This is a genomic window from Acidobacteriota bacterium (genome assembly GCA_016196065.1).
GTDB lineage: Bacteria > Acidobacteriota > Terriglobia > Terriglobales > Acidobacteriaceae > Acidiflorens.
Genome location: JACPYL010000018.1, coordinates 1 through 57,671, shown reverse-complemented (window position 1 = coordinate 57,671; position 57,671 = coordinate 1). Strand labels below are relative to the sequence as shown.

General features: G+C 56.9%; 47 protein-coding genes and 3 tRNA genes (1 of these 50 running past the window's edge). 34 read left to right on the top strand and 16 right to left on the bottom strand.

Translation table 11 applies throughout. The features are described 5' to 3' along the window. Both iolD and iolB read right to left on the bottom strand, forming a co-directional pair. Window positions 1–1,780 carry the 5' portion of a 3D-(3,5/4)-trihydroxycyclohexane-1,2-dione acylhydrolase (decyclizing) gene (iolD, locus tag HY010_16915; GenBank protein MBI3477414.1) on the bottom strand. Its footprint begins 74 nt before the window's first position, so only the first 1,780 of its 1,854 coding nucleotides appear in the window; the start codon lies at window positions 1,778–1,780; the stop codon falls past the left edge of the window. An 84-nt stretch (window positions 1,781–1,864) separates the two neighbouring features. Next, window positions 1,865–2,677 (bottom strand): 5-deoxy-glucuronate isomerase, encoded by an 813-nt coding sequence (gene iolB, locus HY010_16910; GenBank protein MBI3477413.1) that lies wholly within the window; start codon window positions 2,675–2,677, stop codon window positions 1,865–1,867. A 413-nt stretch (window positions 2,678–3,090) separates the two neighbouring features. On the opposite strand from iolB, the gene HY010_16905 reads away from it, so the two are divergent. From HY010_16905 to HY010_16880, 6 genes are all read left to right on the top strand, one after another. After that, window positions 3,091–6,669 carry a TonB-dependent receptor gene (locus tag HY010_16905; GenBank protein ID MBI3477412.1) on the top strand — a complete coding sequence of 1,193 codons (3,579 nt, stop codon included), beginning with the start codon at window positions 3,091–3,093 and terminating at the stop codon, window positions 6,667–6,669. Between the two features lie 172 nt (window positions 6,670–6,841). Then, window positions 6,842–8,341: a hypothetical protein gene (locus tag HY010_16900; GenBank protein MBI3477411.1), complete on the top strand. Its 1,500-nt coding sequence runs from the start codon at window positions 6,842–6,844 to the stop codon at window positions 8,339–8,341. A 30-nt stretch (window positions 8,342–8,371) separates the two neighbouring features. Beyond that, complete coding sequence (locus HY010_16895) at window positions 8,372–11,662, top strand: alpha-mannosidase (GenBank protein MBI3477410.1); 3,291 nt, start codon at window positions 8,372–8,374, stop codon at window positions 11,660–11,662. Between the two features lie 37 nt (window positions 11,663–11,699). After that, window positions 11,700–13,070 carry an alkaline phosphatase family protein gene (locus HY010_16890; protein MBI3477409.1) on the top strand — a complete coding sequence of 457 codons (1,371 nt, stop codon included), beginning with the start codon at window positions 11,700–11,702 and terminating at the stop codon, window positions 13,068–13,070. 26 nt (window positions 13,071–13,096) lie between these two features. Continuing rightward, a complete protein-coding gene (locus tag HY010_16885; GenBank protein MBI3477408.1) occupies window positions 13,097–14,770 on the top strand; it encodes a trehalase in 1,674 nt (557 codons plus the stop codon). Window positions 14,771–14,793: 23 nt separating this feature from the next. Beyond that, window positions 14,794–17,274 carry a twin-arginine translocation signal domain-containing protein gene (locus HY010_16880; protein ID MBI3477407.1) on the top strand — a complete coding sequence of 827 codons (2,481 nt, stop codon included), beginning with the start codon at window positions 14,794–14,796 and terminating at the stop codon, window positions 17,272–17,274. A 161-nt stretch (window positions 17,275–17,435) separates the two neighbouring features. Here the strand turns inward: HY010_16880 and HY010_16875 are convergent. The 5 genes from HY010_16875 to HY010_16855 all read right to left on the bottom strand — a co-directional run bounded on the left by HY010_16875 (window position 17,436) and on the right by HY010_16855 (window position 20,097). After that, a tRNA-Cys gene (locus HY010_16875) sits at window positions 17,436–17,509 on the bottom strand. A 151-nt stretch (window positions 17,510–17,660) separates the two neighbouring features. Then, window positions 17,661–17,735 (bottom strand) — tRNA-Gly (locus tag HY010_16870). A 99-nt stretch (window positions 17,736–17,834) separates the two neighbouring features. After that, on the bottom strand, window positions 17,835–18,560 hold the full coding sequence (locus HY010_16865) for an ABC transporter ATP-binding protein (protein ID MBI3477406.1): 726 nt from the start codon (window positions 18,558–18,560) through the stop codon (window positions 17,835–17,837). Window positions 18,561–18,606: 46 nt separating this feature from the next. Continuing rightward, complete coding sequence (locus HY010_16860) at window positions 18,607–19,029, bottom strand: response regulator (protein MBI3477405.1); 423 nt, start codon at window positions 19,027–19,029, stop codon at window positions 18,607–18,609. Between the two features lie 180 nt (window positions 19,030–19,209). Beyond that, window positions 19,210–20,097: a PhzF family phenazine biosynthesis protein gene (locus tag HY010_16855; protein ID MBI3477404.1), complete on the bottom strand. Its 888-nt coding sequence runs from the start codon at window positions 20,095–20,097 to the stop codon at window positions 19,210–19,212. 115 nt (window positions 20,098–20,212) lie between these two features. Here HY010_16855 and HY010_16850 point away from each other — a divergent pair, with 115 nt between their 5' ends. Continuing rightward, window positions 20,213–20,872 (top strand): peroxiredoxin, encoded by a 660-nt coding sequence (locus HY010_16850; GenBank protein MBI3477403.1) that lies wholly within the window; start codon window positions 20,213–20,215, stop codon window positions 20,870–20,872. 102 nt (window positions 20,873–20,974) lie between these two features. Beyond that, a complete protein-coding gene (locus HY010_16845) occupies window positions 20,975–22,780 on the top strand; it encodes an ABC-F family ATP-binding cassette domain-containing protein (GenBank protein ID MBI3477402.1) in 1,806 nt (601 codons plus the stop codon). Window positions 22,781–22,790: 10 nt separating this feature from the next. On the opposite strand, the gene HY010_16840 is transcribed toward HY010_16845, so the two are convergent. Further along, window positions 22,791–23,402 (bottom strand): YkgJ family cysteine cluster protein, encoded by a 612-nt coding sequence (locus HY010_16840; protein MBI3477401.1) that lies wholly within the window; start codon window positions 23,400–23,402, stop codon window positions 22,791–22,793. Between the two features lie 131 nt (window positions 23,403–23,533). Between HY010_16840 and HY010_16835 the strand changes: the two genes are divergently transcribed. The 3 genes from HY010_16835 (at window position 23,534) to HY010_16825 (ending at window position 26,356) form a co-directional block, all read left to right on the top strand. Beyond that, complete coding sequence (locus HY010_16835; protein ID MBI3477400.1) at window positions 23,534–25,162, top strand: ATP-binding cassette domain-containing protein; 1,629 nt, start codon at window positions 23,534–23,536, stop codon at window positions 25,160–25,162. A 242-nt stretch (window positions 25,163–25,404) separates the two neighbouring features. Next, entirely contained in the window at window positions 25,405–25,989 is a 585-nt protein-coding gene (locus tag HY010_16830; GenBank protein MBI3477399.1) for a hypothetical protein, read from the top strand. Continuing rightward, complete coding sequence (locus tag HY010_16825; protein ID MBI3477398.1) at window positions 25,979–26,356, top strand: hypothetical protein; 378 nt, start codon at window positions 25,979–25,981, stop codon at window positions 26,354–26,356. Before HY010_16830 ends, HY010_16825 begins: the two co-directional genes overlap by 11 nt. On the opposite strand, the gene HY010_16820 is transcribed toward HY010_16825, so the two are convergent. Together HY010_16820 and HY010_16815 are read right to left on the bottom strand one after the other, a co-directional pair. Beyond that, window positions 26,353–26,634 carry a recombinase family protein gene (locus HY010_16820; GenBank protein ID MBI3477397.1) on the bottom strand — a complete coding sequence of 94 codons (282 nt, stop codon included), beginning with the start codon at window positions 26,632–26,634 and terminating at the stop codon, window positions 26,353–26,355. The genes HY010_16825 and HY010_16820 overlap by 4 nt on opposite strands. Continuing rightward, window positions 26,598–26,759: a recombinase family protein gene (locus tag HY010_16815; protein ID MBI3477396.1), complete on the bottom strand. Its 162-nt coding sequence runs from the start codon at window positions 26,757–26,759 to the stop codon at window positions 26,598–26,600. Before HY010_16815 ends, HY010_16820 begins: the two co-directional genes overlap by 37 nt. Before the next feature lie 165 nt (window positions 26,760–26,924). Here HY010_16815 and HY010_16810 point away from each other — a divergent pair, with 165 nt between their 5' ends. After that, the gene (locus tag HY010_16810; protein ID MBI3477395.1) at window positions 26,925–27,377 is read left to right on the top strand and encodes a hypothetical protein; all 453 of its coding nucleotides are present in this window, start codon (window positions 26,925–26,927) and stop codon (window positions 27,375–27,377) included. Window positions 27,378–27,807: 430 nt separating this feature from the next. Continuing rightward, window positions 27,808–27,904 (top strand) — tRNA-Sec (locus tag HY010_16805). Window positions 27,905–27,915: 11 nt separating this feature from the next. On the opposite strand, the gene HY010_16800 is transcribed toward HY010_16805, so the two are convergent. The 5 genes from HY010_16800 to HY010_16780 form a co-directional block, all read right to left on the bottom strand. Further along, entirely contained in the window at window positions 27,916–29,034 is a 1,119-nt protein-coding gene (locus tag HY010_16800; protein MBI3477394.1) for a site-specific integrase, read from the bottom strand. Continuing rightward, window positions 29,018–29,251 (bottom strand): helix-turn-helix domain-containing protein, encoded by a 234-nt coding sequence (locus HY010_16795; protein ID MBI3477393.1) that lies wholly within the window; start codon window positions 29,249–29,251, stop codon window positions 29,018–29,020. Before HY010_16795 ends, HY010_16800 begins: the two co-directional genes overlap by 17 nt. Before the next feature lie 212 nt (window positions 29,252–29,463). Then, the gene (locus tag HY010_16790) at window positions 29,464–29,778 is read right to left on the bottom strand and encodes a hypothetical protein (GenBank protein MBI3477392.1); all 315 of its coding nucleotides are present in this window, start codon (window positions 29,776–29,778) and stop codon (window positions 29,464–29,466) included. A gap of 190 nt (window positions 29,779–29,968) precedes the next feature. Then, window positions 29,969–32,128 (bottom strand): bifunctional DNA primase/polymerase, encoded by a 2,160-nt coding sequence (locus tag HY010_16785; GenBank protein MBI3477391.1) that lies wholly within the window; start codon window positions 32,126–32,128, stop codon window positions 29,969–29,971. A gap of 240 nt (window positions 32,129–32,368) precedes the next feature. Continuing rightward, complete coding sequence (locus tag HY010_16780) at window positions 32,369–32,818, bottom strand: hypothetical protein (GenBank protein ID MBI3477390.1); 450 nt, start codon at window positions 32,816–32,818, stop codon at window positions 32,369–32,371. A gap of 403 nt (window positions 32,819–33,221) precedes the next feature. Between HY010_16780 and HY010_16775 the strand changes: the two genes are divergently transcribed. From HY010_16775 to HY010_16675, 21 genes are all read left to right on the top strand, one after another. Then, window positions 33,222–35,954: a protein kinase gene (locus HY010_16775; GenBank protein MBI3477389.1), complete on the top strand. Its 2,733-nt coding sequence runs from the start codon at window positions 33,222–33,224 to the stop codon at window positions 35,952–35,954. A 339-nt stretch (window positions 35,955–36,293) separates the two neighbouring features. Beyond that, the gene (locus tag HY010_16770) at window positions 36,294–36,461 is read left to right on the top strand and encodes a hypothetical protein (protein MBI3477388.1); all 168 of its coding nucleotides are present in this window, start codon (window positions 36,294–36,296) and stop codon (window positions 36,459–36,461) included. Further along, a complete protein-coding gene (locus HY010_16765) occupies window positions 36,458–37,582 on the top strand; it encodes a TIGR04053 family radical SAM/SPASM domain-containing protein (GenBank protein ID MBI3477387.1) in 1,125 nt (374 codons plus the stop codon). The genes HY010_16770 and HY010_16765 overlap by 4 nt, the downstream gene beginning before the upstream one ends. A gap of 79 nt (window positions 37,583–37,661) precedes the next feature. After that, window positions 37,662–39,125: an alginate export family protein gene (locus tag HY010_16760; protein MBI3477386.1), complete on the top strand. Its 1,464-nt coding sequence runs from the start codon at window positions 37,662–37,664 to the stop codon at window positions 39,123–39,125. 102 nt (window positions 39,126–39,227) lie between these two features. Then, window positions 39,228–41,132 (top strand): FAD-dependent oxidoreductase, encoded by a 1,905-nt coding sequence (locus tag HY010_16755; GenBank protein ID MBI3477385.1) that lies wholly within the window; start codon window positions 39,228–39,230, stop codon window positions 41,130–41,132. Next, complete coding sequence (locus tag HY010_16750; GenBank protein MBI3477384.1) at window positions 41,120–41,584, top strand: Rieske 2Fe-2S domain-containing protein; 465 nt, start codon at window positions 41,120–41,122, stop codon at window positions 41,582–41,584. Before HY010_16755 ends, HY010_16750 begins: the two co-directional genes overlap by 13 nt. Before the next feature lie 37 nt (window positions 41,585–41,621). Continuing rightward, a complete protein-coding gene (locus HY010_16745; GenBank protein MBI3477383.1) occupies window positions 41,622–43,136 on the top strand; it encodes a cytochrome b N-terminal domain-containing protein in 1,515 nt (504 codons plus the stop codon). Between the two features lie 10 nt (window positions 43,137–43,146). Continuing rightward, on the top strand, window positions 43,147–44,631 hold the full coding sequence (locus tag HY010_16740) for a c-type cytochrome (GenBank protein ID MBI3477382.1): 1,485 nt from the start codon (window positions 43,147–43,149) through the stop codon (window positions 44,629–44,631). Then, complete coding sequence (locus tag HY010_16735) at window positions 44,628–47,393, top strand: molybdopterin-dependent oxidoreductase (GenBank protein ID MBI3477381.1); 2,766 nt, start codon at window positions 44,628–44,630, stop codon at window positions 47,391–47,393. The genes HY010_16740 and HY010_16735 overlap by 4 nt, the downstream gene beginning before the upstream one ends. A gap of 12 nt (window positions 47,394–47,405) precedes the next feature. Beyond that, the gene (locus HY010_16730; protein ID MBI3477380.1) at window positions 47,406–48,407 is read left to right on the top strand and encodes a 4Fe-4S dicluster domain-containing protein; all 1,002 of its coding nucleotides are present in this window, start codon (window positions 47,406–47,408) and stop codon (window positions 48,405–48,407) included. A gap of 8 nt (window positions 48,408–48,415) precedes the next feature. Beyond that, complete coding sequence (locus tag HY010_16725) at window positions 48,416–49,147, top strand: hypothetical protein (GenBank protein MBI3477379.1); 732 nt, start codon at window positions 48,416–48,418, stop codon at window positions 49,145–49,147. Window positions 49,148–49,180: 33 nt separating this feature from the next. Next, the gene (locus HY010_16720) at window positions 49,181–49,804 is read left to right on the top strand and encodes a molecular chaperone TorD family protein (protein MBI3477378.1); all 624 of its coding nucleotides are present in this window, start codon (window positions 49,181–49,183) and stop codon (window positions 49,802–49,804) included. A gap of 791 nt (window positions 49,805–50,595) precedes the next feature. Then, the gene (locus HY010_16715; protein MBI3477377.1) at window positions 50,596–50,871 is read left to right on the top strand and encodes a hypothetical protein; all 276 of its coding nucleotides are present in this window, start codon (window positions 50,596–50,598) and stop codon (window positions 50,869–50,871) included. Then, window positions 50,868–51,335 (top strand): hypothetical protein, encoded by a 468-nt coding sequence (locus tag HY010_16710; protein ID MBI3477376.1) that lies wholly within the window; start codon window positions 50,868–50,870, stop codon window positions 51,333–51,335. The genes HY010_16715 and HY010_16710 overlap by 4 nt, the downstream gene beginning before the upstream one ends. After that, on the top strand, window positions 51,332–52,387 hold the full coding sequence (locus tag HY010_16705) for a ferric reductase-like transmembrane domain-containing protein (GenBank protein MBI3477375.1): 1,056 nt from the start codon (window positions 51,332–51,334) through the stop codon (window positions 52,385–52,387). The genes HY010_16710 and HY010_16705 overlap by 4 nt, the downstream gene beginning before the upstream one ends. Then, window positions 52,384–53,172, top strand: coding sequence for a hypothetical protein (locus tag HY010_16700; GenBank protein MBI3477374.1), 789 nt, complete (start codon window positions 52,384–52,386; stop codon window positions 53,170–53,172). The genes HY010_16705 and HY010_16700 overlap by 4 nt, the downstream gene beginning before the upstream one ends. Before the next feature lie 272 nt (window positions 53,173–53,444). Next, window positions 53,445–53,894, top strand: a complete 450-nt coding sequence (locus tag HY010_16695) for a hypothetical protein (protein MBI3477373.1) — start codon at window positions 53,445–53,447, stop codon at window positions 53,892–53,894. Between the two features lie 62 nt (window positions 53,895–53,956). Then, window positions 53,957–54,376, top strand: a complete 420-nt coding sequence (locus HY010_16690) for a DoxX family protein (GenBank protein MBI3477372.1) — start codon at window positions 53,957–53,959, stop codon at window positions 54,374–54,376. 1 nt (window position 54,377) lies between these two features. Continuing rightward, entirely contained in the window at window positions 54,378–54,899 is a 522-nt protein-coding gene (locus tag HY010_16685; GenBank protein MBI3477371.1) for a hypothetical protein, read from the top strand. 2 nt (window positions 54,900–54,901) lie between these two features. After that, on the top strand, window positions 54,902–56,518 hold the full coding sequence (locus HY010_16680; protein ID MBI3477370.1) for a VTT domain-containing protein: 1,617 nt from the start codon (window positions 54,902–54,904) through the stop codon (window positions 56,516–56,518). Window positions 56,519–56,551: 33 nt separating this feature from the next. Then, window positions 56,552–57,277 (top strand): NRDE family protein, encoded by a 726-nt coding sequence (locus HY010_16675; GenBank protein MBI3477369.1) that lies wholly within the window; start codon window positions 56,552–56,554, stop codon window positions 57,275–57,277. Window positions 57,278–57,280: 3 nt separating this feature from the next. On the opposite strand, the gene HY010_16670 is transcribed toward HY010_16675, so the two are convergent. Continuing rightward, window positions 57,281–57,671: glycogen debranching protein (locus HY010_16670; GenBank protein ID MBI3477368.1), on the bottom strand; the 391-nt coding region annotated here is incomplete at its 5' end.

The window sequence follows — 57,671 nt, the reverse complement described above, 5'->3', positions numbered from 1 at the left end:
AGACTTCCGCGATCGGAACATCCCACCAGGACTCGTGCCCCCCAACCCGCTGGTCATAGGATGTTTCAATTACAACAACCGACGTACGCGGCTGTTTTCGGCCAAGAGCCAAGGCCGCTTTGAGTTCTTCGCCGGTACGGGCGCGAGCAGTCCACGCACCCAAGCTTGCTGCGTTCGCCTCGAAATCTACCGGGAGTACATCACCCTCGTATTTCCCGTTTCGTCGATAGCGGTATTCCGTGCCCATGCCCTGGTTGCCGCAGCTTCGGCTCAGCCCTCCGATACTGGAGAAGCCGTGATTATCCAGCAGGACGATGTTGAGTTTGAATCCTTCCTGCACCGAAGTGATGATCTCCTGCGCCATCATCAGGTAGGAGCCGTCGCCCACCAGCACATAAACTTCGCGTTGCGGGTACGCCATCTTGATGCCCAGTCCGCCGGCGATTTCGTATCCCATGCAGGAATAGCCATACTCCATGTGATAGCCGCCTGCTTGACGCGTTCGCCACAGCTTGTGTAAATCGCCGGGCAAACTGCCCGCCGCACAGACCATGATGTCCGAAGGCTCGGTGGAGCGATTGATGATGTCGATCACCTCCGCTTGCGCGATCGGAGGGGGAGTTCGAATACTCAGAATACGGCTGGCCTCCTTCTCCCAGTCTGAGCGCAGCGTGGAGATCCGCGCTTGGTAGCGATCTTCAACTTTGTGGCCCACAATCACCTGCTGCAGTTCTTCGATCGTGGTGCGAGCATCGCTGGTGAGAGCGATCGCCGCGTGTTTATGCGCGTCGAATTCCGAAACATTGATATTGATGAAGCGGACAGCAGGATTCTGAAACGCGGTTTTGGAAGCGCTCGTGAAGTCACTGTAGCGAGTCCCCACGCCGATGATTAGATCCGCTTCCCGAGCCAGAATATTTGCAGCAGAAGTGCCCGTGACTCCTACTGCCCCGACATTCTGAGCATGACTATCAGCCAGAGAGCCTTTGCCGGCCTGCGTTTCACACACCGCAATTCCTGTCGCCGCTGCAAACTTCGAAAGCGCGTCGGAGGCTTCCGAATACAGCACGCCGCCGCCTGCAATCAGGAGTGGTTGCTTGGCGGTACGAATCCATTCTGCGGCGCGTCCTAGAAGCTCACGGTCGCACCGGCTGCGGGGGATGTGCCAAATACGTTTACGAAATAATTCCTCAGGAAAATCGAACGCCTCAGCCTGCACGTCTTGAGGCAGGCAGATGGTGACTGCGCCGGTTTCGGCTGGCGATGTAAGAACACGCATTGCTTCCGGTAGGGAAGTCAATATCTGCTCGGGCCTCTGGATGCGATCCCAGTACCGCGACACAGGTTTGAAACAGTCGTTGACCGAGATGTCCTGCGTGGCAGGGGATTCCAGTTGCTGCAGCACCGGCGCGACGTTGCGCCTGGCGAAGATATCTCCAGGCAACAATAAAACGGGTACGCGATTGATCGTTGCCGCCGCGGCTCCGGTCACCATGTTGGTGGCACCGGGGCCGATGGAAGTCGTGCACACCATGGTCCGCATGCGGAACGCTGCCTTGGCGAACGCCGCTGCCGCGTGCACCGTGGATTGCTCGTTGCGGAACAGATAGTAGGGCAGACCTGAATCCTGTTCAAGCGCCTGCCCGATCCCCGCAACATTGCCGTGTCCGAAGATCCCGAAGCAACCCTCAAAGAAGCGAACCTGCTGGCCGTCTCGCTCCACGCACTGATTCTTCAGGAAGGCAATGATGGCCTGTGCGACAGTGAGGCGTCTGGTCATAAAACTGGACTCAGCTCCGGATAAAGCATGATACCCGTGTGCCTGCCCGCAGTGCCTTCTCCGATTCATCCTCAGGAGAAACAATCACTCGCGCACGAGCGGTAAACGCGGGTCGGTCGAATTCCATGTGGAACGTATCCATGCATGTTCCCGGTCATCCGTAACGGCCAGCGCGCGCGAGGATCCAGCCAGGAAATTCAGGTAGTAGACGTCATATCCCGGGCCTGCGACCACAGTGTGATAACCGCTGTGAACCAGTACGACATCGCCATCTTCCGCTTTCACGGTGCGCTCGGCGCCAGGAGTTCCAGCATACAGATGCTGGAGCGCGAAGCCGTCTGGATGCGCGATCCGGTAATAGTAGATTTCGTCCAGATCCACTTCTGCCGGTGGATTGTGGGTGTCGTGTTTGTGGGGAGGATAGCTCGACCAGTTGCCACCCGGCGTGTAGACCTCAATCACAACGAGTTTGTCGGCAGGAAAGGAGGGCGGAATCACGTCTACGATCTGGCGGGAAACATTTCCGCCGCCGCGCAGGCTGCTGACGACTTCACTTGGCGTCACCAGTTTTGGTTCCAACCGGGCTTCAGAGGGAACACGGCAAATAGCAATTTCACAGGGCGTTTCCGCCGAGAACGAGACCTGGTTATGTGCGGGCAGGTAGAGCGTGTAGGGTAGACCGTCAAATACGTTCTTCCGCCTGCCCAGTTGTTTCATTCCTTGACCCCAATCCGCGAGACAAGTGCCTCCAAGAAGAACAAATGCGGCTTCTTCCTGCTCGGTACACGTTTGAAACGTGTCGCCCGGTAACAAGCGGCGGACAAAAAAGCTCATCCACTCCCATTCCGCTTTCTGGCGAGGGAGGTGGAGCAGTTCTCCCGCCTGGTTGGAAGGCAGGTCTAAGGAATGAACAAGAACCGTACTTGCGCTCAAGTCGTCTCCGGTCGATGAAGATAAGATGGCCCGACTCTTTCTAAACGTTATGAACTATGGCAAATGCGAACCGAGTTGTCAACGGGATTGCGTTTGCGGGTGGAGTGGCGGGCCGGCCATCGCCCTGCCGGGGTATTTCCGGACCGGAGCCGTGTTTGTAACACTGGCTTAACGATTGGCCCTTGTGGGCCCTTCTGGTTTTGTGAAATGATTCGGGCCTGGGAGTGGCGGGATGAAGGCGACCGGAGTAAGCGGCGGGGGTGCTAGAAAAGTTTGCCTTGACCTGTCTTCGATTCACTGATATAAACCCCGGAATATAAGCGTTTAGATTTAGACAAGACAAAAGTCAAAGCGGAGAGCAGCGCCCGGGAGGAATTATGAAGGCAAACGTTCAGTACGGGAAGCAGAGCGCACATCCAGCATCGGCCGCGATCACATCGCGCCTGAAGAAGTTTTGTTTCTCGGTAGGCATCCTGATGGCGGTCTGCCTGAGCGGCGTGTCGCACGCCAAGGTGGTTGCCGGCATTTCCGGTATCGTCACGGACGCGAGCGGTGCGGTTGTTTCCGGCGCCACCATCCAGGTGACCGACACAGACACCGGAATCGTCAGTACGCGCCAGGCGAACTCGGATGGGTTCTACGCTTTTGTGGACCTCCAACCCGGCCACTACGACATTCAAGTTCAGCAAACGGGATTCACGACCTTTCACCAGACCGGGATGCTTCTCGACGTCGATTCAGCAAAAGTCCTCAACATCAAGTTGGTCGTGGGACAGGTCAGTGAAAAGGTGGAGGTCACCACCGACGCTGTGCAGATTGATACCGCCAGCACGCAGAATGGCGAGGTGATCAGTGCGCGAACGATTACGTCCGTTCCGCTGGTGACGCGCAGCTATACCGACCTTTTGGCTTTGCAGCCCGGAGTGTCCGCAATTTCGTCGGGCCTTTCCGGCGGAGATGGCGGTCAATTTAGCGCTACTGGCTTTACGTTCACGAAGATCTCGGGCGACCTGAATGCCGGTAACTTGTCCGTTAACGGGCAGCGCGAAGCTTCGAATGGTTTTCTCTTGAATGGAACCACCGTGCAGGAGTTTGCCTTTTCCGGAGCCGGCGTAATTCCGAATCTGGACTCCATTGCCGAGTTCCGAATCGTCACCAACAACTTCGACGCCGAGTACGGAAACTACGCCGGCGGCCAAGTCAACGTCATCACGAAATCCGGTACAAACCGGTTTCATGGCAGCGCTTTCGAGTTCCTGCGAAACAGGTCTTTTGATGCCAGGAATTTCTTCTCCTCAACGAAAGACGATCACAAGCAGAACGAATTTGGCGTCACCCTTGGCGGCCCGATCTTGAAGGACAAGCTGTTCTTCTTCGGCGACTATCAGGGCAACCGCGTGGTCCAGGGGCAGAGCGGCGGGACCGGACAGTTCACCGTTCCGACCGAAGCGGAACGGCAGGGCGATTTCTCGGCACTGACCGAATCTTTGACCGGGACAGTGCAAGGAGCGGTTTGGGCGCAAGATCTTTCCGATGCTCTGGGCTACACGGTGACGGCCAATGAGCCGTACTTCACACCGGGATGCACGACGGCGACATGCGTCTTTCCGGGTGCTCAGGTTCCAAGCAGTGCGTTTTCGGTTCCCTCGAAGAATCTTCTGCAATTTATTCCTCCGGGCAACGCGGGAGATGGTCTCTTCACTCCCGTTGGGCTTCCGGCCCGCCTCCACGACAACAAGTTCAGCGGCCGCACGGACTACAACTCGCGCCTTGGTCTTCTGAGTGGATACTACTTCTTCGATAAATACCTTCAGAGTGTCCCAAACCTATTTCTTCCGGGCTTTGGCAGCGATTTCTACGGCCGCTCTCAGGTAGCGGATATTGGACTGTCGAAGACTCTGAGCCCGACGTCGGTCAATGAACTGCGGTTCGGATTGACGCGCCTTCGTTTCCTGATTCATGCACCCACTGGTGGTACGGACGTGACGCCGAAATCTCTGGGTTTTGAAGAAGGCCCCGACACTCTGGGGATTTCGCCTTCGCTGCCCCAGTACGCGCACGTTCCCAACATCCATCTCAACAATGGTCTTTCCTTTGGCGCTTCTGGCGGTCCGCTTGGAGTTACGGAGACCACATTTCAAGTGATGGATAACTTCACGCGGGTGGCTGGAAAGCACACGGTGACGTTCGGCGGGCAATTCCGCTACAACCAGTTGACCGAATACAACGGAGGGTCGAACGGGGACTTCAATTTCAACGGGAACGAAACGGGCGTAGATTTCGCAGATTTTCTGATCGGCGCTCCGGCGGGTTATTCGCAAGGACAGGGATTTCCTTCCTACGGGCGGTCCCGCTATTTCGGTTTGTTCGGCCAGGATAGCTGGCGCGTGAAGCCGAATTTGACCGTCAACTATGGGCTGCGATGGGATGTGAGCCGGCCGTGGTCGGAAAAGAATGGCCAGCTCGAAACCCTCGTGCCCGGGCTGGATTCAACCAGGTTCCCCGGCTCCCCAACGGGATGGGTATTCCCTGGCGACCCTGGGATCCCCAGCACGCTCGCTCCAACTCGCTATAACAATTTTGCTCCCCGCCTCGGACTGGCGTATTCGCCGTCTGCCGACAGCGGGTTCCTGCAAAAATTGACCGGCGGTCCGGGAAAGACCAGCATCCGCGTAGGCTACGGATTGTTCTACAGCACGTTTGAAGGGGCAACCAACTTCAACGAAATCGGCGATGCCCCGTTCGGCATTTTCTATGGGAGTCCTGCTCCGCCGCAATTTGTGACTCCATTCGTGGATCGCGCTACCGGCTTTATCGAAGGTCAGCGTTTTCCCGTCGCGCTTCCGACGACGGATACTCCGATTAATTGGGCTAACTTCTTGCCGATCGGCACTTCTCCCGCCTTCTGGCACAGAAATGTCCTGCCCTATACCGAAGAGTATCAACTGTCGTTCGAGCGGCAAATTGGACAGGCGACTCTCGTCAAGGCGAGTTATGTCGGAGCCCAGGGGCATCATCTGCTGTCGTCGCTTCAGGCCAATCCAAGTGATCCGGCCATTTGCCTGAGCGTTAGCCAGGATGATCAAGTCACCGATGGAAAGGTGTGCGGACCGGGCAGCGAAACAGGTGCGTTCCATCCCATTGGTGGCGGAGAGGTCGTTGCTCGCGGGCCTTTCGGCAAGGACTTCAGCAGCGACGGGTACTTCATCACCAGCGGAAAATCCAGCTACAACTCGTTGCAGCTGAGCGTGCGGCAACGTCTCTCGCGGCTGGAGTTTCTGGCCGGTTACACCTACTCCAAGTCGCTGGACAATGGATCCGGATACGGCGAGCAGATCAACTTTGTGAATCCTCGTCAGCGAGCGCTGTCCGCCTTCGATGCCCGGCACTACTTCGTGCTTAGTTACGACTACCAACTGCCCTTTGATCGGCTGGGTGGTCCTAGTCGGCTGGTGAAGGGATGGCACCTGAGCGGCATCACCAAGTTTTCGGCTGGTCTGCCGGTTACGCTGGTCGAAACCGACGACCGCTCACTGTTGGGCACGAGTGGCGCAGGCGCGATCGGGCTGCCGATCGATACTCCGGTCTACACGCCAGGTCCGCTGCATATCAGCGATGTCCGCTCGGGGACGAAGCCGTTCTTCGACCCTTCGCTGTTTAGCCTTGAACCCCTTGGCCAATTAGGAAACGCCAGTCGCAGATTCTTCGCTGGCCCGGGCTTGAACAACTGGGATATCGCGTTGCTGAAAGACACCGCGATCACGGAGACAATAAAGCTGCAATTCCGGGTGGAGCTCTTTAACGCATTCAACCACACCCAGTTTGGTCAGCCAGACGGGAACGTGAGCGACACATTTACCGTCGATCCCATTACGCAAGCTGTTTCTGGCTTTGGCACGATTCACAGTGCCAATCCACCTCGGATCATGCAGCTCTCGCTCAAGGTGTTGTTCTAGCTTGGCGGCCCGACGCATCGGGGGTCCGCCAATTCAGATGGTCCGCTGCCCCACACACAGCGGACCATCTGGACGATCCGGGTAGGTTGGAGATGTGCTAGAAATCAGTCGGGCATTTTAGAGCCGGGAAGAAGCAATCCGTCCGATCGAGGTCGCACATCGTGCGAACATCATGAAATCCAGAAGAGCTTTTATTAAGCTGTCAGCACTCGGCCTGGGGGCAGTGGGTGCGAGTGCGTCGCTGTCATCGTCCGCTTCTGCGGCGCTTCCAAGCGGAGCCGCCACCCCTTCCAGCATTGCGCCGCCGAAATCGGATGTTGCCGTGTGGTTTACGAACGGCAAGCAGCGCTTTGCCGCGGGCGCGCCGATTCAGTGGCGTCCACAGACGATGTTGTCTTCCATGGCGCCTTCGACGACGATCAATTCATCCTCGGTCACACCCACTACGGATTTCATTCGTCTCGTTCCCAGCAACAAGTTCCAGGACATCCTCGGTTTCGGCGGGTGCTTTTCGGACGCGTCCTGCGATGTGATCGACAAGCTTCGCGAGTCCCTGCGGGAGCAGTTGCTCCATGAGCTGTGCCATCCGTCGGAGATGGGGCTGAATGTTCACCGCACCTGCATTGGAGCGGCGGACTCGGCGTCGTCGCTTTACAGCTATGACGATGGCGATGTCGATCAAGAACTCAAGCGGTTTTCGATCGATCACGATCGCGCCTACATACTTCCCATACTGCGCAAAGTGCGCGCGATCAATCCTGACGTGTTTCTGTTTTCCTCGCCGTGGAGTCCGCCGGGTTGGATGAAGTGGAACAAGTCAATGCTGGGAGGCTCCATGAGCCGGCAGTACCTGGCGTCCTATGCGCAGTATTTTCTGAAATTTCTGCAGGCCTATGCCGAAGCCGGCGTGCCGGTGCAAGCGGTTACGACGCAGAACGAAATTGATACCGATCAGCACGGGCAGATGCCGGCGTGCACGTGGTCGCAGGAATGCGAGTCGGAGTTCCTCACCGACCATATCGGTCCTCTCTTCGAGAAGACGAACACGTCCACGAAGATCTGGATACTGGACCATAACTTTATCTATTGGGGGCGAGTCATCTCGCAACTCGATGATCCTGACGTCCGCCAGTATGTGAGTGGAGCTGCTTTTCATCCCTACACCGGCGATCCCAGCATGATGAGCAAGGTGCATGCCGCGCATCCGGAAACCGAGTTGCATTTTACGGAAGGCAGCACGGACTACAACGACCCGCACTATCAGGACGACTGGGCCAAATGGAGTGCGACCTATACCGCCGTGCTGAACAACTGGTGCCGCTCTGCGGTCGCATGGAATATCGCCACGGATGAAAAGGGGAAGCCCAACATCGGGCCCTATCCGGCCGGTGGCATCCTGATGATCAATCCCGGCACGCAAGAGATTGTGCGAAGCGGCCAGTACTGGGCACTCGCGCATTTCTCCCGTGCGATCCGGCGTGGAGCAAGGCGTTTCGAGTCACAGAGCCTCGCAAAGAATCTGAGTCACGTGGCCGTTGAAAATCCTGGAGGCCAGAAAGTGTTGGTCATGACCAACGTTGGTCCCGCGCGGAGCGTCGAGGTGTTACAAGGGACGAACTCAGCTACCATTTCGATCGAAGAGAATTCGATCGCTACACTGGTATGGAACTGAGCGCAATCCTTCGGGCAACATGGAGAGAGAATGAAAACCGCATCTCCCAAGAAATCCCTTGCTGGCAAAGCACTCTTAACCGGTTCATTGATTCGTTCCTTGATCACGCAGACCGCAGTTCTCGCTATTTTCGTGCTCGCCTCGCAGTCCGGCATAGCCCAACTCGCAACGACTCCGGATCGACATAAAGATGTCGGAGACAAGCTGCAAGCGTTGACGCTCGTCCAATTGTCCGGTTGCAAATGGCATGCGGATGTCACGCACCCGGAGGACCCGGCGCTCGACGAATCCTCTTGGAAGCCGATTGCGTTAGGAGCGAAGTTTGAGAGTGGCGTGCAAGTTGTCCGCTGCTGGTACACCACGCCGAAAAACGTAGACGGATATGACATCCGTGGCGCAAGTCTGAAGGTTGCGTTTGAGTTGCAAGGCGACGGCATGACCATGCTGTCGGCCTATTCCAACAACGCCAACGTATTTCGAGGCAACTCCGATACCCTGGAGCCAATTTTACTCACCACCAGTGCCCAGCCGGATCAGCGTTTCTTGATTGCACTTCGACTCCAGGTCGGCGAACTGCCCCGAACACTCTACAGAAGTGAAATTCTCATCGAACCTCCCGCCAGCCGGCCTGACCCCGGGCTCTTGCGGTTGGAGGTCCTGTCGCTGCAGCCGATCCTGAATGCCTATCCGGATCCAGCACGACAGCAAGTTCTGGACTCGGCGGTGCAGGCCATTGATTTCTCCAAGCTGAACGCCGGCGACCAGAACGGCTTTGACGCATCTTTGCAAGCGGCACAGGCCCGTCTGCAGGAACTGAAACCGTGGGTGCAGCAGTTCCGAATTCGCGCGGTTGGGAATTCGCACATCGACATGGCGTGGTTATGGCCGTGGACGGAGACGGTCGAAATCGTACGCAATACCTATCGCAGCGCGCTCGACATGATGCAGGAGTATCCGGGATTCAAATTCGCCGGATCGTCTGCCCGCACCTATGAGTGGTTGGAAGAAAAGTACCCGGAGTTGTTCCAGGAAATCCAGCAGCGCGTCAAAGAAGGGCGGTGGGAAATTGTCGGGGGTATGTGGGTCGAGCCAGACCTCAATATGCCGGGTGGCGAGTCGCTCACACGCCAGATCCTGATCGGCAAACAATATTTCAAGAAGAAATTCGGAGTCGACGTAAAAATTGGATGGAATCCGGATTCCTTCGGATACAACTGGCAATTGCCGCAGATCTACAAGAAATCCGGCATCGATTATTTCGTCACGCAAAAACTGCTGTGGGCGCACGAATTCACGACTTTTCCACACAAACTGTTCTGGTGGGAAGCTCCCGATGGCAGCCGGCTGCTGACATATTTCCCGCACGACTACGGCAGTTCGATGGAGCCCATCCCGATGGCCGAGGACGTGGGGACGTGGATTCCCTCGATGTATCCCGCGAACGCCAAAGATCCCGTCATGATGTACCTCTATGGCGTGGGCGATCATGGTGGAGGCCCGACTCGCACCATGCTCGACCAGGGCAAGCGCCTGATGAACCCGGATGTCGTATTTCCGAAGGTGGAGTTCAGCACAGCGGGAGCGTTCTTCGATGATTTGGACAAGCGGAATGATTTGAAGATTCCAGTCTGGAAAAACGAACTCTATTTTCAATACCACCGCGGCGTGTTTACGACCCAGGCGGAAACGAAGAAACATATTCGCCATGCCGAGGAAACCTTGCTCGACGCCGAGAAGTACGCGTCGCTGGCACATCTTTACCAGCGCGCGTATCCGCAGGAGGAATTCACCGCAGCTTGGAAGAGCCTGCTCTTCGACCAGTTTCACGACATCATGCCGGGGTCGGGCATTGCGGTGAACTATCTGGAGGCCAAACGCGATCTTGAAATAGTGGAACGCTCGGGCAACGGCATCCTGGAACATTCGTTCGATGAGATTTCCAGCCGCATCGACACGAGCAAGGCCGGAACGCCGATCGTTGTGTACAACTCGATGTCGTGGCCGCGCACAGACGTGATCGAAGGTGAAGCGCAGTTGCCGGCGTCGTCTTCCAGTATCGAAGTTGTCGACTCCACCGGGAAAGCCGTTCCCTCACAGGTACTCGATAACAAGAAAGAGACTCATCACGTTCGTTTCCTGTTTCGCGCCACTGTTCCAGCAGTCGGTTACGCGACCTTCTATGTGCGACCAACCGCCAAAGCGGCGTCCGCAGGTTCCAGTCTTAAGGCAACTTCGGAAAACTTGGAAAATGAATTTGTCCGCCTGAAAGTTGATCCGCAGACGGGCTGCATCACGAGCCTCTTTGACAAGCAGAGCAAGCAGGAAACACTCGCGCCTGCCGAGAGTGACACGGGCGGTCCGAAGAATGTCGCCTGCGGCAACCTCCTCCAGACATTTGTCGACAAGCCGAAGGAGTTCGACGCGTGGAACATCGATGCCGATTTCGAAAAGCAATACTGGAGCCTCGATAAGGCGGATGAAGTAAAGCTGGCGGAATCGGGTCCGCTGCGGGCAGTGATTCGCGTCAAGCATCACTTCCAGAATTCATCCTTCGTGCAGGACATCACGATGTACCCCGGAGTTCCGCGCGTTGATGTGAACATGCAAACCGAGTGGAACGAGAAACACATTCTCCTCAAGGTTGCGTTTCCAGTGAGCGTGCATAGCAAGACGGCGACCTTTGAAATTCCATTTGGATCGATCGAGCGTCCGACGACGCGCAACACTCCAGAAGAACAGGCGCAGTTCGAAGTTCCCGGGCAGCACTGGGCCGACCTCTCCGACGAAAGACACGGGCTGAGTCTGTTGAACGACAGCAAATATGGATACGACGCCAAGGGCAACGTGCTACGCCTGTCACTGCTGCGCTCGCCGTCCTGGCCGGACGCCCATGCCGACGAGGGGCATCATGAGTTCACTTATTCCTTGTATCCGCATGGGGGAACCTGGAAGACGGCGGAGACCGTGCGGCGCGGATACGAACTCAATTACAAGCTGAGGCCGGCGCAAGTGCAGAGCCATAGTGGATCACTGCCTCCGGTGCATTCCTTCATCGGGCTCAGTTCCGATAATGTTGTTCTCACTGCGATGAAGTGGGCCGAGGACGACGGCGCGGTGATCTTGCGGTTTTATGAGTGGGCCGGAAAAGAAGCGGATGTAAGAGTGCAACTGCCGCCCGGAGCGATGAGTGCGTCGGAGACCAATCTGATCGAGCAGTCGATCGGAAACCTCGCCGTCACAAACGGGAGCGTCACGGTGCACACGAAGCCTTACGAGATCAAGACGGTTGCGGTGAAATTTGCTTCTGAGTCGCGACCATAACCGAGCGAACTTGAATCAACTGCTGGGAGACACTTCATTGAAAAGGCTCGCCAAGCCTCTGCAATTCGTGTGCGCAGTTGCGCTGACCGCGTGCGCGATTCCTGCGCTCTTGCACGCAAGCCCCAACAAAAAGCGGATGGTCGTGGTCATCAGTCTCGACGGTTTTCCCGCCTACGCTTTGGATGACCCGAGGCTACCCATTCCCACTCTGCGCAGGCTTGCCAGGGAAGGTGCTGTAGCTGCCTCGATGCAACCGATCAATCCCACCGTCACCTGGCCGAACCATACGGCGATCGTGACTGGAGTCAATGCCTCAGAGCACCACGTTCTATTTAATGGACTGCTCCTGCGTCCCGAGGGAGGACTGCAGCCGTCGAGTGAGCCGTGGAAGGACAAAGACGTGATGGTGCATGCGCCGACCATCTATGACATCGCCTATCAGGCAGGCCTTACCACGGCGCAGGTCGATTGGGTCGCGATCTATGGGGCGAAGACAATCACCTGGAAGTTTCCGGAAATTCCAGATCCAAACGGCGCCATCGAACGCGAGATGATTGCCGAGGGAACCGTAACCGCCGAGCAGTTACTCACCTTCGAGGACAGCAGCCAGGCGTGGCAAGACGAAATGTGGACCGATGCGGCAGTCAAGATTCTGGAGGAGCACAAGCCGAATCTAATGCTCTTCCATCTGCTCACCGGGGACGATACGAATCACGAATATGGTCCGATGAGCAACGCCAGCTTCACTGCAATGGCTCTGCTGGATAGCCACGTCAAGCAAATTGTCGATCTCCTCGAGCGCACCGGCCTTTCCCGCGATGCGACAGTGATCGTCGTCTCGGATCACGGTTTTCGTGAGATCAAGCACAAGCTGCATCCCAACGTGCTTCTTCGCGATAAAGGATTATTGAGCGGGTCGCAAGCTCACGCCAAGGGCGACGCATGGGTGATGTCGACCGGAGGCACAGCCATGGTGTATGTGACCGATCCTGCTCGCAAAGTCGAATTATCCACCAAACTTCGCGCCATCTTCACTGGCGTCGAGGGCATTGATCGAATTTATGGCACCGACGAACTGCCGAAACTTGGACTGCCAGTTCCATCCGCCAGCGATCAAGCGCCCGACATGGTTCTTGCCGCTACGCCGGACTATGTGTTCAGCAACGAGTCAGAAGGGGAATACGTGACGCAGTTCCCCGGCAAGGGCACGCACGGCTACCTCAATAGCGATCCTAAAATGCAGGCGATCTTCATCGCGTGGGGTGCGGGCGTGCCGAAGGGCCATCATCTGGGGAGCATTTCCAATCTGGACGTCGCTCCTACAATCGCGGCGCTGTTAGGGCTCGAGATGAAGAACGTGAAGGGTCACGCAATTGAACAAATCGTAAAGCAGAGTGCGAGCCAATGAGAGGGAAGTCTCATGCGGGGAAAATCATGTTGAAGATTGCTGGTATCTCGGAATCTGTTTGCCAAAGGGCGCTGCTTCTCGGCGTCCTGGCCACGGCTTGCAGCGCGCAGAACGCCTCTGATGCCTCGAAACTCGATCCTGCCAGGGTCGCAGCTATCCGCACCCATATCGCATCCACCTGGGATGTACTGACGCGCTCCATGTCGGACTGCAAGACTGTAACCGATCCGAAGATGCCCTCTGCTTCGGTCCTTTATCTCCCCGCGGAATACGGTATACCGCCTGCTGTCGAAAAAGCGCAGCAGGATTGCCACATCCAGGTGAAGAAACTGCCCGCTCAAATTCATGGGCCTGGTGAGGTCGATACCAACAAGTTCGATCCGCATGGTCTTCTCTATCTCGAAAACAATTATGTCGTTCCGGGCGGATCCTTCAACGAGATGTACGGCTGGGACAGCTACTTCATCGTTCGCGGCCTGGTCAGCGACGGACGCGTACCGCTTGCGCGCGGGATGGTGGACAACTTTTTCTTTGAGATTGAACACTACGGAACGATCTTGAACGCCAACCGCACGTATTACCTCACGCGTGCGCAGCCTCCCTTTCTTACCGCCATGGTCATGTCGGTGTACGAGGCAGAAAAGGCGGCTGGAAAGGCCGACAAAGCCTGGCTCGCAAAAGCCTACGGCTACGCGACCAAAGACTATGCGATGTGGACGCGTGCGCCGCATCTCGCCGGAAATACCGGTCTCTCGCGCTTCTACGACTTCGGCAACGGATTGACGCCGGAGAGCCTGGTGGACGAAGAAGGGGTCCAACGCGCAGCCGTGGCCTACTTCATGGCGCATCCGGCGGAAGCCCGTAACTACATTGCGCCGCTCAAGGCCGGTGAAAGCGGTAGCGTCTACGATCCTGCGTTTACCGTGGAAGTGTGCGACACAGCATCCTCGGCAGCCCATCAGAAGTGCGAGACCAAGACCACTCTGCACATGACCGAGGAGTACTGGCATGGCGACCGCGCGATGCGCGAGTCGGGATACGACATCTCTTTCCGCTTCGGCCCGTACGGTGTGGGAACTCACCACTTCGCGCCGGTGTGCCTGAACAGCCTGCTCTACAAAACCGAGAAAGATATGGAGGCAATGGCGCGCATCCTGGGACGTACTCAGGATGCAAAGCAATGGGGCGAGCGTGCGGCGACGCGCGCGGCTACCATGCGTAAACTATTCTGGGACACCGAGCGCGGAGAGTTCTTCGACTACGATTTCGAAGCAGGGAAGCGTTCCGGGTACGAGTTTGCCTCTACGTTTTTCCCCCTGTGGGCGGGATGGGCTACGCTAGAGCAGGCGCGAGCTGTTCAGAAGAACATCGGTATCTTCGAACGGGCAGGCGGCATCGTAGCCAGTACGCGTGAAAGCGGCGTGCAATGGGACTTCCCCTACGGATGGGCGCCCCAGCAGCTGTTTGCCGTCGAGGGCCTGCGTAACTACAAAATGGATGCAGACGCCGACCGCATCTCCATCAAGTTTCTTTCTACAGTCATGGATGACTACAAACGAGTCGGTAGCATCCTCGAGAAGTACAACATGCTGACGCGGTCATCGGATGTGACCGTGGCTGCGGGATATCAATACAACGCTGACGGCTTTGGCTGGACCAATGGAGTGTTTCTGGTTCTACTCGAAAAGCTTCCCAAGTAGCGCAGCATGGCTGGTCAGGTGAAATGATCAATCGCCGGAATTTTCTGGGTGCGCTGAGTGCTTCCGCAGCACTCGCCGCGGTCCCGGTTCTGGCGGGGAGTTCACATCCAGTCGTCTCACCTGCCAGAACTCGCATCTCCCTGAATGGAGAATGGGAACGTCACATTGGTGACGTGCTCTACGACACGGTTCTTGTTCCTTCCTCTCTTCGCCCCAGTGGCAACTACATTCTGAAGCGGAAATGCGTACTCCCCCAACTCAACCGAGGGCAGCGCGTATTCGTTCACTTCGAAGCCATCGCCTTCTGGGGCCGCGTGACCGTCAACGGCAACGAACTAGGGACCACATCCGGACCGTACATCCCTGCCGAATTTGAATGTACGGCACACGTCCAGGAAGGCATGAACGAAGTCGAGGTTCAGATTGTCGACCTCGAGCCCTTACCGGACGGAAGCGGCACGGCCGAAGTCATCCTTGGACACAATCCCGGATGGGAAGCCTCGGGAGGGATCATTCGCGATGTGTGGGTCGAGATCCGCCCTGTATGCTACGTCGAGAACGTGCGGCTCGCCTACACATTGCATTCCGATTTCAGCGCGTGCAGCGGACGGCCTAGCATCACGGTGTCGAGCACAGGGGCGTGTGACGGCACGGCGGAGGTCACCGTCAGGCGGGGGCTGGGCGAAGTAGCTCGCGTTACTCAGTCCGTCCAATTCAAAGCAGGCACGAACGACGTGGAATTGGCGTTCGAATTCAAGCATCCAAGTTTGTGGTCTCCCGAGTCTCCGAATCTTTATGAATTGACTGTGAGTCTGGAAACGCCTTCGGGTAAGGACATGTGGACGTGCCACACAGGTTTTCGCGACATTCGGACCCAGGGGCGGGACTTCCTGTTGAACGGGAAGCGCCTCGTCCTCAACGGCGTTTGCCGGCATGATTTGTGGCCGGACCAAGGATTCACGCTCACCCGCAGCCAGCAAGAACGCGACATGCGGATGATCAAAGCCATAGGCTGCAACTTCGTCCGCCTGGTGCATTATCCGCACGACCGGCACATCGTCGAACTGGCGGACCAACTCGGGCTACTGGTGTCCGAAGAGCCCGGCTTCTGGCAGGTGGATTTTGCGACCGCCGCGCGCCCTCCCATCGAAATGGGGTTTCGAATCCTGGAAGGCACGATCCGCCGCGACTGGAATTCTCCTTCCGTCATGATCTGGTTCATCTCCAACGAATGCACGCTCACGGAAAAGTCCCTGCGAGAAGGGAAGGAACGTTGCAACCGATTGGATCCGATTAAGCGACTGGTCGCGGCAGCAAACGATCGGCCCGCAAAAGATGTGAAGCCGTTGTTTGTCGACGCTGAAATGGATTTTTTTGACCAGCATCCCTATACCGATAATCCAGCAGAGTTTGCGGAAGAGGCCGCATTCGACGGTCCGTCCAAGCCGCTCATTTTTTCTGAATGGGGAGGCAAGAGCGTTGGTCAAAACGAACCGCTGATGCAAGCCAGTGTCAATCGCCTGATCGACTTGATTGGAACGCACGAATTGGCGGGCACGATGTTCTGGTCGTGGCAGGACATTCGCGAATACAGCCGCATCGACGGAGAGATGCGCAACGGAGTCCTTCAGTCCGGTGTTGTCACGGAAGCGCGGGAGTCGAGAGAGTTAGTCGCCCGCGAACTGAAGCGCTTGTTTCATCTGCGGCGCCAGGCGGGCGAGCAGCCTCTCACGAATCCAGGCAGTGACGCACCGGAACAAGAAATCAGCTACGCCCCAGATCGCCCGACAGTCCTGCCTTTGCGCGTTAATCCATTTTCTCGCAACAGCAATTTCCGAAGCGTCGACCTGCAGGCGATCGCAGACTCGCAGACCGCCAAGCGCTCATGGAAAGCCTTGGAGACCGAACTGGAAAGATATTGGGCCTCCACCAGGATGGCGCGCGACCAGTGGAAGCGAACCGGAGACAAGTTCGAATTGTGGAAGATTCCTGAGGTGAAAATTTCTGGTGTTACATTCCACTCGCCCTCGATCGAAAGTAGAGTGCGGCCCCTCGTTCTGACAACCGAGGTCCCGGAAGTTACGGTTCCGATAGACCAGCCTTGCACAGTCCTGCACATTCTGGGTCAGGTCACGTTTGGAACGGGATATCCGCTGAGAGATGCGCCCGACCTCTTCGGCAATATTCCGTCCGCCACGAACCAGCACTTTGGAGATACTGCCGCGGAATACACTCTGCAATTTGCCGGCGGGAAGATGCATACCCTTCCGGTTCGCAATGGAATTGAGATCGCCCAAGCGAACCGTATCTATGGAGCCAGCCGAATCCTTCCGATCGCGACCTCCGCACAGCCTGCATTGGAATACATAAAGGATGTGGTCCGGGAACACTATCAAGTCTTGCTGTGGTCGATTCCTATTCCCCAGGTTGGAATGCAGGCCCTGCATTGCAAGTTGCTGAATGCCGGAAATCTTGCGATCTTCGCGATCACGACGGAGCAGTAAGCGCTGCGGCTTTGATCCGGACAAGATAATCAGTGAACTGCGGAGCGGACCTGGGGGCAACTAGGCGAAGGCCATAAGACGAATGTGGGACATGCTGTCTAGAGCCAGGAGCATTGCGCCTGAGCGTCCGGGAAGGTTGGAATGTAGAAGATTTCAAGGTTTGGAGGCGCGGGTGAGAATCGAACTCACGATAGAGGTTTTGCAGACCTCGGCCTTACCACTTGGCTACCGCGCCTTCTGACAACACACTTGTGATCCCTCGCAGAGCTCGGGATTTCGTCTGCGGGCTCCCGCTTTGCTCACGCCCGCGAGACGGCTCAACTTGGCTACCGCGCCCGATAGCGTCCAAACAAAAAGCCCTCGCGGCCGCGGGGCTCGAAAAAAACTGGAGCGGGAGACGGGATTTGAACCCGCGACTTCGACCTTGGCAAGGTCGCACTCTACCACTGAGTTACTCCCGCCCGAACTTCACAAGTATAAATGACCCCGGCGGCGAGGAGCAAATTCAACCGTAATCCGGTATTTTGCCGCCAAACGGAGTATCGGCAAGGTACTGAGGACTAGTTGCCTGCCCGGGCAACGGGATGCTGCGGCGCCCATTGTGGATCTTTATCTGGAGTGACAATCTCTCCGTCCCGCATATGAATGATGCGGTCGCCGTATTCGGCGGCTTCGGGATTGTGGGTGATCATCAGCACGGTTTGTCCCAACTCTTTGTTTGACTGGCGAAGCATGTTGAGGACAATTTCGGAGTTCTTGGAATCCAGGTTGCCCGTGGGTTCGTCAGCCAACACGATCGCGGGGCGGTTGATCAAGGCTCGCGCCAGGGCGACGCGTTGCTGCTCGCCGCCTGAAAGTTCGGAGGGACGATGATCCAGCCGCTTTGCGACGCCCAGTAGCTCTGTGATCTTGGCAAAGAACTCGGGATCGGGCTGCGAGAGTCCGGCAATGTCGGCCGCAATCTCGATATTCGCGCGCGCGCTTAGCGTGGGCAGAAGATTGAATTTCTGAAAGACAAACCCGATCTTACTTTTCCGCAGCTTGGTGCGCTCGCCATCCGAGAGAGTCGCGAAATCGACGCCATCGATGGTGACGCTGCCCGCGTCGGCTCGCGTCAAGCCGCCCAGAAGATAGAAGAGCGTAGACTTGCCGCTGCCCGAAGGACCGACCACAGTGACAAACTCGCCGCGCTCCACGCTGAACGAGATTCCGCTCAGTGCTGGAACATCGATTTTGCCTACGCGATAGGTCTTGCGCAGATCTCTCGCTACGATGAATCCGTTCATCCAGTTGAAACGATATCACACAGAGAAGGCACGAAAGTGACGGGTTTCAGGCGACGGTAGCGTGCATGGCGGAGCGGGCGGGCATCTCCAGCGGGCGCTTTGGGCCACGCTTGCGCACCAGCAACAGCCGGATGCGCTCCAGCAATTCGGCGGGCTCGTACGTGCCCTTGGGTAAGAAAAGATCGGCAAGCGTATCGCGTTCGTAGATCTTGATGCGGCCAGAAATCAAAATCGTCGGAGTCTGCGGAGAGAGTGCCTTGATTTCCTGAATCAGGTGCGAGCCGTCCACGCCGGGCATGATAAGGTCGGTCAGAACCAGGTCAACACCGCCGCGGCGAAACGCTTCCAGAGCCTGCTGGCCGTTGTTGCACGCGACTACTCGGTATCCTCGCGTTTCGAGCAGAACCTTGCGGATGGAGAGAGCTTGTTCGTTGTCGTCGACGCACAGAATGGTTTTCTTAGGCTTCATGGGGGATTTGGGAGTCCGCGCTCCGACAAATCTTTCTATTTATTTTTGAGAATCGTGAGCGAGATGGATGCTAAAGGGAATTGTGTCCGCCGTAAAGTAGCGCGCTCGCCAATGGCACTCCCGTGGACTGACCGATGGTGCCATACGATGCGAGCCGCCACTAGCGCGGTGTTCTGACGCTTAATCCGCGAGTGTCAGTTCACCACGAAGAACTTCCACACAATTTCCACCGACACGCACATTGATCACCTGGTTATCCTTCTTCGTGGCGCGCACAAAAATGCGGCTCGGACGGAGCATTTCGATCCCCTGTTCGATCAAGACGCCCTCGTCGGAGGCCGCGACACCGTGCGCCGCCATCCACGACGCACAACATCCCGCTGCGGAACCCGTGGCCGGGTCTTCGCCGTTGTAGAAAAACATGCGCGCGTGCAAACGAGCTTTGGGATCGACCGTTTCGCGCGAGACAAAATAGAAAAATTTACCGCCATTGCCTGCCAGGTATTCATGGGCACGGGTCACGTCCACGCGCAGCCCGCGCAGTTTCTCCAACGACCGCACCGCCGTGATCGTGAATGGCATGCCGGTGGATACAGTCTGAATCGGAACCGAGTCGTCGAAATCGGAGGGGCTCAGGTTGGTGAACGGGGCGATGGCTTCGATGGCATGCTTGCTGCCGAATTCGGGATTCTTCTGTGTCATCTCGCCGAAAGCAGGCTCGCCAGCGGGCTTCTCAAAACGTACCGGGACGGTCCCAACGTTCAGCTCCAGCTTGATTTCGGACGCGCCTGTCTGCTGATGCAGAACGTACGCCGTCCCCAAGGTGGGATGTCCCGCAAAGGGCAGCTCTTCCTGCACCGTAAAGATACGAACCCGCACGCCGCGATCTCTTTCTGCCGCGGGGTCTCCGGGCAGAATGAAAGTTGTTTCCGAGAGGTTTGTTTCGCGGGCAATGGCCTGCATCTGTTCGGTGCTCAGGCCGCGGCCGTCGAGGCAGACAGACAAAGCATTCCCCGTCAACGCTCGATCCGTGAATACATCCAATTGCACGATAGACAATTTTTTCATGTGTTTGTCAGGTCTCCGCACAAAGCGCAGGCCGTTGCGATACCATAGTTGAACCTTCAACCGGTAAAGCGTCGGCTGTTTAATAGATGCTCAATAACGACGCAGGAGATCAAAAATGTCACTACGCATCAATTCTGAAGCGCCTAATTTTACGGCGGACACGACCCAGGGCAAGATCACCTTTCATGAATGGATCGGCGATGGCTGGGCGATTCTTTTTTCGCACCCCAAGGATTTTACTCCGGTATGCACGACCGAACTCGGCTACATGGCTGGACTTCAGCCCGAATTTGCCAAGCGCAATACGAAGATTATCGGCCTGAGCGTCGACCCGGTCACCAATCATGGCAAATGGGCGGCTGACATCGAAGAGACGCAGGGTCACAAAGTGACCTACCCGATGATCGGCGACCCGGAACTCAAGGTTGCGAAGCTTTACGACATGCTTCCCGCCGAAGCCGGCGAGAGTTGCGAAGGGCGCACGGCTGCTGACAATGCAACTGTCCGCACTGTGTTTGTTGTTGGCCCGGACAAGAAGATCAAGCTCATGCTGGTTTATCCGATGAGTGCTGGGCGCAACTTCGACGAAGTGATGCGTGTTCTCGATTCGCTCCAACTCAATGCGAAACACAATGTGGCAACGCCCGTAAACTGGAAGCCCGGCGATGACGTCATCATTCCGACTTCCGTGACTGACGACCAGGCGAAGCAGAAGTATCCCGGCGGCTTCAAGACCCTCAAGCCGTATCTCCGCACGGTCGCGCAGCCCAAGTAGTTTCGTTGGATCACAACCCTCCGGCGGGCGCGTCTGACCGAGCGCCCGCTGATGATTCCCGCCGCGCCTCGCCAACCGGCAAGACCCTGGAGACCACTGTCATTGCCGCCGATTATTAACGCGCAAGATATCTCGAAAGCATTTGGAGCGAGCCCGCTCTTTCAGAACGTGTCGTTCACCGTTTCGGAAGGCGATCGTATTGGATTGATCGGGCCGAACGGCTCCGGCAAATCCACTCTCCTGCGGATCCTTGCTGGAGAGGTCGATGCCGACAGCGGCGAAGTCTCGACCCGCAAGCGCGCGCGACTCAGTTACGTGGAGCAGGAATCAAAGTTTGAATCCGATCGAACGGTACGGTCGGTGATCGAAGACGCGCTGGAACGCGCACATGTTCCAGCTGGCGAGCGTGGCAACCGGTTTGCGGAGTTGCTGGGCAGGGCCGGATTTGAAGATCTCGAAGCGGATGCCGCGTCCCTTTCAGGAGGATGGCAGAAGCGGTTGGCGATTGTCGAAGCTCTCGTTCAGGGTCCCGATATCTTGCTGTTGGACGAGCCGACCAATCACCTCGACCTGGCGGGAATCGAATGGCTCGAGACCCTGCTGGCAAACGCCGCGTTCGCGTGCGTGGTTGTGAGTCACGACCGTTACTTCCTCGAAAATGTCGCGACTGAAATGGCGGAACTGAGCCGCGTCTATCCTGACGGCGTTCTGCGCGCGCGCGGGAAGTATAGTGAGTTCCTCCAGAAAAAAGAAGAGTTCCTCCACGCGCAGTCGAAGCGCCATGAAGCACTGGAAAATCTGGTCCACAACGAAATCGAGTGGCTGCGGCGCGGCGCGAAGGCTCGAACTCGTAAATCCAAAGCACGCATCGGCAAGGCCAATGAACTGATCGGAGAACTTGCCGATCTGAATGCGAGAACTCGAACCGCTACTGCGCAGATCGATTTCTCGGCCACCGATCGCAAGACCAAGCGCCTGATCGAACTGGAAGACCTCGCATATCAGATCGGCGATCGTACGTTATTTGAAGATCTCAATTTCATTCTCACCGCCGGGGCGCGCGTTGGACTGGTGGGCCCGAACGCGAGTGGCAAGACCACGTTGCTCCGCCTTCTGCGCGGCGAATTGACTCCCAGCAGTGGACAGATCCGCAGCGCCGACTGGCTGCGTATCGTGTATTTCGATCAGACGCGCCAACTGGATTCCAACGTCACTCTACGCCGCGCGCTGGCTCCAGACGGCGATTCTGTCGTCTATCAGGATCGAGTTATCCACGTCGCGTCGTGGGCGGCAAAATTCCTCTTCACCGGCGAGCAACTCCATCAACCGGTCGACCGCCTTTCTGGAGGCGAACGGGCTCGCGTGCTCATCGCGCAACTGATGCTCCAGCCCGCTGACGTTCTCCTGCTCGACGAGCCGACCAACGACCTCGATATTCCTACGCTCGAAATCTTGGAAGAGAGCTTGCTCGAATTTCGCGGCTCACTCGTCCTCGTAACCCATGATCGCTACATGCTCGACCGCGTATCGACCGTTGTGCTCGGCCTGAACGGCAAAGGTGGTGCAGAGACCTTTGCCGATTACGCGCAATGGGAGTCCTGGCAGGAAGAAAGCAATCGACCAGTGAGGGCCGGCGCAAATCGTAATCCCATCGCCGAAGAATCGTCAGCAACTGCGCAGGCTAAGAAGAAGCTTTCCTACCTCGAAGCGCGGGAGTATGCCACCATCGAGCAGCGCATTGCCGACGCCGACGAGCAATTGCAGGCGAAGCGGACGCAACTCGAAGATCCGGCAATTGCGAGCGATGGGCCGCGGCTCCTGGCCGCGCACGCGGATGTCGAAGCCGCGCAAGACATCCTGGATACACTCTATGCGCGATGGGCGGAATTGGAAAAGAAGGGCAGCTAAATCTGGACTCTTAAGTCGCCAGCGCAAACGCCACAATCGTTTCCCCGCGAGCCCCGGTTTTCTTTTCCAGTTTCCGAAGCAGGTCCGCTTCCAGATCGTCGGGATCGGGAATCATTTCGCAGGCGGCAATCTCTTTGTCGGAAGCCCCGTGGAAGCACAGCTCGCAGACGCCGAGTCCTCCCTCTGACTGGACGGGCGGACCAAATGTCCGACACGTCATGGGACGCGATTCGTAAAGTTCGCAATTTCCGGACTCGGGATCAAGCGCCGGGCAGGGCTCGTCGTTAGCGAATTCAGAAAATCTCTCTTCCGCAGCATTGCCTTCATCGAGTATCCCGGTGAGAGGATCGCCGGGAAAGTCCACAGCCAGCCGGGACACTGCATCGCGAGCACGCTCGCGTACACGGGCGGCCCGCTCCGGCGCGACCGCGGCGAGTTCAGCCAGCCCACCTCGCAGTCGTCGAGCATCCAGTTGATTGATGGAGAACACGCCCACACAACACTGCGTGCATCCGGGACGGCACACCAGCCAGTCGCCGCTCCGGCGCGCGGCATCGGCGAGCGCCGAATCCACGATTTGAATCAGTTCGTGATCTCCTCGAGATGACGTCCGGCGGCCCATGTATTTAAGGATAACTCGCAGCGCACCAACGTACCTGGAGCGGGTCAGATTGAAATCGCGGCCATGATATTCTTAAAGACAGTAGCTGCGTCCCCGCCTTTGGGCAATTTTCTCGCAGTTCCCTTGAGAACATGATTTCAGTCAGTAATGTGTCCATGCGCTACGGCGCTAAAGTTCTATTTGATGATGTTTCCACCGGTTTTACGCCGGGCAGACGGTATGGCCTGACCGGACCGAACGGCGCCGGCAAATCCACCTTCATGAAGCTTTTGACGGGAGAACTGGATCCCCAGAAGGGAGTCGTCGTTCGTCCGAAAAAGCTCGGCGTCCTCAGCCAGAACCAGTTTGCCTTTGATCGTTTTCGTGTCATCGACACCGTGATCATGGGGAACAAACCGTTGTGGGCGGCTCTCGAAGAGCGCGAAAAGATTTACGCGAAATCGGAAATGACCGACGCCGACGGCATGCGGCTCGGTGAACTCGAAGGCACGGTCGGCGAGGAAGACGGCTATACCGCCGAGAGCGATGCCGCTATTCTTCTGCAGGGCCTCGATATTCCTGACCATCTGCACGAACGCCTCATGGGGGAACTGCAAGGTGGAGAAAAAGTTCGCGTGCTGCTGGCGCAGGCTCTTTTTGGACATCCGCAAGCGCTGCTGCTCGACGAACCAACCAACAACCTCGACTTGGATTCGATTCACTGGCTGCAGGCTTTCCTGAATCAATACGACGGAATTCTGATCGTCATTTCGCACGACCGGCATTTCCTGAACAAAATCTGCACGCACATTGCCGACATCGATTACGAAACGATCATCACCTATACCGGCACCTACGACGACATGGTTGTCGCCAAGACGCAGATCCGATCGCAGATTGAAGGACAGAACGCGCAGCGCGAAAAGAAGATTGCACAGCTCAATGAATTTATCGCCCGCTTCTCGGCCGGAACCAGATCAAGCCAGGTGCAGTCGCGCAGGAAAGAAGTCGAACGCCTGCAGGTGACGGAACTGGCGCGCTCAAATATTCAGCGTCCATTTCTGAAGTTTGAGCAGAAGCGCCCGTCCGGAAAACACATTCTGGAACTGGAAGGCGTTGGGAAATCGTACGACAGTACGCCGGTGATCCAGAACTTTACCGCCAGCGTGATTCGCGGCGAGCGGATCGCGCTTATGGGACGCAACGGCGTCGGCAAGACCACCATGGTCAATCTGTTGCTGGCGAACTCGCCAACTGTCACGGAAGCGGAACTGCGCAAGACGAGCGGATACGAAGGTCCGTTCCTGAGCGCTGGAAAAGTTGTCTGGGGACACGAAGCTTCAGTCGGATACTTCGCGCAAGATCACAAAGCGCTGATCGAGCCGGGGATCACCGCATTCGAATGGCTGCACCAGTGGGATCTATCCGCATCGCACGAAGAAATTCGCGGACTACTTGGCCAGATGCTTTTTCCCCGCGAAGACGGCGACAAGAAAACGGAAATTCTCTCCGGCGGAGAAGCGGCGCGCCTGATTTTCTGCAAGCTGATGCTGCAGAAACCGAACGTCCTCGTGCTCGACGAGCCGACCAACCACTTGGACCTGGAGTCAATCAACGCGCTGAACATCTCGCTTCAGAAATATCAGGGGACCGTGCTCCTGGTAACGCACGACGAAGATCTGATTGACGAAGTTGCAACCAGAATCTGGCACTTCGAAGCCAACCACCACATCACTGACTTCAAGGGCGCCTACGAAGAGTACCAGTCCGTGCTTGCGTAATAGTTCACACTGACTCTGTCATTCCCGCGCCGGACTTTCGCACCCACGTACTCCTCCGCGCCACAAAGCGCAGCCCAAAACTATCAACCTACGGGCACTGTAAGTGGTGAGAGCGCAGTAGTTAGCTGGTGCGTTTTCCGGGATACTTTCGGGCCAGAGGTTAGCTTTGTGCGTTTCGGAGACACTTTCGGGTCCCCGCCCTTGTAGGCGGCTCTATTAGTGCTATATTGGTGCGTTTTAAGATGAACCTTCAACCCAATGACGTTCAAGCTGCGCTGACGCGAGTGTTTCAACTACTCGAACGTCCCTTCTATTACAAAGGAGATTTTTGGATCTCGCTCGTCTTGGCGTTATTAGGTTTAGCTGTGTCCTTCATGGCATATCGGCAGGCGGAAGAGGCTAAGGATGAAGCAATCAAAGCGAAGGACGCCGCGACGGAGGCTGGCCGAACCATCAAGCTCCAGACGATGACGGTCGAATTGGCAGAAGTAGCTCAGAAGCTCGACCGAGTCCAGCCCGGCATGAAATTTAACGTCGCTAAAGACCTTTTTAACGAAACCTCTAGACGCTTGCGAAGAGTAATGGCGCCCTTCGCGGAAAACGAGCGCTTACAGGAAGCAATCGAAACGGTGCGCGCGGCGTTGGATGAAACGCAGATATCTCTTAAGCAGGTCCGACCGACTGACCCGGCGAAGGAAGGCGAGGCTCCCGACGCCGTTTACTATGCTATAGAGGATAATTTTGCGACAATCAATAATTGCGTAGCTGACTTAATCGGTCTGGTGGAAAGAGAATCGTACGATTTCGGAGTCAATGATGTCGGATGAAACCAGTGGGTTGCGTGCCTATGTCGATGAATTGATAGCGGCAACCAATGCAGGCAAGATCAACTGGAAGACGGTCAATCCCAGCACGTTCGTCTGGGAGCCGGGAGCACCAAAGAACGCGCGAGTTAGTTTGCAGCGCGTCGATCGCACCACGCCTACGGGGAACGTAACGCGTAGAGAAATCTTCTACCTTTTTCAGGCCTTTGATTCAATGGAACCGAACACGTCCCCCGTGGTTAGCGTGGAGAGCCGGAAAGACGGCGAACTACAATTGAGGTTTGCTACTTTATTCGAGCTCATCAAGACTGGACTGTCACAGAAGAATTTGGATTTTCTGAGAAGTATTTTGCCCAGCAATCAAAGCTAGATCGCTCTCTGACACACGCTCCTCGGCACTCCCAATACAGCCGCAACCTTCTCCCACGTCGCGCCGGACTGTCGCAGCTTCCGCACCCGCGCCGCGTCTACCCCAGTCCGAGGACGACCGAACACGGCTCCTCTTCGCCGCGCCGCCACTTGACCAGCCACGACGCGCTCCGTAATCAGCGCTCGTTCGTATTCGCTCATCGCCGCGATGATCTGCATATGTAGCCGTCCGCTCGCAGTGCTCAGGTCGAAACCGTCCCGGACGGAGACGAACGCCACGCCCTCCTGTCCAGGTCGCTCAGCAACGTGACCAGGTGTTGAAGGGAACGTCCGAGCCGGTCCAGCTTCCAAACAATGAGCACGTCGAACTTGCGGCTGAGTGCGTCCTTCTCTAGCCTCGACAGCGCCGGTCATTCAGTCCTCCTGGACTTCCGAAAGCATAGCCTTTCGGGAGATTCGCCAAAGCACTGAATCAAGTGGCTTTACTGTATTTCATGAGCCTCAATTGCAAGAATTTGTTCTAGATGTGACTACTTGACGTGTACCGTATATTATTGTATTAACAAAAGATGAACTACTCGCAGGAAATGGTGAAAGCGGGAACTAGACTGAACGACTTAATCGAAGAGAGGCAGCGTATCGACACCGAGATCACACTGCTCAAGAACCTGCTGAAACTCTACGTCTCCCTGTCGAACGTCGGTCGTAACGGTCAACTGGCTGAGCTAATTAATCAGGTGCCCGCAGAGGCAGGTATCACGAACGCCGTCAAACAGGTTTTACGCGGTTCAAAAATCCCGCTTTCCGCGTCGGAGATTAAGTCCGGTTTGGTGGAGATCGGATTTAGCTTGGACAATTACGCGAATTCTTCGGCTGTTATCCACAACACGCTAGCTAGGTTGGTCAAGCAGCGAGAAGTGATGCGGGTCGAAAACCCGGCCGGTCAAACCGTGGCGTATGTGCTTAGAAGCGGAATTCAAGCGCCCCAACAAGGCAAGGGTTTTGCTGAAGTCAAGAAGTAAACGGGGCTTTTATGATTGCTCGCATATTCCGGGCTTTTGAAGTTGCGACCGTCGTTGTCGTTCTGAGTTTCGCCTTAATACATTTGGCATTGACGCTCTTTCGGGCCCTCGCGAAGTAACTTTTACGAACGTGGTATTGCGCTGACCACCTCAATCTGAGATTCTTTCCTTTCGGTGCTGGAAACGGGGCACCGGGATTGTAGAAACCCCGGAGCACAACGGCGGGTTAACTAGCCGGATAGTCTGAGGCGTGCTCAACGCCTACATCCGAACAAGGAAGCCGGAGTCCAAGGCGTGCAGGTCACGCGAGCCCACTACATCAAACTACGCGACGCTCGCGTGGACGACGCTAGGTGAATTTGTCGGGTAGAGACGAAAACGGGACGGACGCACAGACTGCAAAATCAGCAGACACTGATAAACTCAGCACGGAAGCGCAAGTCATCCGGTGATGGCCTCGGTCTTCAAAACCGGCGGATGGCATCTTCGATGTCATCGGTGTGTTCGACTCACACACGCTTCCGCCAAAACAAAAGACTTAGCGTGTATCCCGTGCCGCTCCCGTGCCGTTGAGGGCTAGACGTGCCACTTTCCCACACGCTACAGCCATTTCATCGGTTACCACGTCACCATACGTGTTCATCGTTGTCCTGATGTCCGCGTGTCGCATTAGCTTTTGCTGTACCGCAATCGGGGTGCCTACCGCGTCAAGCCATGATCGGTAAGTGTGCCTCATGCTGTGCGTGCTGACGTGTTCGACCTTCGCGGCAGATGCGGCCTTCTTGTACGCATCGTTTACGCTATCGGCTGACCACGGCAGGCGGCCTAGCTGCGACGGGGATGCAAAAATCCAATCCTCTTGAGCGGAGAACTGAGTTGTCTGCTTCCATCGCTTGAGTGCTTCGACCATGATTTCGGTGACCGTGATTGCCTTGTGTGATGTTTCGGTTTTCACGTCGTCCACTTGTTGCCGAACAATGCCACGCTGAACGCTGATTTTTCCGTCGAGCCAATCCACATCTGACCACTTGAGGGCTAGGGCTTCGCTAATACGAAGGCCGAAGCACACGCAGACAAGCGCGATGGTATGGAACGGCTCCCCCAGGTGATGACTGAATCGTTGAAACTCATCCACCGTCAGACTGCGCGGCTTCCTAGTTCTCTTCGATGCGCCCTTGATAGTGACTAACTCCATCGGGTTGCGCTGTGTGGGCACGTCCCCGCGCCACATTGCGTATTCCCACAAAATGCGAAGCAAGCCGCGAACGGCTGCCCGGCTCCGTGGTGTCAGGCTGAGGCATTCCAGCCACAGCTCTGCCGGACGCGCTTGCACGTCTGAGATTGGACACGTCCCAAACTTCGGGAGAACGTGATTCCTCAGCCATGCGTTGTACGAACGGCGAGTGCTGTAGCGTTTCGGCATCTTCTCTTCCCGGTATTGATCTACCAGGTCGGCCACAGTGGGCGCGTTGGAAGGTTGAGGCTGTGACAGCTCGGCTCGGAACTGTTGTGCCGCATTCCACGCCGCCGTCTTGGTGGGAAAACGGCCTAGCGTCTTGCTATGGCGCTTTCCATCGGCCCACCAAAAAAACTGCCATTTCTGACTACGTTTGTCTTTGACCACACTTCCGGTCGTGCTCTTACTTTCCCGTCGCATTGAATGACTCTCCATTCTCTGCGGCAGATGGCGCCGATATCATAGCACCGTCCAACTCATCGGCACGGAAACGCCACGTAACACGAAGAGCGCCCGACAGTCGATGCGCTGGAATCACGCCTTTTTTGGCCCACTCTAGGATCGTGCGGTGAGCAACTTTCAAATAGGCTGCCGCCTCGCGCGCCGTGAGCCACTCGGATTGAACAAGAGTGCGCATTCCAATAGGGGCTAAACCCTTCCGAAATTCCCTCGAAACCGCCATTGATTCCTAGGTAGTCCCTTTACTTAATTATGACCAATGGACACACAACAGCTTTTTTGCTTCACGCGCTTCTGCAAAGCTGCGCAACGGCATCTTGACGATTGCCCCTTCGGCTTTTTGACCCCCGTACCCGTTGCCCTTTGATTAACAACCCTTATAGAGTCCAATTACGGGACATCTCTTGTACCAATGACAGCCAGGTCGTCCGGAGTTCCCTCGACTCTCGATTCCTTTAGCACCTTCACTGCGAACTCTAGTCCCGCGAGCAGGTTCTCAAATTCAGCATCTCCTCCAAAGACCATCGATATCTCATCGCCGGCCGGAAGCACGTCGATACGCATGTCCGTGCCTGCGAGATCTTTAAAACGCAGGTACGTCCTCCCTCCACACCCGGTGTCGCCGCCGCGCAAGCCTGTGGCGCCAACCTCAACCTCGAAGATGGAGGCGTTAGTGAATTGTTGCGTCTTCGTTGTAATCAGCATGGAAAGTCCTTTCTTGTAGCTACTTGTTTGTCCGCGTGCAGCATGATGAGTATTTCCATCCGCCGATTTTGGAACTTCGACTCAGAAATCTGTCATCAGCGCCGTCGTGTCATCAGGGGTCCCCCAAGAGCGATTTTCCCGTATTCTTTTATTTTCTTTAACATACATACATAACAACAAAGCTATCCACTTAAACAGGGTCAGGCGATGACATGATGACAAAATAGGCCCCATCGTCACCGTGCGCGACTGCGCCGTCTTGTACTAGTCCTCCCAGCGCACGATTCCAAAGCTCAGTTCCGTCACGATTAGCATTGGTGTTTCGTTGTAAATCCCGCTTGCACATTGGTCCCCTCATCTGCAGGGTGCGCATGATTCTGGCCTGCGCTTTTGCGGTCGCGTTGTCTGCCGCCTGCGTCCGGTAGTAGTCATGCGATGCGATTTGATATTGTCCGAGGAGTGTGGCATCTTCGGCCGTCTTGGCCGTAATTGCGTCTTCATGCCGCAGCCATGCAATCAACATTGCACTCCGCCATACGTGAATGTTCATGCGTTCGGAGCCCTCCGGCAAACCTTCCGTCCACTCGCCGATGATCCGTTCGGCCGCTTCGGTAGGTGGCACGTGACAAGGCGCGTCCTCCAGCTGGAGGATTCTGGGCAGGAAGGCCTCCTGCAACTTCACGAAGGTTGGCGGGCTCATGCGGCTCACATTGTCGTACTGACCTTGCGTACCGATCATGTTGAAGCGGGACATCAGTCCACTTCCTACAGCGTTGCCGCGGCTGAGCAGATCAAACCAGTCTTCCTCGGTGACACCAGCCAAGAGCGAAAACATCATTTCGCCGTACAGGGCTTCGCGTGTTCCGGTTGCTGTGCCGTGAAATGTAACATCGTCCCAGAGTTGGCAGACAACCCCTTCCATACCGCTGCCAACACCACCCTCAATGAACAGGGTGCTCAGAAAGGTCTTCATTTCTTCGTGTACCGAGAGAATGCGGGGAAGTGTGTCGCCCCATGCCATCTGGGGCTTGCTATTAATGGTGGGCTGGAGATCCTTAGTTAGACGAGCCATGCCCGGCACGCTGGACGCGGCGGCAAGCCACGCGCCAATTCCCTTGGGTTTCCAAATGAAGTCCCGCGTGCCAGACAGCAACCCCGGCGTAACTGACGTGCGGGCGCTGTTCCACATCCGATCGAAGAAGCGGACGGCGCGTCTAATGGCGGTGCCTTTGCCCTTGCCCTTCGGGGCAACGATAACTGTGTAAGTTCTCGGCAAAGCGCCTTCCACTTCATCGCACGCAATGCGGTCGCCCACCACCGCGCCAAGTGTGCATCGAAATGCCTCCGCGTAGAGCTTTCGCGGAATGTTGTTGTCGTTCGCACATAGCTTGGCAAATTCTGCTACGACGGTTGCTTCCCAAGCGGTGATTGGGTATTCCGGGCGCAAACGCTTTGGTTGTTCGACACGAGCGTCGACCACTACATTCGCCGAAGCACCGTCGGCAACAAATGAGAACTTGTGATCCGGAAGGCGTCGTTCGAGTTCAGCGCGAAAGTCTTTCCACCCCTTCGACGAGCAGCGATGTTTGCAATCAAATCCGTACCCTCCACCTGCGGTATAGACAACGCAGGTAGATGTGCCCTCATTCGCATTGTCGTGTTCATCTCCCCACGGACATTCGATGGGTTTGTACCACTGTTTTCCCTTGTTGAACCAATTGCCCGTGTCCGCAACTTCGTAATATTCGAGAAATTTGTCGATCAACGCAGTCTGCCTTTTCGTTTCATCATTCATGATGAGAGAACCCGTTGCCTTGGGTTTTCCGTAGAGCTCGCAGAGGCGGTTTAGCAATATGTCCGGCATAGCAGGGATTCGCCGCCATTCCACGTCATACGGTTTGCCAGTGGTGGGGTGGATACTCCCGGGCCCGGTTACGTAGAGGCGGTGCTGCTTAAACTCGAAAAGATTCTCTTTGCCCTCGCGCGCCAAGGTCATGTTCCCGGCCCGTCTTGTCCGCATCGTCTGGCGATAAATGAAATAACAACGATTTTCTCGCGCACTCGCTCGCGTGGTGTCCCATACATCGGACGGAAGATCCGCACATGCGGCTCTCAGCGCTACCTCATCGTCCGTCTCCAAGAAACAGAAATTCTCATCTGGAATGATTCCGACATTTGCCTGTGGTTGTTGTTGGTTCCAATGCTGAAGTTGCTCGACGTCTGTGCTCGCGGCATCGAAGTGATCGTAGTCGCCAGCCATGGGGAGCGGACGTTTTGTCCTCGGAATAAGCGGAAAGACACGGAAGCCACGATCAGCTAAAGGCACTGCGATTTCAGAAAAGGAGTTCATAGATCTCCTTCAACGACTTGTTGCAAGAACCGGCGTCGGTGCCGGTCGGACACACCGCGAGCATTTGTCCGCGACGACAGTGGACTGGAGTGTCGGAGTAGTACTTGAGTTAACCGGTGCTGTCATCATCGTTGCTCCTGTGTGAATTCGGGAAGGCTGGGTCCGGTCACCCAGGCTCCGAGTCCCGAGTACAAGTCAAAGCTATAATACGCTTGCAAGCGTTGTCAAGTGTTAACGGATTTATTTGGGGGGGGTGGGCCAACGGACGGCATGGGCGGCGGCTAGAAATTCAGGGGCGACAAAGAAGGACTTGCTCAGCACGCCGGACCTGCGGCGGTTTTCAATCCCGAAAACCTCGCGTGCGCCGACACCCACGGCCATGGCTTGCTTGGATATTCCGCTCATAATACCCGCAAGAGCTTGGTTGCTGTCAACCGCGACGGCATTGCGCAAATCTTCAGCAGTGGCGCGGATTTGATTGACTAATATACCGAGGATCTTCTTCTGATCCGGGCCAAGGCGATGTAGGAATTGGTCAAGCCGAATGTCCGTCCAGGACCCATGTTGGCGCATTTTGTCGGCCGGCAGAAATTCTCCCTCTTCAGTGTCTTGGTCGAGGATTACGCGCTTGGCTTCTTCCCAGGTGTCGCATTCGATGATCTTGTCCCCAAACGGGATTTTGTATGGCATGCGGATACGGTAGCGTACAGTTGAAGCGATGTCAAGGAAAACGCTTAAAGCGCCTAATACGGCACAGAAATGTTTTGGCCGAAATCGCCCGGCCGCTGGGCTTGGAGCCAGAACCTAGGGCTTGCAGCGGTGTTGGCGACAAGTAGGAGTTACGACGACGTGGCACAGTTTCTAGCGGCTTTCGAAGACAACTGAGGATGTCTAAGGGGGAAGCAGCACACGAAGGAAGGCCTCTAGATCGTTGTTGGTGTAATCGCGATTTTTCGCCAACTATCGAGCCGAACCTGTCGCCAACTGCTCCGCGCTCCATTGACTTGCCTTGCCACCAGTCCTACGATTGTGCCGAGGGTGAGGGGAAGGAGCGATTTCCCCGATGGCGAACCGCGCAGTAAGCCAGGGCTCGCTGGTCAATCAGACCATCTCGCATTACCGCGTCCTCGAAAGGCTCGGGGACGGGGGGATGGGTGTGGTCTACAAGGCTGAGGACATAAAGCTGGGTCGTTTTGTCGCCCTCAAGTTCCTGCCCAACGAAGTAGCCGGAGACCATCAGGCTCTCAGCCGCTTCCAGCGGGAAGCGAAGACTGCCTCAGCCCTGAATCATCCCAACATCTGCACTATCTACGAGACTGACGACCAGCACGGCCAACCGTTCATTGCGATGGAGTATCTGGAGGGCATTACGCTGAAGGAATGCATTAGCGGAAGACCCTTAGAAAACGAGAGAGTGCTGTCGCTGGCAATTGAAATAGCCGACGCCCTTGACGCCGCCCACTCGGTTGGTATCGTGCATCGCGACATCAAACCTGCAAATGTCTTCATCACAAAACGCGGCCACGCAAAAATTCTGGACTTCGGCCTGGCCAAGGTCACGCTCAAGCCGGAGAGCGTTGCGCTGAGCGCCCCGACCGTCGAGTCCGAGGAAGATCTCACCAGCCCCGGCACAGCGGTCGGAACCATTGCGTACATGTCGCCGGAGCAGGTGAAAGGGAAGGAACTCGATGCCCGCACCGATCTGTTCTCGTTTGGAACCGTGCTTTACGAGATGGCGACGGGGACCTCGCCCTTTCGTGGGGAAAGCAAAGGAGTGATCTTCGAGGCCATTCTGAACAAAGCTCCTATCCCCCCATTTCGGCTGAATCCTGACTTGCCTTCCAGACTGGAAGACATCATCAACAAGTGTCTCGAGAAAAACCGCAACCTGCGTTATCAGCACGCCTCCGACATTCGCACCGATCTGCAACGACTAAAGCGCGATACCGAGTCCCGTCACAGTGGCATAGCCACCCCGGCGGGCGTGGGAACGGCCACAGACACATCGCCTCAACCCTCGGAGAGCAGCAGTTCCGTCATCACTGCCGCGAAGCGGCATAAATGGGAAGTCGCAGGAGGAGTCTTCGTGGTATTAATCCTGCTCGGCACGGCAGGATTCGGCGTCTATTCTCTCTTGCACCGTCCCGCGCTAATGCCCTTCCAGAAATTCACCGTTACGCAAGTCACGCACACCGGTAACGCGGGAGCGGCGGCAATCTCGCCGGACGGCAGGTACGTACTTGTCGTGATGGACGACAATGGGATGCAGAGTCTCTGGCTGCGCAACGTGCCCACTGGTAGCTATACGCAGATCATTCCACCCTCAGCCTTGCACTATAGAAGTCTCGCCTTTTCGCCAGATGGCAACTATATCTACTTCGCCAAGCACGGAGACCTTTATCGATCCCCGATATTGGGGGGTGCTCCGCAGGTGGTCGCGCGGAGTATCTTCAGCGAGATCACATTCTCCCCGGATGGGCAGCGCATCGCGTACTTACGCTGGGACTCGGAGGCCGGTAAGTGGCACATCCTCACCGCATCAGTGGACGGCAACAACGAAACGGTTTTACGAACCGGCTCTCTCTCTTCGGAAGTCCCTAGCTTCGTGGCGTGGTCACCGACGGGCGACAAAGTTGCTTACTCGCTCGGAAAGCCTGGACAGCAGCTCGCCGCGATTGACATTGTCGATGTTGCCAAAGGCGAGTCCCATCGCTTCGCTACTCTCCGTGATAAAACTCCTCTGGAAATCCGCTGGTCGCCCGATGGCCGCACGCTGTTCACACGTTACACGGAACAAGGCGCGCATTCTACAAATGGGCAGATTGGACTAGTGCGCAGCGGAGGAGACGATATAGAGCCGATCACGCGGGACACGAACTTGTATGTGACTCTTACGCTTTCCGCCGATGGAGGCACTCTCGCTACAGTTCAGGCGAGAAGTCCTATAACCGTTTCAGTTCTCTCGAAGGCAGGCAACGGGTTTCGGGAGCCTCGATCAATCCTCTCGGAGTCCAATGCATTGATCGACAGCAGCGCGTTGAGTTGGGGTACGGATGGCAGTCTTTTTTTCAGCAAGTTCTTCCACCTATTCAAACTGGGAGTTGATGGAACTAGTCAGACTCAACTCCTGAGGGATTCCAACACTGCGGTTATCTTCCCCTCCTCTTGCGGCGGGAACTACCTCGTCCTGCCTTTGAAACTCAAGGGCACGACCTCGTTCAGTGTCTGGCGTACCAATGCGGACGGCTCCAGTCCCGTGAAATTAACGGACGGAGCATATGATGTCTTCCCAGTTTGCTCGCCTGATCAGAAATGGGTGTACTACGTTGACTACGTCCGGCGCCAGATCTGCCGTGTGCCACTGGATGGCTCGGGCAAATCGGAAGCACTCTTCGGCGTCCCTCATGGTTACAGTTACTTCTATGGGCTGACTGTCTCGCCTAACGGCAAGACGCTGGCAACCGCCATAAAGAAAGGGCAACCAACGGAGACAATGGAGGGAACAGCAAAGATCGCATTGTTTGAACTCGAAACACCAAAACCGCCACGGGTACTCGACGCCAGCCACTATTGGAGCCATTACTGGTTTCGAGACACTTCTCTGCAATTCACCCCGGAGGGCAAGTCCGTTGCTTATGTGGGCCGGGAGAACGAAGTAGATAATGTCTGGGTGCAGCCGTTGGCAGGCTCTGCGGATCATCCGATCACGGATCTCAAGTCGGAGCAAATCGCGTCATTCAGTCTGTCGCCAGACGGGAACAGCCTCGCCGTCCTGCGCAGTCACTGGGATTCTGACGTTGTTCTGCTGCAAGAATCTAAGCGGTAACGCATAACTGTTGTTAACAGGCGTTAGCACCAACAACCCCCGTCGGCCTGTCTGGACAGGGTTGTTGGTTCAATCGCGATGTTACGCCAGTTGACGGTTGATTTCAGCGACTGCAACGGGCGTGCCTCCGTCAACCCGCAAGCTACTGGGGAGGAACCAAACATCCGATGCAATGCGCTTTTCCTGCGAGTTTCTTGCAGTCGTGAAACCACACTACATTGCGAACACGATACTCCGAATCGGAGTCCTCCTTGCAGCCCAGGTAATCACTGTGACAAAAGTCATCGGCACGGCTTCGTAACTCCCGTAATTTTGGGATAGCAATCGGAGCCATGAGGCATGAAGCCTAACCACGAGGGGAACGCGATGGGCATCGCCGATGCGAAAACTGTTCGGGGATTGGCCCTGGACAACCCGCTGCGATCCGAACCATTGAAGCGTTGGGAATCGACTCCTGCAGCACGCGCGATCGCGAAGGAGCCTGGCGCTCATCGGAGCGTGAAATGATACCGCCATCGCGACCACTGAACTTTGATCAGGAGCCCTTTGTTGTGATCTGGGAAACAACCCAGGCATGCGACTTGTCTTGTGTGCACTGCCGCGCCTGCGCACAGCCCGTCCGCAACGCTCTTGAATTGAGTACCACTGAAGGTAAACGGCTGATCGATGAAGTTGCGGCGCTGGAAGCGCCCGTTTTTGTGCTCACCGGTGGCGATCCTCTCAAGCGTCCCGACATTTTCGAATTGGTGGAATACGCTTCGACCCATGGCGTGCGTATTTCGCTGACCCCAAGTGCTACACCCCTGCTAACCAAGGAAGCGATTCTGAAGTTGAAGGAGTGCGGACTGGCGCGACTGGCCATTAGTCTCGATGGGCCTACGGCGGACATACACGATGCCTTCCGCCGCGTGCCGGGTTCCTACGAGTGGACTCTGCAGGCAGTACGCTGGGCCCGCGAGATCGGGCTCCCAGTGCAGATCAACACCACCATCACACGGCACAATCTGCAATACATGGATTCCATCATTGCACTGCTGGAACAGATTGATATCGTCCTTTGGAGCGTTTTCTTCCTTGTGCCCACCGGTCGCGGTTCTGTGAGCGACTTGATTTCAGCCGAGGAGTTCGAGCAGGTGTTCGAAAAGCTGCACGAAACCTCGCAGCGCGTGAAATTTGATATCAAGAGTACGGAGGCCCAGCACTACCGCCGCTTCCTGCTCCAGCGCCGGACAGAAGAGAAGCGCAAGAACAGCGGTCACCGGCTGCCGTCGATGTTGGGGATGAGCACTCCCGACGGGATTGGCCGCGCGCCCCGCGGAATCAATGACGGCAAGGGTTTCGTGTTCATCTCCCATCTGGGTGAGGTGTTTCCCAGTGGATTCTTGCCCGTGTCAGCTGGAAACGTTCGCAAGCAGGGACTCACGGACCTCTACCGCCATTCACCGATGTTCGTGGCTCTTCGCGACAGCAAGAACCTGAAAGGCAAGTGCGGCGTCTGCGAATTCCGGGAAGTATGTGGCGGATCACGCGCGCGTGCCTACGCCCTGACGGGAGATATGTTCGCTGAAGAAGCAAGTTGCGTTTGGCAACCAAGAGTCACAGAACGCCGTGACTTATGTCATAGCTGATTGTTGCGTACGCTCGTACCGTTCACGGTTGGCAAGTCTGTTGAGGCAGACGACGGTGGACCAACGTCCTCACAGGAAGATGCGGAAAAGGGCCTCCATTGGCGCCACCCTGGCGCTATGGTTGCTCGCCAGCGGTAGTCGATCCAGCGCACAAAACCAACCATCCACGCCGCTCACGATTGCTGGAATCCACTTTTCTGGCAGCCTGCGAGTGCGCCCGGAGGTCTGGGACTGGTTCGATACCTCTGCCGCCGAGCCCAACTATACGTACTTCGCCTCGCTACTGCGACTAACCTTCAGCCAGGAACGGCCCCGATGGGACTGGCAGGTGGAATTTGCCCAGCCTCTTCTTCTCGGTCTTCCGGAAAATTCCGTCGCCTCCCCGCCACAAGGGCAGTTGGGACTGGGGGCCAGCTACTTCGCAGCCAATCATGACTCCACCGCAGCGTACTTCTTCGCCAAGCAGGGGTTCGTTCGTCTGAAGGCGATTTTCGGGGACCAAGCGAGCAGCCTGCGCTTCGGCCGATTTGAGTTCGTTGATGGGGCTGAAGTTGCTCCCAAGGACACCACGCTCTCGGTTTTGAAGCGCGACCGGATTGCCCACCGCCTGCTTGGAAATTTCGGCTTTTCCCATGTGGGGAGGAGCTTCGACGGAATTCAATACGTACGCGCAACGCCCGGCATGAATGTCACCTTGCTGATTGCGCGTGCTACTCAGGGCGTCTTCCAAGTCAACGGTTGGGGCGAACTGGACACAGATGTCATGTACGGTGCGGTGACGCGCTCGGTCGGGAAAAAGTCACCTGGGGAATGGCGCGTTTTTGCGCTGAGTTATCACGATGGCCGGCCGGTCCTGAAGGTAGACAATCGCCCCGTGTCCGCGCGCAATGCAGACCAGCACAACATCCGCATCACCAGCCTGGGCGGCAACTATCTGCAGACGCTGAACACCGAATGGGGGACGGCCGATCTGCTCTTTTGGGGAACCTGGCAGGTCGGCAGTTGGGGCGTATTGGATCACCACGCTGGAGCCATAGCCATCGAGGGCGGCTTCCAGCCTGTATGGAAACTCAAACCATGGTTTCGTGGCGGATATTTCTACAGCACCGGCGACGACAATCCTGCCGACGGGCAACACGGAACCTTCTTCCAGGTGCTACCCACGCCCCGGATCTACGCGCGGTTTCCTTTTTACAACCTGATGAACAACCAGGATGCGTTTGCAGAAGTGATTCTGCGTCCTCATCCGAAGTGGACCATCCGCTCGGATGCGCATTTCCTTCGACTCGGTAACAAGAATGACCTGTGGTACTCCGGGGGAGGAGCTTTTCAGTCTTCCACCTTCGGCTTTGTCGGTCGCCCGAGCGGCGGAATCCGGAGTCTGGCCAATGTTTACGACGCGAACGCGGACTATCAAGTCAATCCACACGTCACTCTGACCGGATACTACGCGGTTGCCACTGGGCGAGCGGTGATTCAGAAGATTTATCCGGATGGAGGCACAGGCCAGTTCGGCTATGGAGAGCTCAGTTGGAAGTTCTAGTGCGGGTGCATTCAGGATTTTGAGACTAACAGTGGTCCGTGATTGTGGTCACAGACGGTTATCCCTTGGGGGCAAGACTCTAGCCCTAAAGCAAGGCGAGCGATGATTGATACTGATACGCAATATCGCGTCCGCGTAGCCGACCCCGCCTATTGGCGGGAACAGATCAAGTGTCAATACGCCTGTCCGGTGCATACCGATGCACGCGGGTACGTGCGCGCCATCGCTGCCGGCGACTACGAGCAAGCCTACCTAATTGCCCGCGGGCCAAATCCCTTGGCCTCTCTATGTGGACGCATCTGCGGTGCCCCGTGTGAGGCGGCTTGCCGCCGGGGAACTATCGATCAGCCGATTTCCATTCGGGCGCTCAAGCGCTTCGTCTGCGAGAAGTTCGGGAGCGACACCCGTAGTGATGCAGGCAGTGAAGTGTTTCCCTACCTGAAGAGCAAAAATGAAACACGCCAGTGTGACGATCTTGAGGAACTCAGCCACTTGGTCGAGTTTCTTGCGAACGCCGAGTTTCCCAAACCTACCGGAGAGAGGATCGCGATCATCGGCTCAGGTCCTGCCGGTCTAGCTGCCGGGCACGACCTGGCCCTGATGGGATTCCGCCCGACGATTTTGGAAATGGAACCACAGCCTGCGGGGATGCTCTACACCGGCGTCCCTGGATATCGCCTTCCGCGCGACTTGATCCGGGCGGAAATCGCAGTGATTGAGTCTCTGGGCGTCGAGATTCGTTGCAACACACAGGTTGGGAGAGACGTCAGCTTCGTGGACCTTCGTCGGGACTATGCCGCCGTCATCATCGCGTGTGGCGCCAAGCGATCCCGGGCCCTGCCGATCCCCAATGCGGATGCGATCGGCGTGATGGGCGGTGTCGATTTTCTGCGGGATGTGTCACTGGGCAAGGACGTTTCCCTGGGGCAGAGAGTGATCGTAATCGGTGGTGGCAACGTGGCCTATGACGTTGCCCGAACTGTGTTGCGACAGGAAGAGTACGACGTATCGCGCACGGCGGCCCGCATGGCTGGGGTGCGGCAGGTGAACCTGGTCTGCCTGGAGTCTCTGGAAGAGATGCCCGCCGATACGGTGGAGATCCTTGAAGGCCAGGAAGAAGGCGTGACCCGCCACAACAGCTGGGGACCAAAAGAGATTCTGTTCGAGGAGAGGAATGGTCAAAAGTTCGTGCGGGGCGTGAAGTTCGTGCGCTGCAGTCAGGTCTACGACGAAAACAAGCGATTTGCGCCCAAGTTCGATGAGTCGGTTACGACGGAGATCGAGGGCGACACCGTTCTTCTCTCGGTCGGGCAATCTGCCGACCTCAGTTTTATCGACGCCCAACGAGACGGGATCGAGATGCGCTCTGCCCAGCAGATCGTCAACGATTCTGCGACTTGTACGACCTCGGCACCGGGAGTCTTCATCGCGGGCGACATCGCTTACGGGCCGCGCCTGATGATCCACGCCATTGCCAGCGGAAAACAGGCAGCTCGTTCCGTCTATCGCTTCTTGCGTGGCAAGGAAATCACGCAAGAGGAGGTCCAGTTCCATTTTCCTGTTGAGCCATATAAGCGTGAAAAACACTACGAGCATCGTTCGCGACTGCACATTCCAACTCTCTCGGCGAAAGAGCGTCTGAAAAACCCCTCTGCTCTGGTTGAGATTGGTTACAACGAGGAAGAGGCTCTGGCCGAAGCTGGCCGGTGCCTCGACTGCGGCATCAACACTATTTTTGACGGCGAACGCTGCATCCTGTGTGGCGGCTGCGTGGATGTTTGCCCCACGGTGTGTTTGAAGTTGGTGACGTTCGACCGGCTAGCGCTTTCGCCTGAACTTGAAACCGCGACGCGAGAGTCAAGCCTCGACCCTGCAGACCTCTCCGCCATTATCAAGGACGAAGAACGCTGCATTCGCTGTGGGCTGTGCGCGCAGCGTTGTCCCACTACGGCCATCACCATGGAGAAGTTCAGCTTTGCCAAGGAGTGGAAGCCATGTCCCGTCTAGATCCACCCCGTGTTAACCGGCGCAGTTTTCTTACACTCGCGTCGTTGGGAAGTTTTCTTGCAGCCATGGGCACCGCGGCTGCCGGAATGTTGCGGTTGCCCAACCCCGCAGTGCTGCCCGGCCCGGTGCGCCGCTTCAAACTCGGGCCGCCCGAGCAATTTTCAGCTGGAAGTGAAACCGCTTTCACCGATCAAAACCTGGTGCTGTTCCGCGACGACGAAGGCTTCTACGCGATTTCGAGCACATGCACTCATCTGGGTTGCACGGTAGCGCGCTCGAAGGATGGATTTGCATGCCCGTGCCACGGCTCCCGTTTCAACAGCAAAGGCGGCGTGGTGGGTGGTCCGGCGCCGCGACCTCTGCCCTGGCTGGAGGTCAGTCGTGCCGCGAACGGTGATTTGATCGTCAACGCGGACAACGAGGTCCCAGAGGGCACGCGGTACAGCGTGTAGGAGGCATACCGTGGCAGAGAGCGCGACGCGAGAGTTCATTCACAACCTGCACGATCTACCTCGGACATTGAAGGAGTCCTGCTTCCGCCTGGGCAAGACACCCGAATCGGAGCGCGAGGAGTCACAGGCCACTTTCCACAATCTCTTTCTGCACATCCACAGCGTTCGCGTACACGTGCGGACGCTTAGGCCAACACTCACATTCGGACTCGGCTTGATGGCGACGGCCAGTTTCATCATCACCATCATCACTGGCGTGCTTCTGATGGTTTACTACAAACCTTCGACCGATCTGGCCTATCAATCCATCAAGGACATTCACTTCACTGTCTCTACCGGACGCTTCATCCGCAACATTCATCGGTGGTCCGCGCAGTTGATGGTGCTGGTAGTCCTGCTGCACATGGCACGGGTCTTCTTTACGGCGAGCTACAAGAAGCCGCGTGAATTCAATTGGCTCGTGGGACTCGGACTGCTCGTCATCACCCTGGCGCTGAGCTTCACCGGCTACCTGCTGCCTTGGGACCAGTTGGCTTACTGGGCGATCACCATCGGCTCTAATATCGCCAACTCACCGCGTGAATTCACCGATGCCATCGGCATCACGAAATTCTTCGATCCCGGTGGCCTCCAAAAACGCCTTTTGCTGGGTGCAAACTACGTCGGGCAGGACGCGCTGATTCGATTTTACGTCCTCCACATTTTTGTTCTTCCGCTGGCACTGGTCGCGCTGCTCGGCGTGCACTTCTGGAGAATTCGAAAGGATGGTGGCCTTGCCAAGCCAGAAGATCCGCCCGGCGGACTCGCCGAATGGGGCGGAGAACGCCGGCCTGTATTCCAACCGCTTGCCACCAAAACCTATGGACTGATGGCGCTCGTGAAGGGCAAGCGCCCGCCGGTGAATCGGGGGCCTGAGAACACGGTGATGAGTTGGCCGCATTTGTTCTGGGCCGAGCTCTCGGTCTTCATGGTTACGGTAGCGACTACGCTGATTTTGTCTTACTACTACGATGCGCCTCTGAAGGAACTCGCGAACGCAGCCGTTCCGGAAAATCCGGCGAAGGCGCCCTGGTACTTCCTGGGACTTCAGGAACTGGTTTCCTATTCGGCGTTCATGGGAGGCATGTTGATTCCGATGATCGTCCTGGTCGGACTTGCGCTGATCCCGTTTCTGGATCGCCGCCCAGGAGGTGAAGGCACGTGGTTCGGCACTAGCGGTGAGCGCTCCGTGTTCTGGCAATCCTTACTCTTTGCCTGCGCTGTGACCGTCGGCATGCTCGCGTTCACTGTGAACTACGGCTGGCTGCGCAGCTGGTTTCCGAACATTCACCAGGTCTGGATCATCGCGATTAATCCCGGTTCGCTGCTGGTGTTGATCTTTGCTGCTTGGTCGCTGTTCATCCTGAAACGCAATGATTCGGTACGGCTCTCGGCGGTGGCGCTGTTCACCTGTTTCCTGGTCAGCTTCACTCTGCTGACGTACTTCGCGACCGTCCATCGCGGACCAAACTGGCATTTTTACTGGTGGCCCTCGCAGTGGCCTGTGCACTGAGGAAAATGCGATGACAGACCCATCCCGAATCTATCGCTGGCTCCTGTTGGTGTCGAGCATTGTCACCATCGCTTATCTGGTGGGTGCGGCTGTGCGCGAGAACTACCTCGCGCAATGGCAAACCGTGCAACACGAGTACCGCAACATTCTTCGCGAGAAAGCCACGGACGACCGCGGCCGCGAACTGCTCGCCAAGTTCCGCGTCGAGATGAAACAGGCCAGCATCCCGGCGCTCGCCACCGTGGACCGCTGCGTTACCTGTCACAACGGCATTGACGATCCTCGCATGACGGACGTGCCGCAGCCCCACCGCGCTCATCCCGGTCACATCCTCGACAAGCATCCCGTCGATCGCTTTGGCTGCACGGTCTGTCACCACGGGCAGGGCGCGGCCATGACGTTCAATGAAGCGAAAGCTGAAGACGTGTTCTGGGACTACCCTCTGCTGCCGCCGGAGCTAACCGAGGCGACATGCGTTACTTGCCACGACGCAGAAAAGTTACCGCCCGATCAGATTCCGCTGCTGGTTGCCGGCATGAAGCTCTATCAGGAGAAAAGCTGCGGCTCCTGCCATAAGCTTGGTGGACGCGGCGGTGCGCTCGGACCTGCGCTCGATAATGAAGGTGCGAAGACCAAGCACCAGCTCATCATGACGAACCTGAAGCCGCCACATACCACATGGGACTGGCAGAACGCTCACCTCCGCGATCCCGGTGGCGTGGTTCCCGATAGCCTGATGCGCAATCCAACCGTCACCCGGCCAGAAGCACTGGCGCTCACCGCGTACATGCTCTCGCAGTGGAAACGGGATGTGCCCGAGAGCTATCTTGCGCCTGACAAGATCGAGCAGAAATACCACTCGCTCCATCCCGTTCCCCTGACCGGTGAACAGGTCTACAGGCAGTACTGCACTGCCTGCCACGGCAACGGCGCTTACACCCGTTGGGACAAGAAATTCAACCGCTTCATTCCGGCGATTCGCGGCGCCTCGTTGATTGCAGCCGCAACTCGCGAATACTTCCAGACCAACATCGAGCGAGGACGACCTGGCACGCAGATGCCTGCCTGGGGCCCGCATGCGGGTGGACTGCTTCCCGAAGAGATTGCGGGGGTGATTGAGTATCTCCGCACGGGTGCTACGGTAGCCCCGGCAATGGTTCCACTAATCCTGCAGGGTGACTCCACTCGCGGTCACACCCTCTTCCTGAGGAATTGCGCCGGCTGTCACGGCATGAACGGTCGCAGCGGAATCGCACCGGAGATTGGCAACCCCGTGTTTCAGCAGGCTGCTACGAACGACTTTATCGTACGCACAATCCGCAACGGTCGAGTGGCAACGGCCATGCCCGCCTTCCAGCGTGCAGACGCTCCAGCGCTTAGCGATCAGGAGGTTGCGGACTTGCTCGCCTACTTGCGCACGCTAGGGGAGCAAAGAGGGCAGAAATCTATGGCGCAAAACTCGATTTCAGGAACGCCTTCGGGGCATCAACCATGAGCGATAACAACGAACCTAAGAAGCCCTTCTCGCGACGCAGTTTTATACGAACTGCCGCAATAACGGCTGCTACTCTCGCCCTCCCCGGTTGCTCGCGTAAAGAGAAACCGGTGTTGAGCACGCTAACGGGAGACTTTGATCCGCTGCGCAGTTATCCCTATCGCGGATGGGAGGACTTCTACCGCAAGATCTGGACGTGGGACAAAGTCGTCCGTTCCACACATTCGGCCAACTGCACCGGCTCCTGCTCCTGGAAGGTGTACGTGCGCAACGGCGTGATGGTCCGCGAGGAGCAGGCGGCCGACTATCCGCGTATCAATGCGGATCTTCCGGATTACAATCCGCGCGGATGCCAGAAGGGTGGATGCTTTACCGAATACGTATACAGCCCGCAGCGCCTGCGCTATCCGTTGATCCGCACAGGCGAAAGGGGAGAAGGCAAGTGGCGCCGCGCTACCTGGGACGAGGCGCTCACCATGGTTGCCGAAAACCTGCTCGACAATATTTACAACCATGGCCCAGATACAAATTCCTTCTTCAGTGTCATCCCCGCTATGAGTCCGGTCAGCTTTTGCGCAGGCTCGCGGCTTGCCCACTACATTGGCGGCGTTTTCCTTTCCTTCTACGACTGGTACTGTGACCTGCCCCCGGGTGAGCCGCTGACCTGGGGTGTTCAGACCGAGTCCTGCGAATGCGCTGACTGGTTCAACTCGAAATACATCGTGCTTTGGGGATCGAACATCTCGCAGACGCGCATCCCCGACGCCCACTTCGCCTACGAGGCTCGCTATAACGGCGCTAAGCTCGTCTGCATTTCTCCGGACTACAACTCCAGCGCCATTCATGCCGATCTTTACTTCCGGATCAACCCTGGCACCGACGGCATTCTCGCGCTCGGCGTCGCCAAGCTGCTGATCGATCAGAACCTCATCGACGCGCCGTATGTGAAAGAACAAACGGACATGCCACTGCTTGTGCTTCCGGGCACGAACCGCTTTCTGCGCGAGTCTGATCTCAAGAAAGGTGGCAAGGACGACATTTTCTACTTCTGGGATACGAAGCAGCAGAAGGCAGTGCCAACGCCCGGTTCCATGGGATCGGATCAGAAGACCATCCAACTCAACGGTGCCGATCCCGCGCTGACCGGCACGTTCCACGTGCAGCTCGCCGATGGCAAGACCGCTGAAGTCACCACCGTATTCGAACTCCTGAAGAAAGAAATTGCCGGATACACGGTGGATGAAGTCGCCGCACGAACCGGTCTGCCCGCCCACGAGATCGAACTCTTCGCCAGAGATCTGGGCACGCGCAAGCCGGCGATGATCATCCACGGTGCCGGCACCAATCACTGGTTCCACAACGATCTGACCAACCGCTCCTTCATCCTGCTGGTTGCTCTCACGGGAAACACCGGCAAAAATGGCGGTGGATTCAATCACTACGTCGGACAGGAGCGCCTCTGGCCCGAGCAAGGCTTCTTTAAGCTCGCCTTTCCCGAAACCCGCAAGAAGCAGCGCTTCCAGAACACCACGCTGTGGAGCTATGTGCACTCCTCGAATAAGGACCCACATCTTTATAACGGCAAGCCGATCGAGTGGTACATCCAGGAATCCGTGAAGAACGGATGGATGCCGCTCTGGCCGAAAAACGGCAAGAAGCCACGCGCCTTCATCGTGTGGCGAGCCAACTACCTGAACCAGGCCAAAGGCAACGAGATCATCGAGTCGTCACTGTGGAAGGACCTCGATCTAATTGTCGACATCAACTACCGCATGGACACGACGGCGCTCTACTCCGACGTCGTGCTGCCCGCGGCCAGCTACTACGAGAAGGTGGACATCAACTCCACCGACTGCCACAGCTACATTCACCCGTTCGGCAAAGCTTGTGAGCCACTGTTTGAAAGCAAGACCGACTGGGACATTTTCCGTGCACTGGCTGAAAAGATGGCTGAGGTTGCAACCAAGAAAGGCCTGAAACCCTTCCACGACGAAGCCTTCGATTGGAACCGCGATTTCACGCAGCTCGCGCACGACTGGACGGGCAAGGGGAAGATCCAGAGTGACGAACAGGCTGTGGACTTCATCCTCGGGAACGCGGAAGAAACGAAGGGAATGACCTACAAGCAACTGCAGGAGAAACCGAAGCGCTTCATCGCGACGGATCCCGAATCGTGGAACAGCGACATTGAAGACGGCATTGCCTATACGCCCTTCAAGCATCAGCTTGAAAAGAAGCGCCCATGGCGAACTTTGACGGGGCGCCAGCAGTTCTACATCGATCATCCCTGGTACATCGAACTGGGCGAGCAACTGCCGACGTTCAAAGAGCCGGTTGCCGAAAAATATCCGCTCTACTGGAACACGCCGCACGGGCGCTGGTCGATCCACTCCACGTGGCGCGATCACCGCGCCATGCTGCGGCTGCAGCGCGGCGGACCTATTGTCTACATGCATCCAGACGACGCGCGCAAGCGCGGCTTACAAGACAACGACTGGGTCCGCATCCACAATGAAGTCGGCCACTGCGTTTGCCGCTTGCAGATCCTGCCCGGCGAAAAGCCCGGCCGCGTCACGATGTATCACGGCTGGGAAAAATACCTTGGGTTCAAGGAGGGCGGATGGCAGTCGCTCACCTACATCAAGATCAAACCGACCCAGCTCATCGGCAAGTACGGCCATGTCAACTTCCGCCTGAACTACTGGGGGCCGACCGGCAACAACCGCGACATCAAGGTGGACGTTGAGAAGGCGAAGGTCTGAGGAGAGGCAGCCATGTCAAAACACCAATATGCGATGGTGATGGACCTGAACAAATGTCTGGGCTGCCAGACTTGCACGATCGCGTGCAAGAAACTCTGGACCGACCGCGACGGCACCGGCTACATGTACTGGAACAATGTCGAGACCCGTCCCGGCCTTGGCTATCCGCGCCAGTGGGACCGTATCGGCGGCGGATGGAAAGATGGCTTGCTCCAGCCCAGCCCGCTGCCCACCATGGACGACTACGGCCACGCCTGGGAATACAACTACGAACAGCGTCTGTATGAAGGCAAGAAGCAGCCAGTCATGCCCTCGCCCGAGCCGGAGTCCGGCGTCAACTGGGACGAAGATGTGGGCAGCATGAATGAAGACGAGAACTACTTCTTCTATTTGCCGCGTATCTGTAACCACTGCACGCACCCTGCGTGTTTGGAGGCGTGTCCGCGCAAGGCTATTTACAAACGCGACGAAGACGGCATCGTGGTGATTGACCAGGAGCGCTGCCAGGGTTATCGCTACTGCATCAAGGCGTGCCCCTATAAGAAGATCTACTTCAACGAGGTCACTGGGAAATCGGAGAAATGCATCTTCTGCTATCCGCGGCTTGAGAAAGGCCAAGTGAACGCCTGCGCCGCGCAGTGTCCGGGCCGATTGCGCTTCGTTGGCATACTCGACGATCCCGAGTCTCCTGTGCACAAGCTGGTTTTGGTACACAAGATCGCTCTGCCTCTCTTCCCGGAGAAGGGAACGCAGCCCAACGTCTTCTACGTTCCGCCATTCAATCCGCCAAAACGCGACAACTACGGCAAGAGCATTCAGGAGGACCCGCGGGTGCCGCTCGATTACCTTATCTACCTCTTCGGGCCGGAGGTGAAAGATGTGATTGTGCGCCTGGAGGCGGAGCTCAAGAAAACCCAGGAGGGCGGGCGCAGTGAGGCACTGCAACTGCTGATCGGCCGCGATGCCGAGACGCGGTACCGCGTGCGGCCCCAGTTGGTGCAGATCCAGCTGTAGGAGAATCCATGAGAACTCGCCAATTTGTGATCACTGTCTCAGTCGGTTTGGTGCTCTCCACCGTGTGGGCACAGACCGGGGCGAAACCGGCTGCCGGGCAGTCGCTGCCCGTGCCTGCGTCCTCAGCGAGCGCTGATGCTCTGCTCAATGGCGGCCCCGGAGCATGGAGTCAGATTGCGGTGAAGCATGTCGCCCTGAACCGCACGCCTCCGCTTTATGATACCGACGAGCCCGCACCGCCGGAGATCCCGAGCCTCGACGTCCGTGCTGCTCGTTCGGGTGGAAAGTTGCTGTTTCAGCTCAGCTGGCACGATCCAACACGCGACGCGGTCACGCTCGCAGAAGTCCCCAACACACCACCAGAGACCCGTTTCCGCAAAGTCCCGACCGAAGCCGACGATCGGTTCTTCGACGCCGCTGCAGTCATGTTTCCCGAAAAGTCGGACATCAACACGATTGCTCCCTCTTTACAAATGGGAGACGCTGAACACCCCGTCGAAATCTACTACTGGAATGCCACGCGCGGCGCTATGGTGATGCAGGCACAGGGCCGCAGTACAACCAAGCGCACTGGTAAACCCTTCCCCGCAAGCAGTTCCTATCAGAACGACCGATGGAACGTGATCTTCGAGCTGCCCGATCTGGCCGCCGGGACGACCGTGGCCTTCGCTGTCTGGAACGGGAGCCAGAAAGATCGTGACGGCCGAAAATATTTCTCGGTGTGGCAAGTTTTGGAATGAGCCAGAGTTTCAGAAATAGGAGGCGCGATCCAAATGATCGCTACTGACGAGAACGCTGTCACCTCGATCGACTGGCAGCAGAACGACCTCTATCGATTTTTTGCGCTGGTCTTTGCGTCCCCCACGTTCGAGTGCTTCAATTTCCTGGGGCAGCCTTCCGTTCCGATGACGCTCTGTGATCTGTGGAAGCGCTTGGAATGTGAGGGTGAGTTCCCCGGTTTTGAATGGTTCGCTAGCTACGAACTCTACGAGTCCGCATATATCACTCTGTTCGACGTTGGCGTACCCGAGCCGCCGGTGCCTCTCTTCGAGTCAGCGCACGACAAAACTCATCCCGCGCAAGAAATTGCTTTAGAGAATACCTACTTCTACGAGGTTCTCGGCCTCAAGTCGGACCCAAGCTGTGCTGTCCCTGACTACCTTGTCACTCAGTTGGAGTTCCTCGCTGCTCTTCGTTACACCTACGAAAACGCATCGGACGAAGCCACCGCCGTTTCGCTCGCTAGAGCCGAGACTGAATTCCTGGAGCGCCACCTATTGAACTGGGTTCCCACGGCAAAGACCAAGCTGGACCGAACAGGCGCACCCGGCTTTCCCGTAGTGATGGCGTTGCTGGAACAGTTCCTGGGCCACAGACACGAGGGTCGGGCGTGCTAGGCGTAGCCTTACCAGCAATCTCTTGTCAACCGCCGTCGGAACTAAAACCTACTTCTTCCGCTCCACGTCCCATGTGGAGGCTTGCTGACTGTGAGCGAAAGCAGTGTGTGTGGATGCGGTCGGCAAAGAAGTCGATTATGATACGGGCCTACCCTGCCGCTTAGCAGTGTCGACCCGCATGTCTAGTGAGGCCAAGCGATGGAATCTCAGTCGTTCATGATTGGAATGGAGACAGGGAGCGCCTTCCTAACGAATCGTGATCCCCTCCCGTTATCCATCTGTTGATGAGGCTCTCTCTAAGATAATCGTGGTTTTTAACCCGTGGGTTGTAAAACAACTTTCGGTGCGTTCGCCGACATCCGCAGTTTCTGGCCAAGGATGTGCTCGATAGTGCGCCTTTGACCACTCGAGAAACTCTCGCGCGGCGCTATTGAACTCCCGGACCACTACCCCTCGCACCGGGGTTCGTCCCTCGATCAGCGCTCGCGGATATTCCGACTCCTTGTCCAGTGATTTCGCGCTCCGCGGCGACCCGTAGGTTCGAGTCCTACCGCCGCCACCAATTTCCTCAACAAGTTGCGCGAGATCCTCCGGGATCTCCGTGTCGCAAGGATTAGTTTTCGAGCCCAGGTACCGCGTGTGGCTGGACAATGAACTGGTGATTGGCGAAGAGTCCCGGCTTCATTCTTTCCTTGCGCTTAGCCGCAACTTTTATTCACGGTCGGAATCCGACAGCCAGCAGAAGCTCCAGGCTCACGGAGCCGACAAGCGAAGCGTAAGTAAACAGTGGAATGTTCCCGGCGTACCGATCACAAGTGCTTGAGACTCTAGCCAATTCGTTTGTCTACACCCTTGCTGCCTACGCCGGGCTGGGACTGTTGTTCGCCATTCGTTTCGTGTGGCGGGGTGTGCAACGGGTGGATTCAGAAGCCCAGGGAGCCGGCCTTGGTTTCCGATTGCTGATCCTGTCCGGAGTCGCCGCACTCTGGCCGATGTTTCTCTATCGCCTGGCGCGAGGGGTCGAGGAGCCTCCCGGGGAAAGGAATCCCCACCGGACCACCTCATGAATCAACCGCTGAGAGCCGTTCATCGCCGCGCATTCCTCGGACTCGCATTTGTTCTGCCGGCGGTCCTGATTACAGGGCTCGCGGCACGCCGTCCCCAGGTGGTGGCATCCTCGGGGCATAGTTCGCAACTTCCCGCCTCGGCTCAATTAGTCAGGAAGTCCGACACGCTATGGCAAAAACACGAGATCCATACCAACTTTTACAGTTCTGCAGACTCTGCCCGCATCCTCTATGTGGTGCTGCATCCAGTGCAATCGGTGGACGAGCCTGATCCGTTGCTGTACTGGTCGTTGACGGCTCCGGCGGCAAGTGGCGTGCCCTCGCAAGCCCAATTGATGGGTGCATTTGCTTCCGACAAGACATTCGCACTCCAACTGGATGAGCACCGCGCTGGCTACCTGATTCTGTACAGCGGCGCTCATCAGGCTGTGATCGACTTCGCCAGGGTGGAGAAGCTTCCATGAGCGTCCAATACGGAGCGATCGGCTGGAACCGTCAGAAAAAAATCTACGACGTCGTTCTCGGTTCGCTTCTGGTTATCTACCTCGCACTATTTGTGGGCGTCGGAGCGTTGGTGAATCCAAATGCGACAGCCGAGACGCTTCTGATCCGGGCGTTCGGCACGAGCGCGTTCCTCTTATTGAATATCGTGTTGTGTATCGGTCCATTGGCGCGGCTGGATCGTCGATTCCTGCCGTTGCTGTACAACCGGCGTCATCTGGGTGTCACGACATTCCTGATGAGTCTGGCGCATGGCGGCTTTGCACTTTTCCAATTTCATGCCCTGGGAAATCTGAATCCATTGCTCAGCTTGCTCGTCAGCAATCCGCGCTATGGAAGCGTCGCAGATTTTCCCTTTCAGGCGCTGGGCTTTGTCGCGCTTCTCATTCTCTTTTTGATGGCTGCAACTAGCCATGACTTCTGGCTGCGTAACCTTTCCGCTCCTACCTGGAAACGGCTCCACATGATGGTGTACGTTGCCTACGCCTTGTTGGTCGCGCATATTGTGCTGGGCGCGCTTCAGTCAGAAGCCAGCTCGATTCTCGCGAGCGTGTTGGTTGTTGGTGTGGCCATCGTGCTTTCGCTTCATCTCGCCGCAGCACTTCGTGAAAAGACGATCGACCGCGCAAAATTGCACGCTACCGAAGAAGGTTTCGTGGAGGTGTGCCCCGTCGATCGCATCTCGGAAAAGTGCGCGACCATGGTCTCTGTTTCGGGTGAACGGGTAGCCGTCTTTCGTTATGAAGGCAAGGTGTCGGCTATATCGAACGTCTGCCAGCATCAGAACGGACCGCTTGGTGAGGGCAGAATCATCGACGGGTGCGTCACCTGTCCCTGGCATGGCTATCAATATCGGCCTGAGACAGGCGCCGCGCCTGCTCCGTTCAAAGAAAAAGTCCCGACATTTTTGGTTAAGGTGATCGAAGGAACGGTCTTCGTTCATCCGAAACCCAATGCACCCGGAACTTATGTCGAGCCAGCGCAGGTCGAGTGCCGTGAGGAGCAGACGCGATGAACGATTTTTACGTCGGCTATCTCCCCAAGGCGCCCACGGAATTAGCGCGCTTCACTCGTCGGGTGGTGATCGGACTGGCACTGGTGACGGTTGCAATTGCTCTACTGTTACTCCGTGGCCAAAATCCGTTTCCGCCCTCTGCATTCGAATTCGGCAAAGCGCGCAGTTTCGAAGGAGTCATTCAAGCGCAGCCTTATGCTGTTTTGCTGGTGGCTCGTCCAGGCCAGACGGCTGCGGAGGACCGTTACTCTGAGTACCTTCTCGTCGCTCCAGGTAAGCATGGTGCCGGCGATCTTGTGAGCGGTTGGGTCGGCAAATCGGTTCGCCTGGGTGGGCAATTGATTTATCGCGACGGAGTAACCATGATCGAGATCGAACCGGGCTCGATCACCTTGCGAGAGTCAGAGACCCCGCCAGCTCTGCCTACGCGCAGCGTGGACGTGGTCACGATGACCGGTGAAATCGTCGATAGCAAGTGTTACCTGGGCGTCATGAATCCCGGCAGCGGCAAGGTCCATCGTGATTGCGCCTCGCGTTGTCTGAGCGGCGGCATTCCTCCAATTTTCATCGCCATCGCCACCCACAAGCAATTCCTGCTTGTCGGAACGGACGGAAAGGCGCTGAACCGCGATGCACTACGAGAATTCGTCGCGGAGCCACTCATTATTCAAGGCGAAGTATTCGAGCGCGGAGACCAGCACCTGCTGACGGTGGATCCACAGCTCCTTAAACACCAACCCGACGGGCTCACGGCCTCCCGGCATCCCATCCAGCCACGACGTTAGGCAAGAAAATGGTTCTCGTGGCAAAAAATATCGCGCTCGCGGCGAAACTTTCCTCCGCACACTGAATCTCACGCACAGCGAAGGCTCGGGCACGCATGCCCGATGAATCGCACGTCGAGCGCCGAAAGCCCTCCCCACGGCGCTCGATTTGTAGACATTCGCAATGTGAATGTTTTCCTGTTGAGCCCCTCTTCCAACTGAAACTTCTGCCCTCCATCCGAGTCTCACCGTTTAAGAGTTTCAGACCAGCTCAGAAAGTGGAGGAGCAGTAAATGAGAAAGGTTTTTCTGACGATTCTAATGTTCAGCACCGTGTTTACTTTTGCCGCGAGCAAGCAATTGCTCAACCTGGACCGCAGCGGTTTGGCCATCCAGGGATACGATCCGGTGGCGTTTTTTATGGATCAACGTCCGGTGCAAGGAAACGAGATGTTTCAGTCGAACTACAACGGCGCGAAATATTACTTCGTCTCGATGGAACACAAGGCCGCGTTCGACAAGGACCCGGCAAAGTATGAACCACAATTCGGGGGGTACTGCGCTTACGGCGTGAGCCGCGGCAATCGCGCCCCGGTCAAGATCGAGGCCTGGCAGATCGTCAACGGTCGGCTGTTGATGCAGTACGACCTCGACATTAAGAACAACTTCAACAAGGACCAGCAGGGCAGTCTGAATAAGGCAGACCAGAACTGGCCCGGCCTCGTTGATAAGTACGGCAAGTAAAGGAGCACTCGATGAGCAGCCATGCGATCGCAACCACCAACAAGACGACGGCGACTCCAGCCCTGATTCTGGGCTGGGTCTGCCGGATCATCGCCGCCGTGATTCTTTTGCAGACGCTCTTCTTCAAATTCACGGCTGCGCCGGAATCGGTCTACATCTTCACCAAGCTCGGAGAATTTCTGCACGGCTATCTATCGTTCGTGCCCGTGGCATTTGCCGAGCAGTGGGGACGGATCGGGTCGGGCATGTTGGAACTGATCGCCGCGATCCTGTTGCTGACGCCGCGCTTCGCTTGGGCAGGATCGTTGCTCGCCATCGCGGCCACGACCGGCGCAATCGTCAGTCACCTGACGTTCCTTGGCATCGAGGTGCAGGGAGACAAGGGACTGCTGTTCGCACTAGCAGTCACCGTGGTTGTAACCTCAGCAGTCGCGCTCTACCTGCATCGCAAACAGATTCCCGTACTCGGGGAGCGGTTCTGATATGAAACCTGCTTCTCTATTGTCGGCGGTCGAGGACGTTTTGCAGCAGGGTTGCACTCTGCTGAAGAGCGTGACCGATGCTACTTACACTCGCAGGCAGGACGGTCCGCACAATTCCACGCTCGGCGCGCACTACCGCCACGTGCTCGAACACTTTGTATGCCTGCTCGATGGGCTGGCGACGAGTGAGATTAACTACGATCAGCGCCGCCGTAATCGCGAGATCGAGAACTCTTCCATGGAAGCGCTCTTCGCCACGGAAGAACTGATTCGCAAGTTCCGCAACTTGCCCGTGAGTGAACTTGGCCGCGAGTGCACTGTCGTCTACAGCGTCGGCTATGGAGATAGCGCCGCGCTCGCTGTCGACTCCAACGTGGCGCGCGAGGTCATGTTCTGCGTCGGCCACGCTATCCATCACTACGCAATCCTGAAACTGGTCGCTGCCGCGATGGCCGTGCAGTTGCCCTACGAATTCGGAGTTGCCCCCTCAACGCTGAAACATCTCGAAGCTCAGGCAAACTGACCATGTTTCCCCATCTTCCATTCCCGGAGACGCAAACCACCCTTGCGCTGTCGATCTTCCTGTTCACGTTTGCCTATGAAGATGGCGCCACACTGCTCGCTGCGACACTCGGTGCGGCCGGGAAGTTAGACGTGCGATTGGGATTCGTCAGCGCCTTTCTGGGAATCTGGATTGGCGACATGGGACTCTACGCGCTCGGATCGAGTCTGGGCCGTCGAGCCGCTACGGCTCGTTGGTCGCGACGCTTTATCTCGGACGAAACACTCGTCCAGGCGGAAGTTTGGTTCAAGAAACGCGGCCCGTTAACCGTTGTCATGAGCCGTTTTTTGCCAGGAAGCCGCCTGCCCCTCTACGTGACGGCGGGCATTCTCAAACTGCCGGCGCGATTGTTCAGCATCATCACTGGCATCTGCGCAGCGATCTGGGTAGCCGCGATCTTTGGTGTCTGGCACTACGCACCGCGACTCCCGTGGCTAACTGGACGAAAAGCGCCCGGATTGCTCATCGCAGCGTTTCTTTTGGCTCCGGCCTTTCTCAGCAGAGGGCCAGCCCTTCTCAAGCGCGTGGGTTTGTTGATCAGGAAATATCAACGCTGGGAATTTTGGCCCGCGTGGATGTTCTATCCCCCGGTAGCAGCGATGTGTGTGTGGTTGGGACTTCGGTATCGCGGATTCTCGCTGCCGACCGTCGCGAACCCCGCATTTCGCAACGGAGGTGTCGTTGGCGAATCGAAAATTGAAATCCTGCAGGCCCTGATGCAAGTTGCACCGGAAGCTGTCGCGGACGGCTGTCTCATCGCCGCCGGTAATGTTGCCCAGCGCCGAGAGGCGGTAGATCGCTTGCGATCAGAGCAGCGGATTGGCTATCCGTTTGTCCTCAAGCCGAACGTCGGACAACGCGGGGCAGGCTTCAAGCTGATGAACTGCGCCGCTGATGTCGATTCATATCTGACACAGGTCGCGTCGGACATCATCCTGCAGCGTTATGTCGGTGACCAGAAAGAGATCGGCGTTTTCTACTATCGCTTCCCCGGACAACAGCGTGGCCAGATTTTTGCAATCACCGAGAAAGTTTTCCCGGCAGTGGTCGGCGACGGTATGAGTACGTTCGAACAGCTGATCGACGCCGATCCCCGCGCATCGTTGATTTCCAGCACTTACAGCGCCCGATTTCCCGATCTCCGCGGACGCGTGTTACCAACTGGAAAGCGAGTGCGCCTGGTGGAAGCCGGCAATCACTGCCAGGGCTGCATCTTTCGGGATGGCAGCCATCTCGCATCGGAGGCGCTGCGCGACCGTATCGATAAGATTTCACGGAGGATTCCGGGATTCTTCATCGGTCGATATGACATCCGCTACTCCAGCGACGAGGACCTGCTGCGCGGTGAGACCTTCAAGATCATCGAACTGAACGGCGCAGCGTCTGAAGCGACGAATATCTACGATGAACGGAATTCGTTGCTGACGGCCTACAAGACCCTCTATCGCCAATGGAAACTGGTCTATAGCATCGGCCGGAAGAATCGCGACTTGGGGCACCGGCCGCCATCATTCATTGATTTTCTGAAAGACTGGAAGTTGTATCAGGCAACATCTGCGGCATATCCAGCAGCGGATTAGCGTTGTCGAAATGCGGTCGTCGTTCTATCCAACATGTGTACTCTGACCATCGTCACCCGCGACAACGGCTACTCTCTCGCGATGAATCGCGATGAGCAACTAACTCGAAACGACGCTGTACCGCCCGTCAAGGTCGATCTGCAAGGAACCAGCGTCGTCTATCCCCGCAACAGCGCTGGCGGTACATGGGTAGCCGTAAACGAGCGCGGCATTGCCCTTGCGCTTCTGAATTGGAACGACGTACCGCAGCCCACCACGGAAAAAGCGCGCAGCCGCGGCGCGGTAATTCCCGCGCTCGTCGGCTGTAGTTCTTTGGCGGAAGTACGAAACGCCTTGTCGGGGCTTGATCTAAGCGACGTGTGGCCCTTCCGACTGGTGGGCGTGTTTCCCTCGGGGCAGATGATCTGCGAATGGAATTGGAATCAAGAGAAGCTGGAAACACCCGCGCGTGAATGGAGATCACAGCATTGGTTTTCGTCGAGCCTGTCCGATGCCCGGGCCTCGGAGAAGCGCGGAGAAGTCTGCCAGGCTGCGTGGACATCGACAGACGCTGGAACTCTGCCATGGATGCGGCGTTTGCACGCCTCTCACGCGAACGGCCCCGGACCTTTTAGTCTGTGCGTGCACCGCGAGAGTGTCGGTACGCTCAGTTACACCGAAATCGATTGTGGTTTGGAGAGTATTGCGTGTCGGTATTGGGCCGGCCAGCCGTGCGAGCAGGTCGAACCTGGCGACGCGGTGGGTTTAGTTCGGAAGTGACAATCACGCCGTTTGGGTAATCGAGGGGCGCACCGGTGCCTGTGCTGATGGTCTGAAGCCCTTCACATCTTCCACATACGCCCGCAGCACTTCTCCAACGCTCCAGGCTTGAGCAATGCACCCACACGGCCTCTGGGGCGCATCGCCATCGAGGATCTCTGAGATTTGTCCCAGTCCGCCATCGGACAGGTGTTCTTGAAGAGGCTTGAGCCACTCTGCAGCCTGCGAGCGAGCCTCCGTGCTCCCACCATTTACCTTCACGTAGGCAGTAATGAATGGTCCCATCAGCCACGGCCACACGGTTCCCTGGTGATACGCGGCGTCGCGCTCTGCCGGACCACCGGTGTAGCGTCCGCGATATTGCGGATCACTAGGCGACAGACTGCGCAGGCCG

What these genes read in the sequence shown, in the direction of transcription:
- HY010_16905 (MBI3477412.1), top strand. Translation starts at nt 3,091, where the DNA reads ATGAAGGCAAACGTTCAGTACGGGAAGCAGAGCGCACATCCAGCATCG.
- HY010_16900 (MBI3477411.1), top strand. Translation starts at nt 6,842, where the DNA reads ATGAAATCCAGAAGAGCTTTTATTAAGCTGTCAGCACTCGGCCTGGGG.
- HY010_16895 (MBI3477410.1), top strand. Translation starts at nt 8,372, where the DNA reads ATGAAAACCGCATCTCCCAAGAAATCCCTTGCTGGCAAAGCACTCTTA.
- HY010_16885 (MBI3477408.1), top strand. Translation starts at nt 13,097, where the DNA reads ATGTTGAAGATTGCTGGTATCTCGGAATCTGTTTGCCAAAGGGCGCTG.
- HY010_16880 (MBI3477407.1), top strand. Translation starts at nt 14,794, where the DNA reads ATGATCAATCGCCGGAATTTTCTGGGTGCGCTGAGTGCTTCCGCAGCA.
- HY010_16865 (MBI3477406.1), bottom strand. Translation starts at nt 18,560, where the DNA reads ATGAACGGATTCATCGTAGCGAGAGATCTGCGCAAGACCTATCGCGTA.
- HY010_16860 (MBI3477405.1), bottom strand. Translation starts at nt 19,029, where the DNA reads ATGAAGCCTAAGAAAACCATTCTGTGCGTCGACGACAACGAACAAGCT.
- HY010_16855 (MBI3477404.1), bottom strand. Translation starts at nt 20,097, where the DNA reads ATGAAAAAATTGTCTATCGTGCAATTGGATGTATTCACGGATCGAGCG.
- HY010_16850 (MBI3477403.1), top strand. Translation starts at nt 20,213, where the DNA reads ATGTCACTACGCATCAATTCTGAAGCGCCTAATTTTACGGCGGACACG.
- HY010_16840 (MBI3477401.1), bottom strand. Translation starts at nt 23,402, where the DNA reads ATGGGCCGCCGGACGTCATCTCGAGGAGATCACGAACTGATTCAAATC.
- HY010_16835 (MBI3477400.1), top strand. Translation starts at nt 23,534, where the DNA reads ATGATTTCAGTCAGTAATGTGTCCATGCGCTACGGCGCTAAAGTTCTA.
- HY010_16830 (MBI3477399.1), top strand. Translation starts at nt 25,405, where the DNA reads ATGAACCTTCAACCCAATGACGTTCAAGCTGCGCTGACGCGAGTGTTT.
- HY010_16825 (MBI3477398.1), top strand. Translation starts at nt 25,979, where the DNA reads ATGTCGGATGAAACCAGTGGGTTGCGTGCCTATGTCGATGAATTGATA.
- HY010_16810 (MBI3477395.1), top strand. Translation starts at nt 26,925, where the DNA reads ATGAACTACTCGCAGGAAATGGTGAAAGCGGGAACTAGACTGAACGAC.
- HY010_16800 (MBI3477394.1), bottom strand. Translation starts at nt 29,034, where the DNA reads ATGCGACGGGAAAGTAAGAGCACGACCGGAAGTGTGGTCAAAGACAAA.
- HY010_16795 (MBI3477393.1), bottom strand. Translation starts at nt 29,251, where the DNA reads ATGCGCACTCTTGTTCAATCCGAGTGGCTCACGGCGCGCGAGGCGGCA.
- HY010_16790 (MBI3477392.1), bottom strand. Translation starts at nt 29,778, where the DNA reads ATGCTGATTACAACGAAGACGCAACAATTCACTAACGCCTCCATCTTC.
- HY010_16785 (MBI3477391.1), bottom strand. Translation starts at nt 32,128, where the DNA reads ATGAACTCCTTTTCTGAAATCGCAGTGCCTTTAGCTGATCGTGGCTTC.
- HY010_16780 (MBI3477390.1), bottom strand. Translation starts at nt 32,818, where the DNA reads ATGCCATACAAAATCCCGTTTGGGGACAAGATCATCGAATGCGACACC.
- HY010_16770 (MBI3477388.1), top strand. Translation starts at nt 36,294, where the DNA reads ATGAAGCCTAACCACGAGGGGAACGCGATGGGCATCGCCGATGCGAAA.
- HY010_16765 (MBI3477387.1), top strand. Translation starts at nt 36,458, where the DNA reads ATGATACCGCCATCGCGACCACTGAACTTTGATCAGGAGCCCTTTGTT.
- HY010_16760 (MBI3477386.1), top strand. Translation starts at nt 37,662, where the DNA reads ATGCGGAAAAGGGCCTCCATTGGCGCCACCCTGGCGCTATGGTTGCTC.
- HY010_16755 (MBI3477385.1), top strand. Translation starts at nt 39,228, where the DNA reads ATGATTGATACTGATACGCAATATCGCGTCCGCGTAGCCGACCCCGCC.
- HY010_16750 (MBI3477384.1), top strand. Translation starts at nt 41,120, where the DNA reads ATGTCCCGTCTAGATCCACCCCGTGTTAACCGGCGCAGTTTTCTTACA.
- HY010_16740 (MBI3477382.1), top strand. Translation starts at nt 43,147, where the DNA reads ATGACAGACCCATCCCGAATCTATCGCTGGCTCCTGTTGGTGTCGAGC.
- HY010_16735 (MBI3477381.1), top strand. Translation starts at nt 44,628, where the DNA reads ATGAGCGATAACAACGAACCTAAGAAGCCCTTCTCGCGACGCAGTTTT.
- HY010_16730 (MBI3477380.1), top strand. Translation starts at nt 47,406, where the DNA reads ATGTCAAAACACCAATATGCGATGGTGATGGACCTGAACAAATGTCTG.
- HY010_16725 (MBI3477379.1), top strand. Translation starts at nt 48,416, where the DNA reads ATGAGAACTCGCCAATTTGTGATCACTGTCTCAGTCGGTTTGGTGCTC.
- HY010_16720 (MBI3477378.1), top strand. Translation starts at nt 49,181, where the DNA reads ATGATCGCTACTGACGAGAACGCTGTCACCTCGATCGACTGGCAGCAG.
- HY010_16715 (MBI3477377.1), top strand. Translation starts at nt 50,596, where the DNA reads ATGTTCCCGGCGTACCGATCACAAGTGCTTGAGACTCTAGCCAATTCG.
- HY010_16710 (MBI3477376.1), top strand. Translation starts at nt 50,868, where the DNA reads ATGAATCAACCGCTGAGAGCCGTTCATCGCCGCGCATTCCTCGGACTC.
- HY010_16705 (MBI3477375.1), top strand. Translation starts at nt 51,332, where the DNA reads ATGAGCGTCCAATACGGAGCGATCGGCTGGAACCGTCAGAAAAAAATC.
- HY010_16700 (MBI3477374.1), top strand. Translation starts at nt 52,384, where the DNA reads ATGAACGATTTTTACGTCGGCTATCTCCCCAAGGCGCCCACGGAATTA.
- HY010_16695 (MBI3477373.1), top strand. Translation starts at nt 53,445, where the DNA reads ATGAGAAAGGTTTTTCTGACGATTCTAATGTTCAGCACCGTGTTTACT.
- HY010_16685 (MBI3477371.1), top strand. Translation starts at nt 54,378, where the DNA reads ATGAAACCTGCTTCTCTATTGTCGGCGGTCGAGGACGTTTTGCAGCAG.
- HY010_16680 (MBI3477370.1), top strand. Translation starts at nt 54,902, where the DNA reads ATGTTTCCCCATCTTCCATTCCCGGAGACGCAAACCACCCTTGCGCTG.
- HY010_16675 (MBI3477369.1), top strand. Translation starts at nt 56,552, where the DNA reads ATGTGTACTCTGACCATCGTCACCCGCGACAACGGCTACTCTCTCGCG.